The 57671-nt window shown below is 35.4% G+C and carries 52 protein-coding genes, 2 tRNA genes and 9 pseudogenes (2 of these 63 running past the window's edge); 29 read left to right on the forward strand and 34 right to left on the reverse strand.

Annotated features, from left to right (window positions below; translation table 11 throughout):
- A protein-coding gene (gene rpmF / locus OPR17_RS03100) for a 50S ribosomal protein L32 (RefSeq protein WP_010962967.1) crosses the window boundary here: on the reverse strand, window positions 1-92 show its 5' portion. It extends 91 nt beyond the left edge of the window; 92 of the gene's 183 nt are visible here — the first part of the coding sequence; its start codon is at window positions 90-92; its stop codon lies off the left edge, out of view.
- A gap of 348 nt (window positions 93-440) precedes the next feature.
- Here rpmF and OPR17_RS03105 point away from each other — a divergent pair, with 348 nt between their 5' ends.
- The 5 genes and pseudogenes from OPR17_RS03105 to OPR17_RS03125 all read left to right on the forward strand — a co-directional run bounded on the left by OPR17_RS03105 (window position 441) and on the right by OPR17_RS03125 (window position 4974).
- A complete protein-coding gene (locus OPR17_RS03105) occupies window positions 441-1223 on the forward strand; it encodes an MlaE family ABC transporter permease (RefSeq protein ID WP_265022046.1) in 783 nt (260 codons plus the stop codon).
- Window positions 1216-1917: an ABC transporter ATP-binding protein gene (locus tag OPR17_RS03110; protein WP_265022047.1), complete on the forward strand. Its 702-nt coding sequence runs from the start codon at window positions 1216-1218 to the stop codon at window positions 1915-1917. Before OPR17_RS03105 ends, OPR17_RS03110 begins: the two co-directional genes overlap by 8 nt.
- 205 nt (window positions 1918-2122) lie before the next feature.
- Window positions 2123-2620 carry a hypothetical protein gene (locus tag OPR17_RS03115; RefSeq protein WP_265022048.1) on the forward strand — a complete coding sequence of 166 codons (498 nt, stop codon included), beginning with the start codon at window positions 2123-2125 and terminating at the stop codon, window positions 2618-2620.
- Window positions 2621-2692: 72 nt separating this feature from the next.
- Window positions 2693-3856 (forward strand): 1-deoxy-D-xylulose-5-phosphate reductoisomerase, encoded by a 1164-nt coding sequence (gene dxr, locus OPR17_RS03120; RefSeq protein ID WP_265022049.1) that lies wholly within the window; start codon window positions 2693-2695, stop codon window positions 3854-3856.
- Between the two features lie 207 nt (window positions 3857-4063).
- Window positions 4064-4974, forward strand: a pseudogene (locus tag OPR17_RS03125) (Rpn family recombination-promoting nuclease/putative transposase).
- 34 nt (window positions 4975-5008) lie between these two features.
- Here the strand turns inward: OPR17_RS03125 and OPR17_RS03130 are convergent.
- Entirely contained in the window at window positions 5009-6256 is a 1248-nt protein-coding gene (locus OPR17_RS03130) for an IscS subfamily cysteine desulfurase (RefSeq protein ID WP_265022050.1), read from the reverse strand.
- A gap of 286 nt (window positions 6257-6542) precedes the next feature.
- Window positions 6543-7961: a metalloprotease TldD gene (tldD, locus tag OPR17_RS03135; RefSeq protein ID WP_265022051.1), complete on the reverse strand. Its 1419-nt coding sequence runs from the start codon at window positions 7959-7961 to the stop codon at window positions 6543-6545.
- Between the two features lie 62 nt (window positions 7962-8023).
- On the opposite strand from tldD, the gene OPR17_RS03140 reads away from it, so the two are divergent.
- From OPR17_RS03140 to OPR17_RS03165, 6 genes and pseudogenes are all read left to right on the forward strand, one after another.
- Window positions 8024-8108, forward strand: a tRNA-Leu gene (locus tag OPR17_RS03140).
- Between the two features lie 70 nt (window positions 8109-8178).
- Window positions 8179-8649, forward strand: a complete 471-nt coding sequence (locus OPR17_RS03145; RefSeq protein ID WP_265022052.1) for a hypothetical protein — start codon at window positions 8179-8181, stop codon at window positions 8647-8649.
- A 210-nt stretch (window positions 8650-8859) separates the two neighbouring features.
- Window positions 8860-9009 carry a hypothetical protein gene (locus OPR17_RS03150; protein WP_265022053.1) on the forward strand — a complete coding sequence of 50 codons (150 nt, stop codon included), beginning with the start codon at window positions 8860-8862 and terminating at the stop codon, window positions 9007-9009.
- A pseudogene (locus tag OPR17_RS03155) lies at window positions 8972-9818 on the forward strand (IS982 family transposase); the annotation flags it as partial. The gene OPR17_RS03150 and the pseudogene OPR17_RS03155, both read left to right, overlap by 38 nt.
- 195 nt (window positions 9819-10013) lie before the next feature.
- Entirely contained in the window at window positions 10014-10544 is a 531-nt protein-coding gene (locus OPR17_RS03160; protein WP_406828675.1) for a hypothetical protein, read from the forward strand.
- A gap of 189 nt (window positions 10545-10733) precedes the next feature.
- Window positions 10734-11558, forward strand: a complete 825-nt coding sequence (locus OPR17_RS03165) for a TomO hydrophobic C-terminal domain-containing protein (RefSeq protein ID WP_265022054.1) — start codon at window positions 10734-10736, stop codon at window positions 11556-11558.
- Here OPR17_RS03165 and OPR17_RS03170 read toward each other — a convergent pair.
- The 3 genes from OPR17_RS03170 to OPR17_RS03180 are packed head-to-tail and all read right to left on the reverse strand — an operon-like array spanning window position 11503 to window position 14910.
- Entirely contained in the window at window positions 11503-12435 is a 933-nt protein-coding gene (locus tag OPR17_RS03170; RefSeq protein ID WP_265022055.1) for a tyrosine recombinase XerC, read from the reverse strand. The genes OPR17_RS03165 and OPR17_RS03170 overlap by 56 nt on opposite strands.
- A 2-nt stretch (window positions 12436-12437) precedes the next feature.
- Window positions 12438-13808 (reverse strand): dihydrolipoyl dehydrogenase, encoded by a 1371-nt coding sequence (lpdA, locus tag OPR17_RS03175; protein ID WP_265022056.1) that lies wholly within the window; start codon window positions 13806-13808, stop codon window positions 12438-12440.
- A complete protein-coding gene (locus OPR17_RS03180; protein ID WP_265022057.1) occupies window positions 13801-14910 on the reverse strand; it encodes an outer membrane protein assembly factor BamB family protein in 1110 nt (369 codons plus the stop codon). The genes lpdA and OPR17_RS03180 overlap by 8 nt, the downstream gene beginning before the upstream one ends.
- Before the next feature lie 359 nt (window positions 14911-15269).
- Between OPR17_RS03180 and OPR17_RS07630 the strand changes: the two are divergent.
- A pseudogene (locus OPR17_RS07630) lies at window positions 15270-16196 on the forward strand (IS5 family transposase).
- A 106-nt stretch (window positions 16197-16302) separates the two neighbouring features.
- Here OPR17_RS07630 and OPR17_RS03195 read toward each other — a convergent pair.
- The 13 genes from OPR17_RS03195 to OPR17_RS03255 form a co-directional block, all read right to left on the reverse strand.
- Window positions 16303-16389, reverse strand: a tRNA-Ser gene (locus tag OPR17_RS03195).
- A gap of 29 nt (window positions 16390-16418) precedes the next feature.
- Complete coding sequence (locus OPR17_RS03200) at window positions 16419-17225, reverse strand: DUF2163 domain-containing protein (RefSeq protein ID WP_265022059.1); 807 nt, start codon at window positions 17223-17225, stop codon at window positions 16419-16421.
- Window positions 17226-17293: 68 nt separating this feature from the next.
- Window positions 17294-17536 (reverse strand): type II toxin-antitoxin system RelE/ParE family toxin, encoded by a 243-nt coding sequence (locus OPR17_RS03205; protein ID WP_265022060.1) that lies wholly within the window; start codon window positions 17534-17536, stop codon window positions 17294-17296.
- A 32-nt stretch (window positions 17537-17568) separates the two neighbouring features.
- Window positions 17569-17793 carry a ParD-like family protein gene (locus OPR17_RS03210; protein WP_265022061.1) on the reverse strand — a complete coding sequence of 75 codons (225 nt, stop codon included), beginning with the start codon at window positions 17791-17793 and terminating at the stop codon, window positions 17569-17571.
- A gap of 112 nt (window positions 17794-17905) precedes the next feature.
- Window positions 17906-19834 carry a WD0745 family porin gene (locus tag OPR17_RS03215; RefSeq protein WP_265022062.1) on the reverse strand — a complete coding sequence of 643 codons (1929 nt, stop codon included), beginning with the start codon at window positions 19832-19834 and terminating at the stop codon, window positions 17906-17908.
- A 207-nt stretch (window positions 19835-20041) separates the two neighbouring features.
- On the reverse strand, window positions 20042-20863 hold the full coding sequence (locus tag OPR17_RS03220; protein WP_265022063.1) for a 3'-5' exonuclease: 822 nt from the start codon (window positions 20861-20863) through the stop codon (window positions 20042-20044).
- Window positions 20856-21740: a GTPase Era gene (gene era, locus OPR17_RS03225; RefSeq protein ID WP_265022064.1), complete on the reverse strand. Its 885-nt coding sequence runs from the start codon at window positions 21738-21740 to the stop codon at window positions 20856-20858. The genes OPR17_RS03220 and era overlap by 8 nt, the downstream gene beginning before the upstream one ends.
- Window positions 21741-21990: 250 nt before the next feature.
- Window positions 21991-23013, reverse strand: coding sequence for a cytochrome d ubiquinol oxidase subunit II (gene cydB / locus OPR17_RS03230; RefSeq protein WP_265022065.1), 1023 nt, complete (start codon window positions 23011-23013; stop codon window positions 21991-21993).
- Complete coding sequence (locus tag OPR17_RS03235; RefSeq protein WP_265022066.1) at window positions 23006-24412, reverse strand: cytochrome ubiquinol oxidase subunit I; 1407 nt, start codon at window positions 24410-24412, stop codon at window positions 23006-23008. Before OPR17_RS03235 ends, cydB begins: the two co-directional genes overlap by 8 nt.
- 460 nt (window positions 24413-24872) lie before the next feature.
- Entirely contained in the window at window positions 24873-25775 is a 903-nt protein-coding gene (locus OPR17_RS03240) for a transposase (protein ID WP_265021314.1), read from the reverse strand.
- 89 nt (window positions 25776-25864) lie between these two features.
- On the reverse strand, window positions 25865-26179 hold the full coding sequence (locus OPR17_RS03245; protein WP_265022067.1) for an FtsB family cell division protein: 315 nt from the start codon (window positions 26177-26179) through the stop codon (window positions 25865-25867).
- Window positions 26180-26227: 48 nt separating this feature from the next.
- Complete coding sequence (gene ykgO / locus OPR17_RS03250; protein ID WP_006279631.1) at window positions 26228-26356, reverse strand: type B 50S ribosomal protein L36; 129 nt, start codon at window positions 26354-26356, stop codon at window positions 26228-26230.
- Between the two features lie 49 nt (window positions 26357-26405).
- Entirely contained in the window at window positions 26406-27236 is an 831-nt protein-coding gene (locus OPR17_RS03255; protein WP_265022068.1) for a pyruvate, water dikinase regulatory protein, read from the reverse strand.
- A gap of 150 nt (window positions 27237-27386) precedes the next feature.
- On the opposite strand from OPR17_RS03255, the gene ccmC reads away from it, so the two are divergent.
- A complete protein-coding gene (gene ccmC / locus OPR17_RS03260) occupies window positions 27387-28097 on the forward strand; it encodes a heme ABC transporter permease CcmC (protein ID WP_265022069.1) in 711 nt (236 codons plus the stop codon).
- Window positions 28098-28423: 326 nt separating this feature from the next.
- Here ccmC and OPR17_RS03265 read toward each other — a convergent pair.
- Both OPR17_RS03265 and OPR17_RS03270 read right to left on the reverse strand, forming a co-directional pair.
- A pseudogene (locus OPR17_RS03265) lies at window positions 28424-29287 on the reverse strand (IS982 family transposase); the annotation flags it as partial.
- A gap of 394 nt (window positions 29288-29681) precedes the next feature.
- Entirely contained in the window at window positions 29682-30698 is a 1017-nt protein-coding gene (locus OPR17_RS03270) for a substrate-binding domain-containing protein (protein WP_265022070.1), read from the reverse strand.
- Window positions 30699-30839: 141 nt separating this feature from the next.
- Between OPR17_RS03270 and dcd the strand changes: the two genes are divergently transcribed.
- Window positions 30840-31397, forward strand: coding sequence for a dCTP deaminase (gene dcd, locus OPR17_RS03275; protein ID WP_006280485.1), 558 nt, complete (start codon window positions 30840-30842; stop codon window positions 31395-31397).
- On the opposite strand, the gene OPR17_RS03280 is transcribed toward dcd, so the two are convergent.
- Complete coding sequence (locus OPR17_RS03280) at window positions 31398-32108, reverse strand: hypothetical protein (RefSeq protein WP_265022071.1); 711 nt, start codon at window positions 32106-32108, stop codon at window positions 31398-31400. It abuts the gene before it with no gap.
- 605 nt (window positions 32109-32713) lie between these two features.
- Between OPR17_RS03280 and OPR17_RS03285 the strand changes: the two genes are divergently transcribed.
- The 3 genes and pseudogenes from OPR17_RS03285 to OPR17_RS03295 all read left to right on the forward strand — a co-directional run.
- Window positions 32714-34435, forward strand: a complete 1722-nt coding sequence (locus tag OPR17_RS03285) for a baseplate megatron protein TIM-barrel domain-containing protein (RefSeq protein ID WP_265022072.1) — start codon at window positions 32714-32716, stop codon at window positions 34433-34435.
- A gap of 16 nt (window positions 34436-34451) precedes the next feature.
- The gene (locus OPR17_RS03290) at window positions 34452-34916 is read left to right on the forward strand and encodes a baseplate megatron protein TIM-barrel domain-containing protein (RefSeq protein WP_265022073.1); all 465 of its coding nucleotides are present in this window, start codon (window positions 34452-34454) and stop codon (window positions 34914-34916) included.
- Window positions 34892-35239 (forward strand): annotated as a pseudogene (locus OPR17_RS03295) (phage tail protein); the annotation flags it as partial. The gene OPR17_RS03290 and the pseudogene OPR17_RS03295, both read left to right, overlap by 25 nt.
- Window positions 35240-35377: 138 nt before the next feature.
- Here the strand turns inward: OPR17_RS03295 and OPR17_RS03300 are convergent.
- Window positions 35378-35509, reverse strand: a pseudogene (locus OPR17_RS03300) (IS982 family transposase); the annotation flags it as partial.
- Window positions 35510-35593: 84 nt separating this feature from the next.
- On the opposite strand from OPR17_RS03300, the pseudogene OPR17_RS03305 reads away from it, so the two are divergent.
- Window positions 35594-36457 (forward strand): annotated as a pseudogene (locus OPR17_RS03305) (IS982 family transposase); the annotation flags it as partial.
- A gap of 535 nt (window positions 36458-36992) precedes the next feature.
- Here OPR17_RS03305 and gltX read toward each other — a convergent pair.
- Window positions 36993-38423, reverse strand: a complete 1431-nt coding sequence (gene gltX, locus OPR17_RS03310; RefSeq protein ID WP_265022074.1) for a glutamate--tRNA ligase — start codon at window positions 38421-38423, stop codon at window positions 36993-36995.
- 150 nt (window positions 38424-38573) lie between these two features.
- On the opposite strand from gltX, the gene OPR17_RS03315 reads away from it, so the two are divergent.
- Entirely contained in the window at window positions 38574-39329 is a 756-nt protein-coding gene (locus OPR17_RS03315) for an ankyrin repeat domain-containing protein (protein ID WP_265022075.1), read from the forward strand.
- A 72-nt stretch (window positions 39330-39401) separates the two neighbouring features.
- On the forward strand, window positions 39402-41477 hold the full coding sequence (locus OPR17_RS03320; RefSeq protein WP_265022076.1) for an acetyl-CoA carboxylase biotin carboxylase subunit: 2076 nt from the start codon (window positions 39402-39404) through the stop codon (window positions 41475-41477).
- Here the strand turns inward: OPR17_RS03320 and OPR17_RS03325 are convergent.
- From OPR17_RS03325 to OPR17_RS03350, 6 genes are read right to left on the reverse strand one after another with little or no spacing between them, the layout of a single operon-like run.
- The gene (locus OPR17_RS03325; RefSeq protein ID WP_265022077.1) at window positions 41426-42676 is read right to left on the reverse strand and encodes a COX15/CtaA family protein; all 1251 of its coding nucleotides are present in this window, start codon (window positions 42674-42676) and stop codon (window positions 41426-41428) included. The two genes, OPR17_RS03320 and OPR17_RS03325, sit on opposite strands and share 52 nt — an antisense overlap.
- Entirely contained in the window at window positions 42658-44256 is a 1599-nt protein-coding gene (locus tag OPR17_RS03330; protein WP_265022078.1) for a glycosyltransferase family 2 protein, read from the reverse strand. The genes OPR17_RS03325 and OPR17_RS03330 overlap by 19 nt, the downstream gene beginning before the upstream one ends.
- A gap of 5 nt (window positions 44257-44261) precedes the next feature.
- Window positions 44262-44738, reverse strand: a complete 477-nt coding sequence (locus OPR17_RS03335; RefSeq protein WP_065094793.1) for a F0F1 ATP synthase subunit B family protein — start codon at window positions 44736-44738, stop codon at window positions 44262-44264.
- An 8-nt stretch (window positions 44739-44746) separates the two neighbouring features.
- Window positions 44747-45226: a F0F1 ATP synthase subunit B family protein gene (locus tag OPR17_RS03340; protein WP_265022079.1), complete on the reverse strand. Its 480-nt coding sequence runs from the start codon at window positions 45224-45226 to the stop codon at window positions 44747-44749.
- A 3-nt stretch (window positions 45227-45229) separates the two neighbouring features.
- Window positions 45230-45457, reverse strand: a complete 228-nt coding sequence (locus OPR17_RS03345; protein WP_265022080.1) for a F0F1 ATP synthase subunit C — start codon at window positions 45455-45457, stop codon at window positions 45230-45232.
- Window positions 45458-45517: 60 nt separating this feature from the next.
- Window positions 45518-46243 (reverse strand): F0F1 ATP synthase subunit A, encoded by a 726-nt coding sequence (locus OPR17_RS03350; protein ID WP_265022081.1) that lies wholly within the window; start codon window positions 46241-46243, stop codon window positions 45518-45520.
- 229 nt (window positions 46244-46472) lie between these two features.
- Between OPR17_RS03350 and OPR17_RS03355 the strand changes: the two genes are divergently transcribed.
- A complete protein-coding gene (locus tag OPR17_RS03355) occupies window positions 46473-46760 on the forward strand; it encodes a hypothetical protein (RefSeq protein WP_265022082.1) in 288 nt (95 codons plus the stop codon).
- 17 nt (window positions 46761-46777) lie between these two features.
- Here the strand turns inward: OPR17_RS03355 and OPR17_RS03360 are convergent.
- Window positions 46778-46933, reverse strand: a pseudogene (locus OPR17_RS03360) (WPE palindromic element domain-containing protein); the annotation flags it as partial.
- An 895-nt stretch (window positions 46934-47828) separates the two neighbouring features.
- Here OPR17_RS03360 and OPR17_RS03365 point away from each other — a divergent pair.
- From OPR17_RS03365 to OPR17_RS03375, 4 genes and pseudogenes are all read left to right on the forward strand, one after another.
- Entirely contained in the window at window positions 47829-48713 is an 885-nt protein-coding gene (locus tag OPR17_RS03365) for an IS982 family transposase (protein WP_265021329.1), read from the forward strand.
- Window positions 48703-48915, forward strand: a pseudogene (locus OPR17_RS07430) (ComEC/Rec2 family competence protein); the annotation flags it as partial. The gene OPR17_RS03365 and the pseudogene OPR17_RS07430, both read left to right, overlap by 11 nt.
- A 61-nt stretch (window positions 48916-48976) precedes the next feature.
- Complete coding sequence (locus OPR17_RS03370) at window positions 48977-50662, forward strand: hypothetical protein (protein WP_265022084.1); 1686 nt, start codon at window positions 48977-48979, stop codon at window positions 50660-50662.
- Window positions 50653-51597 carry an RluA family pseudouridine synthase gene (locus OPR17_RS03375; protein ID WP_265022156.1) on the forward strand — a complete coding sequence of 315 codons (945 nt, stop codon included), beginning with the start codon at window positions 50653-50655 and terminating at the stop codon, window positions 51595-51597. Before OPR17_RS03370 ends, OPR17_RS03375 begins: the two co-directional genes overlap by 10 nt.
- Before the next feature lie 11 nt (window positions 51598-51608).
- Here the strand turns inward: OPR17_RS03375 and OPR17_RS03380 are convergent, their stop codons facing one another.
- The 3 genes from OPR17_RS03380 to OPR17_RS03390 form a co-directional block, all read right to left on the reverse strand.
- Complete coding sequence (locus OPR17_RS03380; protein WP_265022085.1) at window positions 51609-51959, reverse strand: diacylglycerol kinase; 351 nt, start codon at window positions 51957-51959, stop codon at window positions 51609-51611.
- A gap of 96 nt (window positions 51960-52055) precedes the next feature.
- Window positions 52056-52874, reverse strand: coding sequence for an EndoU domain-containing protein (locus OPR17_RS03385; RefSeq protein ID WP_265022086.1), 819 nt, complete (start codon window positions 52872-52874; stop codon window positions 52056-52058).
- Window positions 52875-52932: 58 nt separating this feature from the next.
- Window positions 52933-54120, reverse strand: coding sequence for a phosphoglycerate kinase (locus OPR17_RS03390; RefSeq protein WP_265022087.1), 1188 nt, complete (start codon window positions 54118-54120; stop codon window positions 52933-52935).
- 184 nt (window positions 54121-54304) lie between these two features.
- Between OPR17_RS03390 and OPR17_RS03395 the strand changes: the two genes are divergently transcribed.
- The 4 genes from OPR17_RS03395 to glmU form a co-directional block, all read left to right on the forward strand.
- A complete protein-coding gene (locus OPR17_RS03395; protein WP_265022088.1) occupies window positions 54305-54448 on the forward strand; it encodes a hypothetical protein in 144 nt (47 codons plus the stop codon).
- Complete coding sequence (locus tag OPR17_RS03400; RefSeq protein WP_265022089.1) at window positions 54411-55319, forward strand: IS982 family transposase; 909 nt, start codon at window positions 54411-54413, stop codon at window positions 55317-55319. The genes OPR17_RS03395 and OPR17_RS03400 overlap by 38 nt, the downstream gene beginning before the upstream one ends.
- A 113-nt stretch (window positions 55320-55432) precedes the next feature.
- Window positions 55433-56476 (forward strand): phenylalanine--tRNA ligase subunit alpha, encoded by a 1044-nt coding sequence (pheS, locus tag OPR17_RS03405; protein ID WP_265022090.1) that lies wholly within the window; start codon window positions 55433-55435, stop codon window positions 56474-56476.
- A protein-coding gene (gene glmU / locus OPR17_RS03410; protein WP_265022091.1) for a bifunctional UDP-N-acetylglucosamine diphosphorylase/glucosamine-1-phosphate N-acetyltransferase GlmU crosses the window boundary here: on the forward strand, window positions 56477-57671 show its 5' portion. Its footprint extends 98 nt past the window's final position; the window shows 1195 of its 1293 coding nt (coding positions 1-1195); the start codon lies at window positions 56477-56479; its stop codon lies beyond the right edge, outside the window.

The raw sequence follows: 57671 nt of genomic DNA on the forward strand, positions 1-57671 counted from the left end.
GAACATACCACAACATTCTTAGGCTCAATAGCATGATGAGAACGATGCATATTACGCCTTGACTTTGACTTTTTTCTTTTTGGAACTGCCAAAACTTCCTCCATTCTACTACAAAATTCAATTCATTAGTAACATGTTTTTTACAGGAAGTAAACAGGGATAGTAAAATAAGTAAGGTTTGCTTACGTAATTGAGTTCTATAGCTAAAGTGGCTTAGGTTTACCTACAATTTGAAAAACCGTCATTCCGCTACTAGTTAGCGTAATCTATACCGCGAATGAATTGCGGTATGACGTAGGGAAACCTTTCTTGGGTTAAGCTTTAAATTAAAACATCAAGTATATTGAACTTAAAACATATCTCAGCTATACTTTGCGATAAAGTTAATAAAAATTTTAATAAAATCAGTAAGACTAACCTCTAGCTAAAATGAATACAAAGTGAGCTTTTTTGATATAAATAGTGTTAGAATAATTGGTAGGTGCTTTATCAATTTTTTGTTAAGGCTTGGTAGTGCATTCATATTTTTTATTCAATCTCTATACCACTGCCTTGTGCCGCCATATTATTTTAGCAACGTAGCAAGACAAATTATAGAGATAGGCTTTTTCTCTCTGCCAATTGTTGGGCTCACTGGAGTTTTTATAGGAGCGGCGATAGTTTTACAAAGTAGCTTGAGTGACCCATTAATTAACCAAGAACAGATAATACCCAAACTTGTCACGATCACTATCATTAAAGAGTTAGGACCAGTTTTGATCAGCTTAATAATGGTAGGAAAGGTTGGATCATCAGTTGCAGCAGAAATTGGTACGATGCGCATCACCGAACAAATAGATGCTCTTACAACTTTGAACATCAACCCTTTCAAATATTTAATTGTACCAAGGATTTTAGCGTCAATCATAGTATTTCCCATACTTACAGTATGTGCAGATCTAATAGGAATATTTGGAGGATATGTCACTGCAGTCTTCGAATTTAACCATAATCTAAATATATACATTAAATACACAGCTCAGTTCTTTAATACGTACGATTTTGTAACTGGGCTAGCTAAAGCAACTGCTTTTGGCGCCATAATTTCTGTCTCAAGTTGCTATTACGGTTACCATTGCAAAGAAGGTGCACGAGGAGTAGGTGTTGCTACAACATCAACTGTTGTTTTATCGTCCATACTGATCATTTTAGCAAACTACATGATTACTTTGATACATGCGTAACCCCATAATATCAATATCGAACTTAAGCTTATCTTTTGATGACAGGACAGTACTAAAAGATCTAAATCTTGATATATCAAAAGGGGAATCATTAGTCATACTTGGTGGCTCAGGAAGCGGCAAATCTGTACTAACAAAAACAATTATCGGCTTGCTTGCTCCAGACTCAGGGTCTGTTAAAATAAATAGTAAAAGCAAAAATAAATTTGGGGTTTTATTTCAAAATTCCGCTTTATTTGACTACGTTACAGTGTGGGAAAATATATCTTTTAATTATAAAAAGCGCTTTAATATCAGCAAAAAGGAGGCAAAACAGCTAGCAATCGAGAAGTTAAATGATGTTGGATTGGAAGAAAATATAGCAGATATGTTTCCAATAGAATTGTCAGGTGGAATGAAAAAAAGAGTAGCACTTGCAAGGGCAATTGCACACAACCCAGAAATCATCATATTGGATGAACCAACTTCAGGATTGGACCCAATTATGTCAGATATAGTAAACGAGATAATAATAAAATTATCTAGAGATCTTAACCCTACAATTATCACGATTACACATGATATTCATAGCGCATTTAAAATAGCTGATAAAATAGCAGTATTATATGAAGGGGAGATCATTTCCCATGGAACTGTTCAGGAAATACAAAATACTAATAACGAATATATAAAAAAATTCATTCATTATATATAGCTAAAGATATATACACTATTGCTAACAGTCATATTTTTAAGTTTTAACTTTGTAAAAGGTAGTGGACATTGGAATTCAGATTTTTTTCAAACTGGGTCCTATATAAGATAACAAAAATTGTTTGTATTAGCTATATTCAAAAGCTCTATTGATATTTTGCAATATTTGTGATAAAATAATAGCTTAAGGTTGAGAGTAAAAATTTATGAGTGAAGCTCAAGGTCCAAACATTGCAGAATGGCAAGCGCAGCAGCAACACCAAGAAGCCGCTGGTGAGAAAAGTGGTTTTGGTCTTGGTCATAGTGACTCTTTTTCAACAGTCGTGGATGGAATGAAATGGTTGTTCAACTTTCATGAAGGGGCGATTGCTGCTTATAATAATGTGTTTGAAAGTTTGGTGAGTGGCAGTAGTTTAGTAACACTGTTTGGAAAGTCAGGTAATATGTTTGGCATAAAATTTCTTGAAAGCATTGCAGAACATTTTTCAGGTGGAGGTGGGGAAGATATGCCATCAGAAGGAATGGATATGGCTCATGGTGATGATGGACATCACTCAGATGATTACCCTCATGCCAATAACGAAATAGCTCATAATGCTGATGGTTTGCAAGACATGCATGATGCAGGTGATCACCATGGTCAATCTTTTTCACCTGGTCCTTCACCATCTGTTGGCGATGACCACGGGCATGAACTTGGTTAAACGCTTAAAAACTATTGAATAGTTGGAAGAAGGCCTAATAAGAAAAGTTGCTGTTGTTATGAGTTTGTCTTAGTGAAAAAGGTTTCAGTTTTAGGATCAACAGGAAGTGTTGGAAAAAAGACTGTAGATTTGCTCTCAAAGAGAAGAGAAGAATACCAAGTGGAAGCACTAAGTGCCCATTCGAACTTTGCTCTACTGGCACACCAAGCAAAACTGCTGAATGCAAAATACGTTGCTATCTCCGATGAAAGGTTTTACAAAGATTTAAAAGAAAATCTACTTGGTACAGATATAAAAATAGCAATTGGTGCTACAAATATTGCTACCATACCTGTTGATCTCTCAGTTGTTGCAATAGTTGGCATTGCAGGCCTTGAGCCAGTTATGGAGGTTATAGAAAGCGGTACCAAAGTCATTGCATTAGCAAATAAAGAAAGCATTGTTTGCGGTGGAAAGTTATTACTTAAAAAAGCTAAAGAAAAAAACGTACAAATAATCTCTATTGACTCTGAGCACAACGCAATTTTTCAAATTTTGCAAAATGACGACAAATGCATAGAAAAGATCATACTTACTGCTTCTGGTGGACCATTCTTAAATTATAGTTCTGAGCAATTAAGAAATGTCATAGTAGATCAGGCGCTTAGTCACCCCACTTGGAATATGGGAAAGAAAATCTCGATTGATAGCGCAACAATGATGAATAAGGCACTAGAGATAATAGAAGCACATAACTTGTTTAACATCAGCCCGGATAAAATTGAAGCAATAGTGCATCCTGAGTCAATAGTACATGGAATTGTAACTTATAAGGATGGGTTCAACTTTGCTGTGCTTGCAGAGACTGACATGGCAATTCCCATTTTATATGCTTTGTCTTGGCCGGAAAGATCAGCTTTAAATCGTAAATTAGATTTAACAAAGCAAGGAAAATTGACCTTTCAAGAACCAGACCATAAGCGTTTTCCTGCGCTAAAGCTTAGCATGGCAGTGTTAAACTCTTCTGCTCCACAAACAAACAGTATTGTGCTCAATGCTGCAAATGAAATAGCTGTTAATGAATTTTTGAAGTCACGAATCGGCTTTTTAAAAATAGTAGAGGTAGTGGAATCAACAATGGAAAGTTTTGGTAGTTATACTGATATTAATTCACTATCTGATATAATAAATATTGATTATGAAAGTCGTATTATTGCTAATAAAGTTGTTGAAAGTAAAGTTGTTGCGTATAGCTAGAGTAATGTAACCAGACTGTATTCTGTGATTTTTTTTAGCAAAGCACGATGCACAATCGTCATTCCGCTACTAGTTAGCGGAATCTATGCCGAGATACCGCGAATGAATCGCGGTATGACGGTTCGCGGCGGCATAGCTATAGCTATCTTCAAAAATATGGTTGAATAATTGTGTGTATAATTATTAATATTTTTAAGCACTTTGGCTATGGCTTTATCTAAGTTTCTCGACCCTAAGCTGGACTTGACCTTCAAAAAAATATTTGGCACTGAAAAAATAAGAATATTCTCATACATTTTTTGAATGATATTTTAGGATTTACCGAGATAAATACTATACAAGAAGTGGAACTCCTCAGTACTATAATGGATCCTGAAATTGCATCTGATAAGCAAAGTATAGTTGATGTTCTTTGCAGGGATTCTAGTGGGGCCAGGTATGTGATTGAAATGCAGCTTACTCGCGATAAAGGCTTCGAAAAACGAGCTCAACTGTATGCTGCTAAGGCTTACTCAAGACAATTAGATAAATCTGGCAACTACATTGATTTAAAGAAAATCTTCTTTATTGCTATATCAAATTGTAACTTACTTCCTGAAGAAGTTGATTATATATCCAGCCACACTATAAGAGATGAGAAAACCAATGAGCATGACTTAAAAGATTTTCAATTTGTATTTATTGAACTACCTAAATTTCCTAAGAATAAGGAAGAACAGCTAGAAAGCATAGTGGATCGTTGGTTATTTTTCTTCAAATATGCAGATGAAACTACGGAAGAAGACTTAAGGAAAATAGCAGAAAAAGCACCGATAATAAAGTTAGCCTACGATGAATTAGACAGGTTTAGCTGGAATGAAAAAGATTTAGTAGCTTACGAGGAAAGAATAATGGATCTACGCAAAGAAGAAGCCATTCTTGAATACAGACTTGATCTTGCTACTGAAAAAGGCATCCAAATTGGCGAAGAAAGAGGCATCCAAATCGGTAAAGAGGAAGGGAAAATTGAAGTTGCAAAAGCAATGCTGGCTAATAATGTTGATGTCAACACTATTGTCAAGTTTACTGGCCTTTCTATTAGTGAGATTGAAGAATTAAGTGTGAACGGTACAGAGTAATTTCAAAGTGCATTTGCAGTTGGAACGGATACATTTAATGAGAGTCCCATTTCACGGTGTTCAAATCTACTCCTTCTTGTACCATCTCCCAAAGTGGGCTCATTTCTCTCAGTCGGCCAACATTTTTAGCAACAAGATCTGCTGCATACAAAACTTCTTCTCTAGTTGTAAATCGGCCTAGGCCAAATCTAATTGATGAATGCTCAAGGTCATGGTCATTATTTAGCGACCGTACTACATAGGAAGGCTCAAGAGACGCAGACGTGCACGCAGAACCAGAACTTACTGCTAAATCCTTGATTGCCATGATGAGAGACTCACCCTCAACATAGGGAAAGCTCAAGTTTAGGTTGCCAGGAATTCTATTTTCATAATCACCATTTAAAACGATATCAGGAAACGCTTCTTTTATCTTGTTATACAAAATATCCCTTAATTCTTCCACTCTAGTTGTTTCTTTTTTCATTTCTTCTCTAGCAATACGTGCCGCTTCACCAAAACTAACTGCAAGAGGTGTTGGAACTGTTCCAGAACGCATGCCTCTTTCCTGTCCACCACCACTAATTAGTGGTATCAGCCTAACACGAGGATTCTTTCTACGTACATATAATGCGCCTATTCCCATAGGTCCATAAATTTTGTGGCTAGAGAGACTCATGAGATCAATGCACATCTCATTAACATCAATTGGAACTTTTCCAAAGCTTTGAGCTGCATCTGTGTGGAAAAATATATTATGCTTTCTACATATTACACCAATTTCTTTGACAGGCTGAATTACTCCGATTTCATTATTTACCATCATCACTGAAACCAGGATTGTTTTATCAGTAATTGCTTCCTCAAGCTTTGATAAATCTATAATTCCGTTTTGCTTAACAGGCAAATATGTAACTTTGAAGCCTTCATTTTCCAGATGCCGACAAGAATCCAGAACACACTTATGCTCCGTGCAGACAGTTATTATATGATTTCCTTTATTTTTATAAAAGTGAGCAACGCCCTTGATTGCCGTATTATTTGACTCAGTTGCACCTGAGGTAAAGATAATTTCTTTGCTATCTGCGTTCACCAGATCAGCGATGTGTTTCCTTGCTTTTTCCACTGCTTCTTCAGCAGTCCAACCAAATGAATGGCTGCGAGAGTGTGCATTACTGAACTCACCAAAGTAAGGTATCATCACCTCTAAAACACGGGGATCTACTTTAGTAGTAGATTGATAATCAAGAAATATTGGTAATTTTATTTTAGCATCGTGTATTTTTTTACTTTCAACATTCATAAAGCTACCACGGAGACAAAATTTACAATTATTTTATAGCATTAAAACTTAATTTTTTCAAGATATAATCTTGCATCAAGTACAAAAGTGTCATCCAAGTAGCTGACACATAACTGTACGAACATTTATTTGCGAAAGCAGTGTGTTAAATGTTATAGCCAGTTTTGCCTCAAACACAAAGGCAGTGCCCAGACACTGGGATGACACCCTATTGGTGGCAATTGCTTCCAAATCACAATGTTTGTACAGCTGTGCGCCGTGCGCTGGAATCCGTTTTAGCCCTTATCTATATCTCAGTTCCACCAACAGTTATTGCGTCGACTTTGAGTGTCGGCTGACCAACTCCAACGGGCACATTTTGTCCATCTTTCGAGCATGTACCAACACCAGGATCTAACTTTAAGTCATTACCAACCATAGATACTTTTTTCAACACTGTTGGACCGTCACCAATTAGTGTTGCTCCTTTTACTGGCTGTGTAATTTTGCCATTTTCTATTAGGTAAGCTTCCGAAGATGAAAAAACAAATTTTCCTGACGTTATATCAACCTGCCCACCACCGAAATTTACTGCATATAGACCTTTCTTTACGCTAGATATTATTTCCTTCGGTGTATACTTTCCGGGTAACATATAGGTGTTTGTCATGCGCGGCATAATAACTTCTTTATAACTTTCTCTTCTACCATTACCAGTTGGGCTTACACCTATGAGTTTAGCGTTCATATGATCCTGCATGTATCCTTTTAGGATCCCATCCTCTATCAATATATTATAACTGGGTGGAGTGCCTTCATCGTCTACGCTGATAGAGCCGCGCAAATTGGGCAGAGTTCCGTCATCAACTACTGTGATGTCACTAGCTGCTACTTGTTTACCCACAGAATTTGAAAATGCTGAGACTTTTTTGCGATTGAAGTCGCCCTCAAGTCCATGACCCACGGCTTCGTGTAACAATATTCCTGGCCAGCCTGGACCTAAAACGACTGTCATTTCTCCGGCTGGAGTTGGAATTGCTTCAAGATTTACCAGTGCTTGTTCTAACGCTTGGTTTGCAACTTCTTTCCACTTTTTCTCAGAAATAAACTTACTATAAGAGTCCCTTCCACCATGCCCTGCAGAACCTCTTTCGGTACGGCCATCTTTTTCTACAATGACTAGCACATTAAAACGTACCAGAGGCCTGATATCGCTTAATCTGTGATCACCCTTTATTATTTGCACAACTTGCCATTCTCCACTTAGAGTTATTTTTACTTGCTTCACGCAGTTATTTTTGGACCTTACATACTCATTAACCTCATTGAGTAGCTTAATCTTTGAATTCAGATCCATTTCATTTATAGGGTTAATCCTCGAATATAGGCTTTTTGTCTCTTCGTTTAAATTTATTGAATTTGTCTCGTTTAAAGACACTGAGCTTTTTACCATAGAAGCAGCATTACTAATTTCTTTTTCGCTGATCTCAGAAGAACAAACGAAAGATGTACTATCTTCACAAAAAGACCTTAAACCAAATCCCCTTCTAGTATTCAAGTCCATGTGTTTTAATATGTTATCCTCAAAAACCAGGGACTCCGACTGGCAAAATTCTAGAAACAGCTCACCACCATCGCTATTGCTCAAAGCGTTATTGACTATTTTATATACGTTATTAATATTAACATTGTTTTGAGCAAAAAATATTTGATCTAGATTTGGCATTACCTTTGAACTAAAAATTGTTTAAGTATATTATTTAACTTTAACATAGTAAACTATAAAAAGCCCGGGTGGCGGAATTGGTAGACGCGCTAGCTTCAGGTGCTAGTAACTTTTTAAGTTGTGGAAGTTCAAGTCTTCTCTCGGGCACTCTTAGCTTCCATATTGCTTGTTGAATTAATTAATGCTATAATATAACGTATTAGGTAATATTTATGCTATGTATGGTGAAAAAGATAAGTTAGCCTACAGAAAGAAGGTACGAACTTACTCGAAACGCTTAGTTACTACACTATCTACTATCTCTTTCATTGGATACATAGCGGCATTGGTCTTGAGTATTCCTGTCTTAAGTCTGTATTCTAGTATTGCTGGCACTATATTCAGCGCACTTTCGTTTGCTTTAAATATATGGTCACTAAATGATCATTTCCTACAGAAGCAACTTGGTGTAGCAGGACAAAAAAAACTAACAAAGATCTGTCTTGATCTTACATCTAACGTTTCGTTTTTAATAGGAGGAATTGCATCTATATTGCCTCTCGAATCTCCTATCATTCCTTTTGTTTCTACTACCTTTTTTATTCTAGGCTGTGCCTTTATGGCAGCTAATATCGTTCGAACTGTGATTAGCGAACCACAGGCAGAAAAACCTACTGATGACCACTCCCTAGCTGCAGGAGCAGCTTAAGTATTAACTTATTTAACTTATACAGGAATATTAGTTATATCATTCCACTGAAGGAAGCCATTCAAAAGAGTTCAACGTAATTAGCGTCAAAAAAGTGTAAGCAGAAATTGTGGGCTTATTGGGGTAGGAGCGCTTAGTACTCCTACTTCCACATCAATTACTTGAATAATTGCTCAAGCTATCAAAATAAAAGTTTTTATTCAGTAATTTGTGTATAAAGGGTACTATTTTACTATTAACGCGAATTCTGGATTAAAGGAGAATAGAAAAGGCAGAAAACAGGGTAAACTCAGCAGTTATAAAAAAATAGATGAGGTTACCCATGGAAGACATAACAAAACTGTTTTGTTTGGTCGATGATTTTTGCAGAGATATAGAGAAAAATTTTGCAGGCAAACTACTGCCAAATGGTAAAAAACCCACAAGAACAACGGAAATTGAGCACTCTGAAATCATGACAATAATCCTGCTATATCAACAATCTCCGTGTAAAAATTTCAAAACTTTCTATCTACACTACCTAACGTTGCTCTACAAATCAGAGTTTCCAAAGTTGCCTTCATATACCAGGTTTGTTGCTCTAAAGCCTAGGGTTTTGTGGCATTTAGCAATGTTGTTGCATTGGCTTTGTGGACAGTCAGAAAACACTGGAATTTCATATATAGACACAACTCCCATTGCAGTTTGTCATGCAAAAAGAATATCCAAAAACAAAGTTTTTGCTGGAATTGCAAAATTAAGCAAGAGTACTTACGGCTGGTTTTTTGGTTTCAAATTACATATGGTAATCAATGAAAATGGTGAAATTCATGCACTTACGCTAACAAAAGGCAATGTTGATGATAGGATACCTGTGCCAAATTTGACGGAAAAATTAACCGGCCTTTTGTTTGGTGACAAAGGTTATATTGCAAAAGAGCTTTTTCAGAAGCTGTTTGACCGAGGTTTGAAACTTGTTACCAAGGTGAAAAAAGGTATGAAAAATACATTAATTTCGCTAAATGAGAAGATTTTACTGAGAAAAAGGTCTATGTTACCTAAAAAATAGACTAGAAATTGAACACACTCGCCATAGATCCCCTGTTGATTTCTTGGTTCATATCTTTTCTACTCTCATCTCCTATTCCATCAAATCCAAAAAGCCTTCTATTTCCTATACTTCCTTCCTTAATCCAGAATTCGCGTTAGATGCACCGACACAAAAGTTATTTAAAGCTATTGATGATGAAAACCTAGAAGCTTTTAAACAAGCTTTGGAAGGAGATGCGGATGTTAATGCGTTTGATGAAGAAGGCATGACACCTTTGATGTCTATTGCTAGAGCTTGTGATGTCACTTATGGTAGACAACCCATGTTAGAAAAAATGGCTAAATTGCTTATACAAAATAGCAGTATCGATATTAACGCTCGAAGTAGGGAATATGTTTATGAGGAAAGGCAAAAGAAAGACAGCCAAGGTCATGTAGTTTTTCAATACCTTGGAAAAGAAATAGTACGTGATGGTTTTTCGGGTTCCAAGCGCTTTACACTAAGAAATGGACGGGGATCAATAAACGCTAGTAAATTCAAGTACATTGATAGTAATGAAATAGTAACGAAAGATGATAATGAACCTATATGGTTTACTACTGATCATTTTGTAGGATATCATGAAGAAAATATTGGTTTCAAGGTTTTGACAGAAAGCTATGACGGTGTAAAGGAGGAGGTAAGGACACCCTTAATACAAAAAAATACAGCCCTACATATTGCTTGCCAAGTTGGAGCTAGAGATATGGTAAAAATATTGCTCACGCACCCAAATGCAAGCACTAATGTCAGAAATTATAAATATGAAAGCCCTGAAAATTGTATTGAAAGAGGTTCCGGAGATGTAATAAAATTGGAGTTTTAAAAAGCACAGGAAGGAAAAGAATTATTAGATGCTCTTTCTAGCGGAAATATTTACCAAGCGAAAAGACTATTAAATCAAGAGCTTAACCCTAATTGCTGGAAAAGAACCTACAATAAAGAAATAGAAACACCGCTTAGCTTAATTATCGAATCGTGTTTACGAGGAATAACACAAGATAACGAAGAAGTATTGACTAAACTTTTAAAACATAAAGACCTAGATTTTAGTCAAATAAAGCCAATACAAGATATAGAGAAAAATCCATGGGTGAAGCAAATAATTGAACAAGCCATTAAAGAGCGATTAACCGGTACTATTAATAGAAAAGATCTAGATGATGTAAAAGAATTGGTAAAGGATAATTGCTTCATAAATCGTGCAATTGTTACTGCTGCATTGAGAAATGCTAGTGAGCCAACTGAGTCCATTAAAAATTATCTAAATGAAAAATTTCCTGCAAGTGTGGAACAACCTGTGGCAAATACGAATAATATACCAGCAGGTTTTGAGCGAGCTTCTCAAGAAGTTGTAATTGAGCTTGAAAAAATAAAAGCTCAACTTGCAGAAACAGAGCAAGAGCTGGATAGTGCAAAGCAAGAGAAATTAAGTCAGCAAGCAAGGATTAGCCCTCTTACTAATCAAGTAGCTCGACTGACTGAAGAAAAAGATAGGCTTTCATCAGAAAATAGACGGCTCTGTACTGAAAGTCTGAGTAATAAAAACGAAAAACCCTCGCAAGCAATTTCTCCTGGTAAAAAACAAAGCAACTACGCTTCTGCTGCTTTTGTATTATCTGGAGCGTTTGCTGTTGGTGCATGTTTAGCAGTTTTATACGATTATCCAGTAATAGGTGCTTGTCTTACAGCAGTTGCACTAGTTCTTCTTTTAGTAGGATATTTTTTATACAAAGGAGATGAAAAAGACATAGGACCTGGTAGTGCCACAGATAATCCTCGAGTTACAAGGGTTTTGGCTTCTTCTCCAAACTTTGTTGGAAATTCTTATACATATTAAAAACATCTTGATAATTGAGGTGAGTGTAAACTTGAGTGGTCTCAAGACTCGAATGACCAAGCAGTTGTTGTATTGATCTTATGTCAATATCTTCCTGAAGCAAATGAGTAGCAAAACTATGACGAAATGCATGTGGAGATAAGATTTCTGGCAGATTTAATATTCTCCTTATTTTCTGCAAACGATTAGCCACATAAGTTCTTCCCAATTTTTTTCCTCTTACTCCTAAAAAAAGATATTGTGCTTCATCATTAATGCCAAGATAAGGACAGGTTTTTACATATTCCTGTATACATTTTTTTACTACCGGAAGAATGAATACCTGCCTTTGTTTATCTCCCTTACCTGTTACTATTAAACTTTCATTGTTAATATCACTAACCCTAAGGTTCAACGCTTCACTGATTCTTAAGCCTGTACCATATAGCAGGACGATAATCGCAATTTCTCTTTTTACCACCCAAGATTCGCCCAGGTCGGATAGTTTCATTTCTTTCAATAAAGTTTTTATATTAGATATTGAAAGTGCTTTGGGCAAAGTTCTTCTCTGAATTGGCCTTGATAAGGAAAATACAGCTTCATTGTCTATATTGTGGTTGTTTTTTATGTACTTGAAGAAATTTCTGATTACTGAGAGTGCTCGAGTGTTGGATCTTGCGTTTACACCTCTTGCGTAACGAGAGGTAAGCCAACTTCTTAACTCAGGTATGCTTAAATTTTTCAGAGTACCAACATCTACTTCTCCACCAATGTGAGTATTTAGGAAACTTAGAAGATCCTTCAAGTCCCTCATGTATGACTCTAAAGTGTTTGGTGAATAAGATCTGTTGCACCTCAGCCACTCATACCATTTTTCAATGATTGAACCGAGGTCCACGGTTATTTTTTAAAGAAAGCATCGATGCACGCATCTCGAAAGGCTTCATTTATATCAGGATGAGAGTGACAAATTCTATATATATCCTCTGCTGCTGCGCCATATGCCATTGCAACCGCTGCTTCGTTGATTAGCGTATCAGCGTATGCTCCTATGATATGCACACCTAGTATTGTATCTGCTCTGCTACAAGTCAGCACTTTCACGAATCCTTCAGCATCATCAGTGATTTTTGCTCTGCCATTTGCAGCAAATTGACACTTACCCACTTTGTATTCACGGCCAGCATTTTTGAGTTCCTCTTCGGTTTTACCAATCGAAGAAACCGCAGGGTGAGTGTAAATGACAGATGGTATGATTCCATAATCAACGTGAGGTACTTGCCCAGCGATTATCTCTGCAACTGCTACCCCTTCTTCCTCTGCTTTATGAGCAAGCATTGCTCCACCGATCACATCACCAATAGCAAATATTCCTTTCACATTAGTTTCATATCTGTTGTTAACTTGAACGAAACCACGACTGTCTTTCTCTATTTTTTCAAGACCCTCAGTGCATGGTTTGCGACCTACTGCAACCAGCACCTTATCTGCTTCTATAGTATTTGTTTGGTTATCTTGAGCAGAGCAAACTTTCACACTCAAAGAGTTACTACTTTGTTTTATCTCCTCAACTTTAGTGCTAAGTAAAAATTTTATTCCTTGTTTTTGTAGACTAGAAAGTAGAGACTTACTTAATTCTCCATCCATTGCTGCAGCGATTCTATCAAAAAATTCTACTACAGTGACTTCAGACCCTAGCCTGCTCCATACAGAAGACATTTCAAGCCCTATTGCCCCAGCTCCGATTACGACAAGTTTTTTTGGTACTTCAGTTAAAGATAATGCACCTGTTGATGAAATAATACTTTTCTCATCGATATTAATTCTTGGCAAAGAAATAACGTCAGAACCGGTTGCAATTACTATATTTTTTGCCTTTAACGTCTTTTCTTCAACTGAAACTTCAAGATTACCTTGGTCAAAAGAAGCAAGCCCATTGATTTTAGTGATTTTGTGAAGGTTAAACAGATATTCTATACCTTTTCCAAGTTCCTGAACTCTGGCGTCCTTATAGCCTAGCATGTCTTTTAAGTCGAAACTTGCGTCCTTAATTTTTATGCCAAGCTTCGACAGATCATTTTTCGTGTGAGCATACTGATAGGAAGAGTGGAGCAATGCTTTGGAGGGTATGCACCCAACTCGCAAGCATGTACCACCAAAAATGCTATTTTTATCTATACAAGCAACTTTCAATCCAAGTTTTGCAGCAGCGATAGCACACTTATAACCACCTGGACCACCACCTATAACAATCAGGTCATAATCAATCATAAAGAACAAACCTATTTTCTAAAGAATAAACACCATTCTTCTCAGTTGTTACATATATCTTATTGCGAGTAAACACTGGAGTGTGAAACACATTACCGGGTACTTTGACTACCTTTCCTGCACTTTCAGATCCCGGAAAAGCAAACATTGAACCTTTATTGCTTGTCACCCACAGTGTATGGGCATGCATAATTGGAGCAAATAGTTGCGTATTTTCTATTAAATCAGATGCCCAGACTATTTCTCCATTTTTTATATCCAGGCCAATTATTTTATCATCTTTAGTAACTATAAAAATTCTTCCGCCTTCTTTTTGCTCCTTTGGAGGAATAAGAGGACTATAATATGACTCAATGTCTGATACACTTTTTACTTGCAGTGACTTTGACCATAAAATATTTCCTGATTTCACGTCAATGCTATAAATATAAGAATTATTTGTAGCTATTAAAGTATCGCCAAGCACTCTCGGTGTAGTAGTTACATCTGTGAGCTGTGTATCCAAAAGGTTTGTAGCCAATTTTTGGCTCCACAATTTTTTACCGTCTTCATTAAAAGCTATTAACTCACCATTTGAAAATGGTGCTATTATTTTATCATTAGAAATTGCTGGCGATATGGAATACAAACCTCGAACCTCATTGATGCCGTTTTGATAAGTCCAAACGAAGCTGCCATCTTTTATATCAAACACGTACAGATAATTATCAATAGTCAATACTACCAATTTATTGTTTATTACTGCTGCTTTCCCTCTTACTGGAGCTCTCAATTCTTTTTCCCACTGAATCTCGCCGGTTTTTGCATCTATTGTGTGTAGAACGTTATCCACTATAAAGAAAACGTTTCCTCTTTGACGCAATAGGCTCATGTTACTAATTTTTTTTCTGTGTGAGAGGTGTAATTTCCAATTCATAGCCTTTGAGTTATCAATATCAAAGGAATATAAAGCGCCGTGCTTGTCTGGTAAAATAATGCTATTTTCTGTAAGCACTGGAGCTACATATCCTTGAGATAGTTTTTTATCCACTAGACTTATTCGCTCGCTTGCCATTGTGTAACTGCTACACAATAACATTATCATGACAATTATTACTTTCATTATTTATTGAAAACAAGATTCATTAATATACATCTTAAGAACCTTAATTACAACGGAAATGTTCTTGCTGCATGTTAAAAACGTTGATTTATGAACGAAATATTATATTATTATGTGAGATAATGTATATTCTTAGAGGTAGTACACCTCATCCACTATGCAGCAACGTGCATAGCTCTATGAACATTGAGATATAAAAGTAATTTATACCAAGAAGAAAGATGTCATCCAAATAGCCTCTTTTCCTGTCATCCCAGTGCTTGACACTGGGATGGCTTTGTTGCATAGCAACTGAAAAAATCTGGTGGCTACTGACAAAATTCATTATAAAATAGCCATTTAACCGCTTAAGGAAAAATATGCCACAAAAAATGAGAGTCAGTAACTGCCATGAATATAACAAATTTCTAGAAAAAAGAGGAAATATTTTTCGTTACATCGATAAAGCTATCGAAAATTGGTATGAAAATAGTCCAAAAATGCAGGGCGGCAACTATATTTATAGTGATAAAGTTGTGATTTTAGTGCATATAATCGTTAATCTTTTTAGAATTGGCTTAAGACAAACAGTCGGATTTATAAAAGGATATTTGCAACAAATAGGAAGAGATTTGGCAGTTATCAGCTATTCGCAAGCTTCAAAAAAAACTTAATATTAAGATCAATGATTGCAGAATTGATAAAAATAATATGGAAGATATCGAAATTGCCATAGATAGCACAAGCATCAGCATTTATAACAACACACAGCAAGGAAAATAGCGCTGACAGAAAATATCGCGGCTATGAACAGACAAGAAAATTGCATGTAATGTTGAATATAAACAGCAAAAAAGCCATAGCTGCAAAATACAGTAACGGTCTGATCACTATGGAGCTTGCGATTTGCTTAAAGGAGTTAATTTTCAGCATGCCATAAAAGCACTATATGCAGACAGAGCATATGACAGACATAAACTCTATAAATTGTGTGATGAATGCGGCATAAAGACAAAAATTCCTCCAAAAAAACAATGCAGCAGAGCATCCAAAGTATGGCAGAGAGAAATGCTGCAATTAGACTAATAAAGTCATACAGCGAAGATGGAATGAAGAGGTGGAAAAGGCAAACAAACTACGGAAAAAGATCTTATGTAGAAAGTTTTTTCTCGCGACTGAAACAAACATTCGGGTTTAATTTTCGGAATAAATCTGAAATTAATCGTGGGAAGGAACTGCTACTCAAGTGTTATTTGCTTAATCAATTTACTGACATTGGTATGGCTAAATTTGAAATGGCTACATGAATTTATCGTAAATTACCACCGCATAGTTGTAACATTGTACCATATTACAATGTTCGTACAGTTGTGTGCGCGACCGAGGGTTTTATACTATTCTAGAAGTAACATACGGAAAAGGGGGGATTTGAACCCCCGACATATTTTCATATGTGCACGCTTTCCAAGCGTGTGCTTTAGACCACTCAGCCACCTTTCCATGTATTCATGATATTGAAAATTGTGCTGCTAAACAATATAAAAACCTGGTATATAGGGTTCACCACGAAAATTCACAGTATTGTTAAACTTGCTTCTGCAAGTTGGAAATGTTTTATCGCAACCTGCAAGTATTGAATATTTATCTCCAGCAAAAATTTTGTATGAAGGCGAAGTAAACAACGTAACTACTTTATTTTTATATTCTTTTACTACACCTTCAAACGCTGTTGAGCCAAAGAATTTCACTACTCCGTGCTTATAATATTCATCACTCTCAGTTAAATTCGTGTCTTCAAATCTTCTTTCGTCTATTACTTTAGTGATTGTACTTATTTTACTAAATTTTTTAGTATCGGCTTTACATTTATCATCGCAAAATTGTGCTCTGCATGCAGGAGAGTATAATTCTGCTATGCTTCTCTCAAGCTTTGTCGCAAGCCCTCTAATTTCAACAATAAATCTTCCACTACTTAATGTCACTTTACCAAAAGTTCCTGAATGTAGATTCATTGTCCCCTGGGTCAAGTCTTTATAATTCACAAGAAATATCTCAATATTTGCAAAGTCGTACTTTCCTGATAAAACATCTTCTTCTTTAATATCAACACTATTTAATATCCCTTCAATTTCTAGATTATCAGTTTTTAAATCGCTGTTTAATATTATACTACTGGCTGTAAATCCACTTGAAGATTTATAGAGTATATTATCAATATTTAAATCTTCATCATAGTCAGTGAATCCCATTACTTCTCCACCTGCGAGCTTTAATTTCCAGCACGTAGCGGTGGTAAGTAATTCTCCAGCTAAATGATTTTTTAGTGTGGTTTGCATAGGGGCCTCCTATAAATAATGGTAGAGAAAAATAAGTAGTAGCTACAATGATCGCTAATAAATCTCATCTATATTCGTTTCTTCAAATCCCTATAAAAATTCTCATGTGGAGCAAGAGCAAGAAGTGTTAATTCATTATTTTGTTCATTATAAAAATAAGCTAACAAAGTAAGTTGATTAAAAATAGAGAATTTGTATACACGAACACCTGCAAGGTCACCTGACTTTAGTTCTCCGATACATGAATTATCTTGAATTTGCTTGATAGCTTCTTCAAGTTTAGGTAGTTGATTGTTATGCAGCTTTTTCATTGACCGCTTAAAAGTGTTGGTGAGAAGAACCTTCAAAATTTTGTAGATTTATACTCCTCAACATCACCTAATTTAGCATCTTCAATTCCTGAAAGGATTTCTTTAATGACATTATAACTTAGCTCAGGGTTGTTTTCAACAACTTGACCAATTTTAGCCCAATGCTCAATTTGCTGCGGTACAGAACGATTTTGTAACATGGAATGGGACTGTACTATTTCCTCAAATTCTCCATCAAGATTTACTGTTATATCCATGATATTGTTACTTCTACTTTAAGCTATTATACCATATATTGGAAATTTTTTCAATATAAAATTTTCATCTGGAAATACACACCACATTCAAGCTGTGGTGTGTACTGGCTGGTTAGAAAGAAAACTTCACACCAGTGAGCAGAAGAACTCCTTGGTTAGAAGGTATATCAGCACCATCTTTATCTTTCAGCGCACCTTTTTCGTCAGTCATAAAATAATGGAGAGCTGCATAAGGAACAAATTTGCTCTTACTGCATGCAGGAGAAAGATCATATTGAACGCCAAGTGCACCATCGTGAAGCATATCTCCATCATTCATTTTACTGCCAAAGTATGTCAAGCTTGTGTAGATATTCTTATATTGATAACCAGCCCCTGCAGTCCAATACATGGTATTGTTATCGAATTGAGCTAAGCCTGTAATTCTTTTATACTCTTCATTGTCCTGACCTTGAGGATTCTTTTTAGGAATTTGTATATAGTGATCATTAGTATCTTTGATTTTAATATCCTTTGGTTGACCAGATTTGCCCAAATATGCAAAAGAAGCAGCAAATTTTACACCTTGGTCTTCATTAATCTTATAGTCAGCACTTATACCCAAATTCACACCCATTAGGTCATTATACTCCGTAAATTCTTTATAAAGATGCTTATCTTTATTTGATTCTTTTGCCTGACCATACTCACCAACCACAGAGGTTTTAACTTTTATATTATGTTTACTAAAGTCATATTCATATGATGTACCAGCACTTACTATGTGCTCATAATCTGGACCGATATGTCTTATATCATTACCCTCCTTCACAAAAAATAAACTACTATCATAGCGAGGTGAGTAGCTAATACCAAATCTTGCACCCATATAATTTGGTGAGTAGTAAGCAGCTCTAAACGGCAGTGTAGTCATAACATCTTTGTTGTATTTCCCTGCCATACGGAAGGAAAGTTTTTCACTCTCGCTTGAGAAGCTTTCAGTGTAAAGACGTGGTGTTACGTAAAATGGAAAATTTGCAGCACTTCCTTCTAAATTCACTTTTCTGAACCAGTCATTATCTGCAGCCCCGTCGACAGTTGCAATTCTTGTTGCATCAAGTCTCATCAGAGCCTCAGGACCAAATTGGTAACCAAGCTTCACGTCACCATATTTTGAACTCAAAAACACATGTGCACTTCTGCCCCTTGCAGCATTCACACCTTGTGATGCTCCCTTACCTTCAGTAACTGGGACATGAAACTGCACATCAGCACCATAAAGAAGTCCTAAATCTTCATTTTTGTTTTCAGCTCTTAGGTGCAATATTGCATCCGAAATCATACCCATGCTTTCGCTATAATCACCAATATTTCCTATTCCCCCAGGGAATATTGGATTTGCTCCTTTTATGTTATTTTGAGCATTGTTGAAATAATCTGTAGATTTGCCCGGCATAATGTTATAACGCTTATCACCAATTATTCCAGGTTTGCCATGGCTTTGAGCATCAACAACACCACCGAAAGTTATTCTTAAGCCATCTTTTCCTTGGTTAGTGTCGATAATATCAACCCCACCAACTGAAACAACAGGATTTGCCTTAACTTTTTCCTCTGTATTTTTGTTAATAACTTTTACATCCTTCTTTACATCTTTAGCTTTAATTTTAGCATTCTTAGTTTTTGAAACTTTACCTTTTTCTATATTAGAATTCTTAGCATTTAGAGCTTTTGCTTTTGAATCCTCTATAAGCTTTGCTTTTTTCTCATTTGCTAGCCTGATCTCCTCTTTTTTCTTCTGCTCGGCTGCTAATCTTAGCTCCTCTTTTTTCTTAAGCTCTTCAGCTTTTTTTCTTGGATCAGCATTACATATTCTGTCCATCTTTTCTTTCAGTTTTTTATTTGATGTTTTCATAACTTCTGTTTTTCCAGAAGTTTTTGTGCTCTCTTGCTTTTTTATTTCCTTCATACTCTCATCAGGAAAGTCAGCTGCAAAACTGCTGAAAGAACATAAAGTTAATAAAGAAACCAGAGCAGTTCTAGTATATATAGACTTTTTCATGAAGTGCCCCCAAAAAATTTCGAAATCATATCTTAAATGTAAATAGTATAAAAATGTTGAAAATTCAACTTAAAGCAACCTTATAACGAAAATAAAAGTAAAATGCAATACCTTAAAAGCAACTTTCTTAATATGCTCAACGTGTATATTAACCAAAATTTAGTACAGAGGTTCGCTTGTTAGTGCATTATAACTCGACTATTTATTCTATGGAAGTAAAATTTTTCCACCACAAGTTCTTTCCCATTCTTCTTTAAATTTCTTTAGGTATTCTTTTTTTTCGCACTCTAAAAGCAGCTCTTCCGCACTTTTGTTGTAGCTTTCAGTAGTAATCCTTCCCTGATGATGCATGAACCTTAAGTAAATCAAATAAGTGTTAATTACATCTGTTTCACAATAATCTCGAATCTCTTGTATCTTGCCGCTATCGTATAAGTCCATAACTTGTGACCCATCAACTCCAATCTTACCAGGAAGATTAAATGCTGCACAAACTTCGTTCATTTTTACTCTCGCAGAAGCTCCAAAATCAGAGAGGGATTCAAGCAAGTCACAATGCCAATCACTGCTATATCTCTGATTGTAACTATTCCACTTATCGCCAGCTTTATGAAAATATTCCGCTTGAATGCCATGGACCATAGCACGATACTTCAGCACTGGTATATCAAAAGTGCGTCCGTTGAACGAAACTAATCTTGGCTTTTTCTCTGATATGTAGTTAAAAAATCCTTTCACTAGCTCCTTTTCACTGGAATTTAGTGTGCCTCCAGATCTTATTTCTTGCAGTGTGAACACCTCATAACCACTCTGGTAGCTTATATTGCAAAGTAAAAAACTAATAACTACAACAAGGTGAAAAGGCTGACGCAGAAAAGAGTTTTGCCCGTTTGTTATTTCAAGATGATATTTTGTTAATGCATCCCTCTTCTCTTCTACACTATTATCATCACTAATATTGAGTAAATTTTTGCAGGAATTTACATCTGGTATAGTTTCAATATCAAATACCAATAAAGAATTAAGCATTGCCTATATACTCCTCCGGACGGTCGATCCAAGGTCGCACTTTCACAAATAAAAAGAGGTGAACCTTGCACTCAAATAATTTTTCTAGTTCAGCACGCGCTTCGATATTAATTTTTTTAATATTACTGCCATCTTTCCCTAGCACTATTTTTTTATGACTATCTTTCAACACGAATATGATCTGTTTGATGACTAAACTCTTATCTTTTTTTTCCTCAAATTGTTCAGTTATAACAGCTGTAGAGTATGGCAATTCTTCACGCAAGTTCAAGAATAATTTTTCTCTCGTAATTTCTGCTGATAAAAAATTTGTCGAGGAATCGGTTATTTGATCTTCTTCATAAAACCAAGGGCTCACCGGTGCAACTTCAGACAAGTAATTCATCAAATCAGAAAGTCCATCATTCTTTAATGCTGATATCATAAAAACCTTTTCAAATTTATAAAGCAAATTCAGATGCTCATGTGCCATCTTTAATTCAGGCCTTTTTACCAAATCAGTTTTATTGATAACCAAAATGCATCTGCCTTTTGTGCGCTGCAGCCACATAAATATAGTCTTAATTCTTTCTATATTTTTCAAATAATTGCTTACATCAACAAGCAACAAAGTGATGTCACTATCCTTAACTGCCGACCATGCAGATTTGACTAAAGCTTTTTCAAGTTTTGTTTCTGCTGAGAAAATTCCTGGGGAGTCAGTAAAGACAATTTGTGTGTTGTTACATGTTGCAACACCCCTTATTTGCGTCCTTGTTGTTTGCACTTTAGGGGTGACAATTGCAATTTTCTTGCCTATGATGCTGTTAATTAATGTAGACTTCCCAGCATTTGGTAAGCCAGCTATGGTTACAAATAAGCATTTTTGTTCTTTCACAAAGAAAATTATAAAGAAAACTGAATGCCCGCGTCAAGCTACTTATATGACAAGAAGGATGACAGAACCCTTTTTGGTTGGCATGCAAAAAGGAAAAAAACTTATTCTACAAATTAAAAATACAATATACTCAAAAACTTTTCAGAAAATCCATAGGAGGGTTTGCTAATGAAGGCTCTTAAGTTGACGCCATTGCCTGAACGACTGCTTGATTTAAGGGTAACGTTTTAACCATAAGGTCACTAACTCCTTAATATGTGTGTTCATAATTTGATTTTCCACGAAAGACATAATAGCAATAACCAGTGTAAGTTAAAATGATTGGTAAAAGCGGTATTATAACAATGAGCATTAAAGATAAACTTGGCCCAGAAGCAGCTGCATCCAGAATGGTATATTGAAAAGGTATAATCCATGGGTAGATACTAATTCCTAAACCTAAATATCCCATAAAAAAAATAGCAATACTGAGAAAGAATGGACGGTACTCCTGTTTAGTATTCTGAAGATCAAACCACAGCATGAAAAATAGCCAAGATGTGAGTAATGGAATAGAAAATAAATAATAAAAATTTGGCATGCTAAACCAAAAGTTTTTAATACGTTCATTTAAAAATGGTGTCACTACACTCACTAGTCCCATGAAAATACCTACAAAACCAAGCGTATAAGAAGCAACCTTGCGTGCCCATTCTTGTGTTATATTTTCTGTCTTCATTATGAGCCATGTAGAACCTAAAAGTGCATATCCAAATATCACAGCAATGCCTGTCATTACACTAAAAGCACTTGCCCAATCAAATTGGCCACCAGAAAAGTTGCGTCCGTTTACTTCTACACCATGTATAAATGCACCTAAAATCATGCCTTGGCAAAATGCAGCACCAAGTGACCCAAAATGAAAGGCATAATCCCATAATCGCCTGTATTTTCCTTCTGCCTTAAAACGAAACTCAAAGGATACTCCGCGCACTATAAGGCCAAGCAGCATAATAATGATTGGAGTATAAAAAGCAGGCATTAATATTGAATATGCAAGAGGAAAAGCAGCAAACAACCCTCCACCACCTAGTACCAACCATGTTTCGTTTCCATCCCAAAATGGTGCAATTGAACTTATCATGTGATCACGGCATTTATCTGACGGTGCAAAAGGAAGTAAAATACCAATACCTAAATCAAACCCATCCATTAAAATATACAGTAAAACAGCTATGGCAATTAGTAGTCCCCAGATTAGGGGTAAATTAATTAAGGAAGAAAAATCAAACATGATTGTTGCCCTTTCCAGATGTACCAGCATCAATCACTGAAGCTCCAATGCCGTGTTTATAAAATTGCTCTTCTTCTTTAATGACAGGAATTCCTTTGTATATAAGTTTCAGGATATAGTAACTGCCTGCTCCAAATATAAGGGTATACATAACGATAAATGCAATCAAAGACCATGCAACCTGAGGACCGGTAATCGCAGGTGAAAATGATTCAATTGTGCGCATAATTCCATATAGAGTGTAAGGTTGACGACCAATTTCAGTAGTGAACCAACCTGCAAGTAACGCTATGAACCCAGACGGCATCATTGATATCCACCATCCATGTAAGAAACAACTTTGGAATAATTTGCCACGAAGATACTGTATAACACTTACTAACCCAATTATGATCATTAAAATTCCAACTCCAACCATTATACGGAAGGACCAGAATACCCATACTACAGGTGGTCTATCTTCTTTTTTCCATTCCTTTAATCCTTTTACTTCTCCTAAAAAATCATGTGTTAAGATCAAGCTGGCAAGATTAGGAATTTTTATCTCGTAGTGATTAATTTCATTTTGCTGATCCGGATAAGCAAATAAAAGTAAGCCAGCCCCTTTTTCGGTTTCCCATATACCTTCCATTGCAGCAATCTTAGCAGGTTGATGCTTTAGTGTATTTAATCCATGCCTATCCCCCATGAACAGCTGAAATGGTGCAGCTAAAGCTACCATAATGGTTGCCATACCAAGCATAATTCTTGCTTGAGGAGCATGTCGTTTTCTCCAAAGATAAAATGCTCCTACACCACCAACCACAAAAGCTGTTGTAAGATAGGCTGCTGTTACCATATGAATAAAGCGATAAGGGAAAGAAGGATTAAAAATAATCTCTAACCAATTGGTTGGATATAGTAGACCATTCTCACCAATCGTGAATCCAGCGGGTGTTTGCATCCAACTGTTGGCTGCAATAATCCAAAAAGCTGAAATAAGCGTTCCCACTGCAACAATACAAGTAGAAGCAAAGTGCATACGAGAACTTACTCTATTCCATCCAAATAGCATAATACTCAAAAAAGATGCCTCCAGAAAAAAGGCTGTTAAAACCTCAAAGGAAAATAGAGGGCCGAGAACATTGGCTATGCGGTCAGAAAAAATTGACCAATTGGTACCAAGTTGATATGACATTACAACTCCAGATACCACTCCCATGCCAAAAGCAACAGCAAAAATCTTGATCCAGAATTTATAAACATCACGGAAACGTGTATCACCAGTCTTAAGCCAACACCATTCCAAAAAGGCTAGAAAACTTGCAAGCCCGATCGTGAAAGCAGGAAATATAATGTGAAAGCCTATTGTGAAGGCAAACTGAATTCGAGCTAATAATAAAGGATCAAATTTAAACATTTTACCTAATACCCGTGTATTACAAATAATAGCCAAATCTGCCTATAATTCAATCCATTTTTTCACAAAATTGACCTTACCCAGAAAAAGTAGAGAGAAAGTTAAGACGTTTTTGTCATGAGAATAAATTGTGCAGGAATACAACTGTTCACTTGTCATACCGTCACGGTATCTCTAGATTCCGCTAACACGTAGCGGAATGACGATTGTCAGGCCAGCGCCCCATAAGTGTTGAAAGTATCAAAAATAACGTGATATGAGATGATCAACGGCATGTAAATTACCTCTGTGAATTGCAGTAATGCTATTTTGAACCCATGTAGATTATTTTTGATTTTATAAACAAGAAATAACAAAGCCGTAATAATAATCATGTAAATATACACCTTCATGCCATTCATAGTATGGCTTAAAAAGTGCTTATATCCAAGATTTTGCTTTATAAATTTAAAGAACACTTCTATATCCATCTGCGCCTATATAGCTCTGTTACTTCATAAGCTGGCATTTCAAACAAGTTTGTCAAAAACCATATTTCATCTCCAATTTTATTTCTGATTTTTATTAGCCGTAGATCATGCTTTTCTGCCACTTTACCTCGTGCACGATAAAGATTAACTATTATATCTTCTAAAATCTCTGATCCATCCGATTTTTGTTCTCTTATAACTTTGTTCCTGCTTATAACATCATGTTTTCTTCCTACTTTAACTCTTGTGATAAATTTGTACTCCTTTTCATCAAATTCGGCAAAAGTTCCAACTTTTCTGATTCCTCTATCAAATAATAAAATATCCTCTTTTTCAACTTTAGCTTCATTAATTGCTCTCACTAATGCCATATCTTCACTACTTTCTTCTTGTCCTTTACAAAATCTTATACTTGTCGGCAATTGATCCTTTAATCCTACACTCACTTTAACTTGACTGTCGTTACTTTTACCGCCTATTTTTAGCCCATCTTTTATGAGATATCCCGATAAATTTATGATCGTCGAATCAAACTTATGTAAGTTATTTGATGTTTTTTGGGGTAATAGCTTTTTAATCTTGCTCATCAAATCAATATATACTCCCTTAAAATATTCTGGATTTATAACTTTTAACCTTTTTGACAAATCACTGTATGTTACTGTACTTTTATCGCTATTCTTATCCATTATACACCTGTCTATTACCATTTCTAGCGCTCTTAGGCTTGTTTTTTGCCCCATTAATATTAACTTCATTAGACCTTTAAATATAATCTTGCCCAACAATTTAGTATTACATTTATCTACTTCACTTAATTTTCCTAGCCTTTCTAAATCCTCATCTTTTATTAAATTTAGTACTCTTTCTATTTGATCCATTATTGCCTCCATTTTCTTGCAATAATAGTTCTTTATGTCTTTTTTGTGTTACTTTCAACACTTATGCGCCGCGGCGGTATGACGTAGGGAGATCTCTACTGCTATTCCACGTCAAGAACAACCATAAGTTCATTAGGGTTCACATAACCTAAAGCATTTTTTGCTTGCTCATCAAGCAGATCTAAATCTAAGCTTTTTTCATATAAGCCAAATACTTTGTTGTCCAACTTTTCCTTTTCAGAAGAGACATCCTTTAGCAAAAGTTTATTGTACTCGATTTCTTTTTTTAAATCGATTAACGTCAATAAACCACGTTTACCTGTAATTGTGCTAATGCTGAAATATAATGTAAAGGAAGAAATGAGTAAGGCTGCGCTTAAACACAGTAACTTTTGCTTCTTTTTAGATATAAGCACCGTACTTTCACATATAAAAATATATAACATGAAAAGGTGAACAAAAAGCTAAGAACCTTGACGCGCTTTACACCTTGGCTTTACCTTATTTATAATGTAAATCTTACCACCCCTTTTCACAACTTTACAATTTTTATCTCTGTTACGATGAGATTTTAGCGACCCTTTGACTTTCATATCTATAGTAAGAATTAAATTACTTTACATTATAATCACTTATCAAGAGTTAGTCAATTGATAACATTTTATTAAAATATTGTATAATTGTTCCTGATACTTCTTCGATCGACTTTTGCGTGACATCGATAATTGGCCAGTTATTCTGTTTAAAGAGCTCCTCTGCTTCTTTAATTTCCTTTTCTACTTTCTCAGGGTTAGCATATATATTATTATCTTCGTTGTTAATTGAAGTAAGTCTATTTTTGCGTATTTCTATTAGCCTACTTACGTCTATTGTTACCCCTATCGTTAGTTTATTTTTTAATTTTGCCAAGTCAATATAAAAGGGTACTCCACTAACAAAAGGAATATTTGCAACTTTATAGCCTCGGTAAGCTAAATACGTACTGGTGGGAGACTTTGATGTACGTGAAACTCCAACCAAAATTATATCTGCTTTATCAATATCTTGAATATTTTGTCCATCATCATGATTAATAGTGTAGTTTATTGCCTCAATGCGCTGAAAATATTCGTTATTTATCTCAGTATGCAAGTCAAGCTTTTCGTCTTTTTCAATTTTAAGATAGGACGAAATTTCTCTAATAATATGTGATAATATTGCTCTATAGGGAATTTTCAACTTTATACAGTTATCTTTTAAATATTTTCTTAGCTCATCATCAGTAATAGTGCATATAACAAAATTATGCTCATCACTTTTCCTATTAATTTCCTCCAGAATTTTGTCAATCTGCTCCTCTTTTTTCACAAAAGACCAAACATATTCGATCGTTTCTATAGAACGAAAGTGTTTCAGAGCTGATTTTGCAACTGATATAACAGTTTCACCACTTGAATCTGATGCTAAGTGTAGATTAAGCTTTTTAATGGTCATGTTTTATATAGTGTTATACTAAAAATAATGGCTAGCAATCTGCTACTGAAATTATGCTAATTTGTTGACCTACGTAAATATAGAAAAACTATCCTGTTGATAAAACTCAAACTAATTGGTAAATTCTTAACACAATTATTCTCAAAACGAATGTTTTTATTAAAGCCTACAAATTTCTCTTATTTTTCTAAGAAAGCTCTACCTTGGCTTGGGGTTATTTGTTTCGCATGTTTTTTAATTGGAATGTCTTTGGCGTTATTCTTCTCTCCAGAAGATTATAAACAAGGAGAAATTGTACGAATCATGTACATTCATGTGCCTTCTGCATGGCTTGCTCTTGGAATATATGGATTAATTGCATCACTCAGTTTCATTTCATTGGTATGGAACAATAGCGTTGCTAGTGTCTTGGCACATGCTGCTGCTCCTGCAGGGACAGTCTTTTCGGCAATATGTTTAATCACAGGCAGCATCTGGGGAAAAGGAACCTGGGGCACTTGGTGGGTATGGGATGCAAGACTTACTTCAATGCTGATTTTACTTTTCCTATATGTTGGCTACCTTTCATTGTGGAGCGCTTTTGATAATGAAGCGAGGGCAGAAAAATCAGCAGCAGTATTTGCCATCTTTAGTGCTATAAATATTCCTATAGTAAAATTTTCCGTGAATTTATGGTCCACTCTCCATCAGCCAGCAAGCATTTTGAGAAAAGGTGGAATAGCAATAGAAAGTTCCCTGCTGTTGCCACTGGTTGCAATGTTTATGTTTTGTGCCACATTTTTTTTAGTAGTGTGGATACTGTATTCACTTTACTTAATTAATTTATATAAGATAAAGAGAGAAATCAGTATGCGGTATTAGGTAGCTTTGTAAGTATACAGGTAAATATGCTAGAGAAAATTAGGCAAAATATCTTTGTTCACTTTAAATACTTGCCTGCTGAAACTGAAGAACGTGCTATGTTATGCGATCTAACTAATTTTAAAAGCAGCAATGACCAACTAACTAGAATAGATCAGGTATTGAATCGAGATCAACTTGAACATTTTACCAACGTTCTTGAAACATATGATGCAACGGCACGTAGTTTTTACGATGAGGTGCGCTGTAAAATAGCAACCGTTGCAACCATGAACTCTAAAATATTTAAAGAGCCTACTAATATCTTTAAACGCGAATTCTGGATTAAGGAAGGAAGTATAGGAAATAGAAGGCTTTTTGGATTTGATGGAATAGGAGATGAGAGTAGAAAAGATATGAACCAAGAAATCAACAGGGGATCTATGGCGAGTGTGTTCAATTTCTAGTCTATTTTTTAGGTAACCAAAAACAGTCTCAATGATAGACCTTTTTCTCAGTAAAATCTTCTCATTTAGCGAAATTAATGTATTTTTCATACCTTTTTTCACCTTGGTAACAAGTTTCAAACCTCGGTCAAACAGCTTCTGAAAAAGCTCTTTTGCAATATAACCTTTGTCACCAAACAAAAGGCCGGTTAATTTTTCCGTCAAATTTGGCACAGGTATCCTATCATCAACATTGCCTTTTGTTAGCGTAAGTGCATGAATTTCACCATTTTCATTGATTACCATATGTAATTTGAAACCAAAAAACCAGCCGTAAGTACTCTTGCTTAATTTTGCAATTCCAGCAAAAACTTTGTTTTTGGATATTCTTTTTGCATGACAAACTGCAATGGGAGTTGTGTCTATATATGAAATTCCAGTGTTTTCTGACTGTCCACAAAGCCAATGCAACAACATTGCTAAATGCCACAAAACCCTAGGCTTTAGAGCAACAAACCTGGTATATGAAGGCAACTTTGGAAACTCTGATTTGTAGAGCAACGTTAGGTAATGTAGATAGAAAGTTTTGAAATTTTTACACGGAGATTGTTGATATAGCAGGATTATTGTCATGATTTCAGAGTGCTCAATTTCCGTTGTTCTTGTGGGTTTTTTACCATTTGGCAGTAGTTTGCCTGCAAAATTTTTCTCTATATCTCTGCAAAAATCATCGACCAAACAAAACAGTTTTGTTATGTCTTCCATGGGTAACCTCATCTATTTTTTTATAATTGCTGAGTTTACCCTGTTTTCTGCCTTTTCTATTCTCCTTTAATCCAGAATTCGCGTTAGGAGGGTGTCATCCCAGTGCTTGACACTGGGATCCAGGAATTTTATTAAGTTGGTAAGCATAAAAGTAGCCGTTTTATGTTAAAATACAACGTTTTAATGATTATGAAAAGGCTGGATTCCAGTGTCAAGCACTGGAATGACAAGAAGAGGGTACTTGGATGACAGGAGAAGGAGGCACTGGCTCTTGGATGGAAAGCTGGATTCCAGGCTGGAATGACACCTCTCTTAGTAAAAATTACTTTTATATCATAACGTTCGTACAGTTGTGCGCACCGCTAGAACAGAGAATATAAAAAAAGCGTTGCCGTCACGTTATATCATAAACTTTTGCTGAAGCTTTCTTTACATCTTCACTTGAAAGTGGAATTAGACCAAGCCTAGATAGGTACCCATCTTCAATGCCGATCGAATCTATAATTTCTTTTATGAATTCTCTTAATCCATCAACATTATCCAGGTGTTCTTTCTTTATGTAAAGGTATAGAGGTCTTGCTAATATATATTTTCCCGATGATATATTTTCGTAAGTTGGCTCAATTCCTGCAATTGTGCTCCCTTGTATTTTATCTTGATTCCTCATTAAAAAGCTAAAACTAAATATTCCTAAGGCATTCTTGTTACTTTTCAATTTTTGTATTATTATGTTTTCATTAATTCCAACTTCTATATACCTTCCGTCATCCCTTATATTACCACATGCTTTCTTTCTTTCTTTCTGATCTTTGTAATTCTCTTTGAAAATTCTTGAGTTCATGCATGAATATTGATCAAGCATAATAGAATTAACCAAAGTTTCGTATGTGCCTGTATTTTGATGTGGACCATAAATTTCAATTTCTGTTTTTGGTAAGGCTTGATTTACATCAGACCAAAACTTCTTATTATTTTTTACTAATTTATCATTTTCTTGAGAATATGCAGATAAAGTTTCAAATAAGTCCTTCTTTGTGAAATCAAATCTATGGCTTTGATTTGAATTTGCAATGACAATTCCATCATAGCCAATGATGATCTCTATCACTTCATTAATTTTATTCCTTTTACATAGTTCTCTTTCTACTTCCTTCATAGGGCGAGATGAAGTGGTGATATCTGGCGTGTCTTCCCCTATTCCTGAGCAAAACATTTTGAACCCTGATCCACTTCCTATCGATTCCACAACTGGAGTCTTAAAAGAGAATACACGATTGAACTCCTCGGCTACAAATGAGATAAAAGGAAAAACGGTTGAAGATCCAACAATTCTGATGTATTTCCTGGCATCAGCATTTGACAGCGGCGTGAATAATACGAATACAAAAATCAGGAGAAAGTTTCTAAGCATTATTTTTAGTTAAGAACATAAATCTAATTATTGTAATAAAAAATCAAACTGAAAAGCTTTAATTGCATGACAAAAGCTACAGTTTACATTTAAATTTTATTTTATATTATTGTAAGTATTACACAACTTTAAGGGGCAATTATGGCAGTTATGCCAGATAAATGGATAAGAGAAAAAGCTGAAAATTTTGGAATGATAGAGCCTTTTGTGAATCACAAAAGTAGCAAAGGTGTCATATCTTTCGGACTATCATCTTACGGTTACGATGCAAGAGTGGATAATAAATTTAAAATTTTTACTAACGTTAATTCAGCCATCGTGGACCCTAAAAATTTCTCTGAGAATAGTTTTATAGATAAAGAAACAGACGTATGCATAATTCCACCAAATAGCTTTGTGCTTGCAAGCACAGTGGAATATTTTCGTATACCAAGAAATGTACTGGTCATTTGTGTTGGTAAATCAACTTACGCAAGGTGTGGAATTATAGTAAACGTTACTCCCTTAGAACCTGGATGGGAAGGTCATGTTACACTCGAGTTCTCAAACACTACTCCACTCCCTGCAAAAATTTACGCCAATGAAGGCGCATGCCAATTCGTATTTTTAAGCGGCGAAAGTGAGTGTGAAAAATCATATGATGATATGAAAGGAAAATATATGAATCAGCATGGTATCACTTTGCCGCTGGTGAAATAATTACTGCTTTCGTTGTGAGCTACCAGGCTGCTCTATAGACAATATGCCACCATTGCCGGAGAGCAAAGTGTGTACTGATTCACTTTGTCTAAGACGTTCAATTGCCTGCCCTTTGTCATCTCCTGTGCGCATACTGCAGCCAAATTGTATATCTATTCCATTCTCAACAATGTTACATGATAACTTCATAGCAGTAGCGAAGCTTTCTTGTTGGTTAGTAGCATCTCCAGTAACAACACTACAAACAGTGAAGTTACGATCATTTCCAACTGTTCGCATCATCACTTCACCATCTCGTATACCATCATTATTTATATCCTTTGCTATAACAGTCTGGTCTACAAATCGCGTATTACCCACTTCTCGAGATATTACTTCTACAGTCGGTTGATTATGTAGTTGACCATTACTTACTAATGCTTGATTATATGCTGAATGGTGTTGTTCTGAATTACTTTGACTATTACTCCCTAGTTCATTTTGCTCGTGCTCTTCATTGTTTTGATGTTGGTCAGTTCTTAATATGCTAGCTTCTTTTTCAACACGCTCATTGTATTCTTTATTATTACTTATCTCAACTTTATTTACTGTTTGACCTTCATCGTTTTCTATGTTTTTTTGACCAAACATGTCTTTATTGATAGCTCGAAAAATAAGAAATGGTATCAGTGAAATTACTAGGTTTAATATAATGCACGGAATTAAAACCACAGCAGCAGCTATACAGATTAGAGATTTAACTATAAACTTTATTACTTTAGATAATCACGATGATTGGAACAAGTAAAAAAGCGTTGATTAATTTTTTCCAGAACTAGTTGTATTATTCAGTGATGCAAGATAGCTTTGACCAACATTAGCAATCCGTTTTGTACCAGACAAAACTCTTTTACTATTCTCTTCCGACATTTCAAATTTCATTTTCACTACTATTTTTATAATACTAAATTATGCTAATATAATATTGTAAAGTCAACTCAAATTTCTACTTCCGCACTTTTTCATTGTTGCTTACAATGATTATAGCTACATCATGTGCTTTTCTTAATTAAAAACTTCAATTATTTATTGTAAATTATTGAATTTCCTACTATTTAGTAGCAAATTGTCATCCAAGTGGCTGTAAAATGACAAATTCGTCATTCCGCTACTAGTTAGCGGAATCTATGCTAAGAGATACCGCGAATGAATCGCGGTATGACGGTTCGCGGCGGCATAACGATAAGCTCGTCATCCCGCTGCTTGTTAGCGGGATCTATCCGCGGCGGCATGACGTAGAGCCTACATTAGCTATAGAAACAAAAAGGAGGATTATCATGTCCACAATAATTTTATCGTCAATTTTAGGTCAAGTTGGCAGCATTTTTGGGCCAATTGGCAAGATTATCGGCTCAGAACTAGGTGCTCTTCTTGGTGCACAGCTCGATGGTGCAATATTTGGTTTGGATGCAGAACAGAAAGTAACGCATGGAGCGAGACTAAAGAATTTGCAGGTTCAAACCTCAACCTACGGCAGAACGATCCCAATTATCTATGGTACTGCCCGAGTTGCAGGGAACATTATTTGGTCGCAGCCAATCAAAGAAGAGGCGATAACCACAAAAAGTAAAATTGGAAGAGGTATGAATGTTGAGTATAATTACTATGCAACGCTTGCAATTGCGATCTGCAAGGGGAAAGTAGAAAAATTAAACAGAATCTGGGCAGATACAACATCACTTAGCTTTGATGAAATAGATTATACTTTTTACCGCGGTACAGAAGACCAAGATCCCGATCCATTTATGTCATCAATTGAAGGAGAGAGAAATGTGCCGGCTTACAGGGGAATATCTTACATAGTCATCAAGAATTTTCCTTTAGCAGACTATAATAACCGCGTTCCGGTATTCACATTTGAAGTGCAAACTGCATTAGAGCCCAGTGGATTTTCAATAGCAGAAAATATTCGAAATATCAATATTATACCAGGCTCAGGAGAATTTGTGTATGATACAAAAATACAGAAGAAAATCGCGCAAGAGAAAATAAGCAGCAACCAATATATCCCATATGGGCTGACACAAAGGGTAAATCATAACAACCACACTAAAAAGAGCGATGCAGTGCTTTCTTTGGATCAATTAAAGGGAGATTTACCAAATGTTGAGTGGGTATCGGTAGTAGTCAATTGGTTTGTGAATGATCTGAACATTAAAGATTGTAAAATATACCCTGCAGTTGAATTTCAAGATGATTCCGCAATATTACCTGATGATTGGCAAGTAGGAAGTAGTACCAGAGATGATGCTCAGCTAATTTCAAAAGATGATAATGGAAACCCAAGATATGGTGGCACAGTTAGTGATTCAGCGCTAATAAGATATATAGAAGAGCTACACAGCCGAGGCTACAAGGTGATGCTCTATCCAATGCCCTTGCTCGACACAGAAAATAAAGAGTGGCGAGGAAGGTTGAGCGGGACTCCTGAAGATATAAGTGATTTTTTTAAGAATCAGTACAACAAATTTATAGAGCATTATGCAAGCATTGCCAGACAAACTAAAGTGGAAGGGTTTATCATCGGTTCTGAACTTGTGCGGCTTACCAAAATTAGAGATGAACAAGGTAATTACCCTGCCGTTATAGAGCTAGTTAAGCTTGCAAAGCGAATAAAACTTCAGCTTGGAAAAGAAGTAACGGTAACTTACGCTGCTGATTGGAGTGAATACCACTCATATGATGGTTGGTATAATATGGATGAGCTTTGGTCTTCACAGTACATCGACGTTGTTGTCATAGATGCTTATTTTCCACTGACTGATGGGCCAGAGCCTCCTTTTGGTTATTCCGCGGAAGATGTAATGGGTGGTTGGAGCAGTGGAGTGGGGTATGATTATTTCTATGATTACTCAAAAAGTGAGCCTGAAAAAGTAAAGTATAACGACAGCAGGTATGCGTGGAAAAACATAGAAAAATGGTGGAGTGAAACTCACATAAACCCCGGCGGTAGTAAAACAAAATGGCAACCAAAAATGAAAAAAAATATGGTTTACTGAATATGGATTTTCCAGTATGAACGGCTGCACTAATGAGCCAAATGTATTTGTTGATAAAGGCAGCATAGAGAGCAAATATCCACGATATTCAAACGGAGAGGTGAGCTTTCTTTCGCAAAAAATTGCAATTGAAGGAACGCTAAAGAAGTGGCAAAGCTCAGAGATGGTGGAAAGAATGTTTCTCTGGGCATGGGATGCAAGGCCATTTCCTTACTTTCCCAATTTGTGTGATATGTGGACTGATTGCCATAATTGGCAGACAGGCCATTGGATTCAGGGAAAGCTTTCACAGCTTAATATTTCCGATGTTTTATCGGATCTATTACAAAAAGCAGGTTTAAAAAGCGATCAGTTCGATACAAGCAACGTCAAAGGGTTATTGTCTGGGTATGTGATAAACGACCAGCAATCGGTACGTTCAATTATTAAAATGCTGCAAAGTTGCTATTTTTTGATGTGGTTGAACAGGACTCTAAACTGAAATTTGTTCAAAAGGGCAGGGGAGTTACAACTGTAATGCCAATTGGTGAAACGGTTTTCAGTAACAATTCAAAACTTGCTAATATCAGTCAATTAGATTTAAACAATAAAGTTAACATCGTTTACTTTAACCGCAATTTTGGCTATCCAATTGATGTTAAATACGCTGAGTTGCCAAAGCAAGGCACTGCTATAACAGTTGAAATACCGCTCATTATGGAAGAGGGGGAGGCGCAAAATATCGCTGAGGTTTTACTTTATTCTTCGTGGCAAGAGAGAAATATATACAATTTCAAGTTACCGATAAAATATGCATGGCTTGTGCCAAGTGATGTAATAACGATTTTAGACGGTGAGAAAAAGCATACGGTGAGAATTATAAAAACAAAATTTGAAAGCATGGCCATTCAAGTAAGTGGTGTTGGTTATGATCACTCTATATATAAACGCGAATTCTGGATTAAGGAAGGAAGTATAGGAAATAGAAGGCTTTTTGGATTTGATGGAATAGGAGATGAGAGTAGAAAAGATATGAACCAAGAAATCAACAGGGGATCTATGGCGAGTGTGTTCAATTTCTAGTCTATTTTTTAGACGCGAATTCTGGATTAAAGGAGAATAGAAAAGGCAGAAAACAGGGTAAACTCAGCAATTATAAAAAAATAGATGAGGTTACCCATGGAAGACATAACAAAACTGTTTTGTTTGGTCGATGATTTTTGCAGAGATATAGAGAAAAATTTTGCAGGCAAACTACTGCCAAATGGTAAAAAACCCACAAGAACAACGGAAATTGAGCACTCTGAAATCATGACAATAATCCTGCTATATCAACAATCTCCGTGTAAAAATTTCAAAACTTTCTATCTACATTACCTAACGTTGCTCTACAAATCAGAGTTTCCAAAGTTGCCTTCATATACCAGGTTTGTTGCTCTAAAGCCTAGGGTTTTGTGGCATTTAGCAATGTTGTTGCATTGGCTTTGTGGACAGTCAGAAAACACTGGAATTTCATATATAGACACAACTCCCATTGCAGTTTGTCATGCAAAAAGAATATCCAAAAACAAAGTTTTTGCTGGAATTGCAAAATTAAGCAAGAGTACTTACGGCTGGTTTTTTGGTTTCAAATTACATATGGTAATCAATGAAAATGGTGAAATTCATGCACTTACGCTAACAAAAGGCAATGTTGATGATAGGATACCTGTGCCAAATTTGACGGAAAAATTAACCGGCCTTTTGTTTGGTGACAAAGGTTATATTGCAAAAGAGCTTTTTCAGAAGCTGTTTGACCGAGGTTTGAAACTTGTTACCAAGGTGAAAAAAGGTATGAAAAATACATTAATTTCGCTAAATGAGAAGATTTTACTGAGAAAAAGGTCTATCATTGAGACTGTTTTTGGTTACCTAAAAAATAGACTAGAAATTGAACACACTCGCCATAGATCCCCTGTTGATTTCTTGGTTCATATCTTTTCTACTCTCATCTCCTATTCCATCAAATCCAAAAAGCCTTCTATTTCCTATACTTCCTTCCTTAATCCAGAATTCGCGTCTCTAGATCCCGCTAACAAGCAGCGGGATGACGATTGTCGTTTAGCTATAAATATTAAGAAATTTACCAAACGAAAAAAAAGGCAAAAGAAGCCCCGTGGTTATTATCCGCTTTAAAATATTGGCGTTTTTTATGTTTTAAACGCTTGACAAGCGAAATTCAGCTGCTTTTAATTGCAACTAACTTACGCTGCAAATGTTTAAGAAATTTACTAAGCAAAAAAAAGACAAAGAATCCCCGAGTTAGCTAGTCTTTTACTATCTCTGTCGAGTATTGGCATTTTTTGATGTCTTGTAACGCTTTATAAGCGCGTTCAGCTTATTTAGATAAAAATCTAGATGTAGATGAAGTTTTGTAAAGACATACAGTATCTATATACTGCAAAAAATTGAACATAAGACGCCGATACATTAAGTAATCCTTACCTTTTAATCTGCAGATTGGCGAAAGCAAATACAATAGCTTCAGTTTCATGATAAGGGGGCTGGCGAAGGATGTCAAGTAATTTTCTTATTTCATTTAAATTGCTTGTAACCTTCTTATACACTCATCTTTACCAAGAATCACCATGATATCGATGATTCCAGGTGCATCCATTACTCCAGTTATAGGGGCACGTAATGAGTGGTATACACCGCTTACTTTCATATCATGTGATTTTGCACATTCCTTGATCTGAGAAGATAAAAAACCCTTATTCCAATTTTCATCACCGATCTTTGACAGAAATGATGCGAGTAACTTAATTACATTGAGGTTAGATTTGACAATTTGACAAGCTTCTTCACTTAAATCAAGTGGCGGATCTTGAATATAAAATTTTGCTAAATCCAATAATTCGGTCAGGTAGTTTGCTCTTTTTTTCAGCTCTGTCAGTCCCTGCAGTAAATAGCCCTTTTTTTTGTCAGTTAGAGTATTTTCTCTAAGCATTAGAGTCAGAATATCTTCATTGCTCATATTACTAATATAGTGGTTATTCAAATGCTCCAGTTTTTTGAAATCTAGCCGTGCAGGTGAACGACCAATACTTTCTAAATTAAACCACTCTATTGCTTGCTCATCGCTAATAATCTCATCGTTACCGTGACTCCAGCCAAGTCTCAGCAAGTAATTACGCATCGCTTTCGGCAATATTCCCATCTTTTCATAATCGCAAACGCTTGTGGCACCATGCCTTTTGGATAGCTTATTCCCATCTTCCCCATGGATAAGCGGCACATGTGCAAAGCGTGGAATGTCAAAATCAAGAGCCTGGTATATTAGCAATTGCTTAAAAGTATTAGTGAGATGGTCAGAACCGCGTATTATATCAGTTATTCCAGCATCATGATCGTCAACTACTACGGCAAAAATATATGTTGGAGTGTTATCAAAGCGTAAGATTACTATGTCATCAAGTTGGTCGCTATTTACTTTAATTTGACCGTATATTTTATCATCAACAACGATCTCTTGTGAGTCTGGCACTTTGAAACGGATAACTGACCTCACACCCGATGTCATTCCAGCGCGTGACCACATATTTTTTTCTGGATCCCAGTGTCGGCTACTTGGATGACAAGAAGGAGGTTTTGTAGTACACTTATGCTTATATATCTTGCCCTCCTCTCTTGCTTTTGTCTTCCTTTCTGTAACTTCATCTTCAGGGCAATAACAGTGATACGCCCTACCCCTCTCAACTAAAAGGTTTGCTACTTCAATGTGCCGCTCTATTCTTTTTGACTGATATACTATTTCCCCATCATAGCTCATACCGAGCCATCTTAGCCCTTCTATAATTGCATCAATTGCTTCTTGCGTTGAACGTTTTCTGTCGGTGTCTTCAATTCTCAGCAAAAACCTGCCACCATGATGCTTTGCATAGAGCCAATTAAATAACGCAGTGCGGGCCCCTCCAATATGCAAAAACCCTGTGGGTGATGGAGCGAATCTCGTGACTATACCTGGCATATTTGTCCGTTACAGTAATATAAATGATGATAGCTAAAATTTATGTTTGTAACAATTTAGAATTTATTTATTCTGAGAGATAAAATTTTATTTATTTTTCATAAATTGTATTGTATAATTTAGTATTGGTTGAATATAGCGAGGTGAGTTATGGATGGACTTGTAGATATAGCAAAATTGCTTTCAGATAATGAAGCTAATATCAATTGGCATTACACCGGCCCATTTGATAAAACAAAACAAAGAGTACAGGCAGATAATCTCCTGCATTTAGCTGCAAGAATACAAAACAAAGGTAAATTTGTAGACATTTGTAAGAAGAACATTGCTTCTGTAACTGCGCATAATGAATATGGAGATAATCCATTTCATGAAGCAGCAAGAAGTGGAATTTTGCTGCCTGCAGTACAAGAGATTGTGAATGACTTAGAGACGGAAGCTGATAACAAAATTACGAAAGCAGAAGAAGCTGGAGATCGGAAAGAAGTAAGCAGATTGAAAGAGGAACTCAAATGTAATAAAAAATATATTAAAGATGCGCTCTGCAGTAAAGGCTATGCTTTTAATAAGAAGAGGGAAACTCCTCTTTATTACTTAAATGCTGCACAACAGAAAGAAATTAAGCAAATCGCAGGCATAAAAGACAGCTTTATATGTAACCAGAAGTTTCACCTGTGCTTATATATAATAGGAGCGATAGCATGTATCGCTGCTTTATGTTTGTCTTTATACTTTTTATTTTTAGTTTCTCAATCTTTTGCACTAAGCTCGATGGTTGCAATAGCTTCTGGCGGAGTCACATACCTGTCAGTTAAAGCATGTAGCGAGATACATGCCTTGCATAACGAAAGCACTTTAGTGGAAAATGCTAATGTACAACTTGTAGGAGAAAGTTTAGGTGTTTGATGAAGCTAGAAATTACTTGCAGGCAATGATATAGAAATTTACTTTCTTAACTTCAGAAAGTATACTCATACGATGATAGAAAAGAAGTACAGTAAGATTTTAATAGCAAACAGAGGAGAGATTGCCTGCAGGATTATCAGAACTGCCCATAAGATGGGTATATCTTGTGTGTGCATATACTCGGATGCAGATGTAAATTCTGTGCATGTAAGACAAGCAGATGAGTCAAGATATATCGGCCCTTCGCCATCTTGCCCCAGTTATTTAAACATTGAAAAAATATGTGAAGTAGCAGTTGAAACAGGTGCGCAGGCAGTTCATCCTGGCTATGGTTTTTTAGCAGAGAATCCAGATTTTCCACGTGCTTTGCAGAAGTATAATATAGACTTCATCGGCCCCAGTGCAGAAACAATAGAAGTTACAGCCAACAAAATAACAGCAAAAGAAGCGGCAAGAAAAGCTGGAGTGAATGTAGTGCCAGGATATATGGGTAAGATCAGCGATGCTGCCCACGCAGCTCAAGTTGCTAAAGAGGTCGGTTTTCCCGTTATGCTCAAAGCTGCATCAGGCGGTGGTGGCAAAGGAATGCGAATTGTAAACTCCAAAAAAGAAATTGAACTAGCATTTACATCAGCCACAAATGAAGCAGAGAAAAGTTTTAAGGATGGCAGTATCTTTATAGAGAAATATATAGAATTACCAAGACATATCGAAATACAAATCATAGCGGATAAATATGGCAATATAGTATGTCTTGGAGAGAGGGAGTGCTCAATACAAAGGAATAATCAGAAAATAATGGAAGAAACGCCAAGTCCATTTATTAGTGAAGAAGTAAGACAAAAAATGTATGCTCAATGTGTTTCTTTAGCAAAGCAAGTTGGCTATTTTTCAGCAGGTACTGTTGAGTTTGTTGTAGATAAAGACCAAAACTTCTATTTTCTTGAGGTAAATACGAGATTACAAGTTGAGCATCCAGTAACAGAATTTATAACTGGAATAGACATAGTAGAAGAAATGATTAGAACTTCCTGTGGAGAAAAATTAAGGTTCAGTCAGGATGATATTAAACTTACTGGTTCTGCAATAGAAAGTAGAATTTGCGCTGAAGACCCATCGAAGAAATTTTTCCCTTCCAGCGGAAGAATAAAATATTACGATAAACCGGGTGAAAATGATTATGTAAGAATAGATGATGGAGTTGCTGCAGGTTCAGAAATTAGCACGTTCTATGACTCAATGATTGCAAAAGTTATAACATATGGAAAAGATAGAGTAGAAGCGATCAGCAGAATGCAAAAAGCATTGTCTGAATGCTATATAGAAGGAGTGACAAATAATATAGAATTTCTAGAATCCATCTTCCATCACCCAAATTTTATCGCAGCAAAGCTCCATACGAGATTCATTCCAGATCATTACCCTAGTGGGTTTCACGGCGATTTTGTTGCAGAGGAGTATATTAAAATATTTATTTTCACTGCGTTATATGTTCATTTGGAAAATGAAGAAAGGTACCATCATAAAGCAGTGAATGAAACATCTCAGGTGTCATTCCAGTGCGTGACACTGGAATCTAGTAAAAAAGAAGGGGCACCAGTATCAGCTACTCGGATGGCAGGTGACCGTGCAAGAGATTTATTCATAGTTAATATAAATGACAATGAGTACTCCGTAAGTGCAAGATATCAAGATAATATATTAACAACAGTATATAACCACAATACATACTCTGTAGTAGGCAAGTGGAAATCAAGTCATAAGTTACTATATATTACAATTAATGATGATGCTGATATAACATTTAAAGTAGAAAAACAAGGCAGTAAATACTTCATAAGACATGCAGGCATGAAAGCTGAATGTTGTGTATTCAAATCTCATGTAGCTGAATTAAGTAAGTTAATGCTAAACAATAAAACAGAAGAGATTTCAGTAGATGCTGTAAAATCCCCAATATCTGGCTTATTAGTTAAATTACACGTAAATGTAGGAGATCAGGTAGAAATAGGACAACCTTTATTTGTTGTGGAAGCGATGAAAATGGAAAATATTATATGTGCTGAAGCAGCAATGGTGATAAAAAATATTCCCGTTCAAGAAGGAAAAAATGTGCAGATTGGTGATGTAGTCTGCTTCCTTAAATAACACAAGAAGTATAAACTTGACCCAAACAAGATAAATGAAAACACTTGATGAGCTATGGCAATGGCTATCGGTATGTGCAATAATAGAGTAATTACACCTAAAATGATCTGAATGACGACGGAGAGCAGCATAATATATACCGGTTTTATGCTAGCATTTTTTACTGTGAGTATTACTACCAAAGTTAGTATTAGCAATGCCAGTGCTCGATGTATAAATTGCACTGTCGCTCTGTTCTCAAAGATATTCAGCCATATAGGCTGTAAGAAAAATAAATCTTCTGGAACGATTTGTCCGTCCATTAGTGGAAAGGTATTATAAATCAAACCAGCATTTAATCCCGCAACAAATGCGCCGAAAATTATTTGTATTACAATTAGAATCAGAATAAGTATTGTGTAATATATACTACTGTTAGTAGATTGAAATCCTGTCATCCGAGTAGCTGACACACAACTGTACGAACGCTTACTTTTGAAAATAAATTGCACAGCAAATGGTGTCATGAAAGTAGCTGACACTGGAATCCAGCTTTTACTATGCAGCCACTTATTTAAAGTTAAGTTTTCTGGATCCCAGTGTCTGGGCACTGGGATGACATCTTCCTTGGTGAAAATTACTCTTATATTGCAATGTTCGTATAGTTGTGTACGTAACACTGGGATCCATATTTGGTAATCAAAAAATTGATACGATAATAGTGCAAAGATAATTAATGCCAATAATAAGTGAAGTGCAAGCCTATAGTGGCTAACATGAGGTTCAGTTACTAAACCACTTTTAACCATATACCAACCAGCAAAAGCTTGTAAAGCTCCAAATAATAATGCCACAAATAGCTTTATTACTACCTTTTTAGATATTTTTCTTCTTAATGTAAGATATATAAATGGCAGGACAAAAACTAAACCTGTTAGTCTTGCAACCAATCTGTGTACATATTCTATTAAGTATATAGCGCGAAACTCCTCCATACTCATACCATAGTTGAATGCTTTATACTCAGGTGTAGCCTCGTATTTTAATTTTTCTTGTAGCCAGTCTTGCTCATTCAGTGGTGGTAATGTTCCAGTAATAGGTTTCCACTCCGTGATTGACAATCCCGCTCTTGTAAGTCTGGTAAATCCACCAATTCCTACCATAAGAATTACCATAACCGAGCAGAGAAAAAGCCAAATAGCTACAGGTTTTGCTTCCATAAACCATGTTTAGTTTTGTTCCATCGCTCAGGGTAAAGAATAAATTCCCACAAGGCAAGAAAAGCCGCAACACTATGTAGCAGACTATAGACCGGAAAAAATATCGATACTATATAAAAATAAAAAGACATCTTTTGCTGTTTAACAGCTATTACCAAAAGAATCAGGTTAGTAACGTATACCACTACAAAGTAGTACAAAAATAATTCATTTAAAACTTTAGTTAATATCAATGAAAGCAGTAAAAATGGAGTAGTAAAAAATATAAAAGCTGCAGAGCCAACAAAAAGATTCAATAGCAAAATTCCCTTAAATCCAGTGTGTTTATAAAGTGACTTTATATTTTTAAAATGAACAATATAAGTTTGCATATAGCCTTTGATCCAGCGCGCTCTTTGCTTAATCCAAGCAAATACAGCAATTGGTGACTCTTCCAATGTTTCTGAGTCAATCATCCTGGTTTTATATCCTATTTGCGCAAGTCTCAAACCAAGGTCAGCATCTTCGGTAACACTGTAAGCATCCCAGAAAAACACTTTTTTTAGAATTTTTACTGAAAAATGATTACTGCTACCACCCAAAGGCATTGGCATGTTCATTTTTTGGAATCCAGGCAATAAGTATTGAAACCAGTTCATATACTCCAGAGAAAAGGATTTTGTGAGAAAATTATAATCACAATTATAGTAATTTAATTTCGCCTGTACACAGGCTAACTTATCGTCGCCCTTATTAAATTCAATCAGTGCTTTTTTTAACTGCAATGGGTCTGGTTTATCGTCCGCATCATATATTACTGCATACTTTCCTCTAGCAAAGCTCATAGCATAATTGCATGACTTGGCTTTTGTTCTAGGCAAAGAATGAGGCACTTTTATTACTTCAAAATACTGCGGTAAAGTGTACTTTTCTATAGCTGCTAGCGTTTCTTGGTCATCACTTTCTACCTGAAGCTTCACATCTAATTTTGATTTTGGATAATTCAAACTTTCAATGCTTTCGATCAATTGCTCTATCACTGCACTTTCTTTAAAAGCAGGCAATAAAATAGTATATATAGGAAAATCTTCTTCATTCAGCTTACTATAATCCACTTTTTGGTTGGAGGTTTCACATAAGCTAAAAACTGTAGCTATAAACTTGAATAAATAACTAGAACATCCGATTATAAATATCAACATCAAAGCAAAATATGTATATTTCTCTGTTAGTGTTAAAATTGAAGTTACAATAAAGAAAGAAGCAAAAAATATTGAGCTTAGTTTAATGCTTTTAGCTGAAAAATTAGGATTCTTGTAATATAAGTAGTTGCTTGCAAATTCTGAAATACCAAAGTGCGAGTTAAGAAGATTTAAAATCTGTTCGCTATCCACTTTTATTAATACATAGTCAATACCGTAATGAGCTTCGACCCAACGGTTGATATCTCGGCTTGTGTCTTCAACCATAAAAAAAGTAGTATTATTTAATTTTTGCCAAGGAATTATATTAAATTTATAGTAAAAAAGTTTTTCTTGCTCTTTGCATAAACTAGAATCAAACTTAATTTTTTCTACATTATCAGCTTGAAGTATGGGCATTAAACCTAATGCAATTTTTTATTTAAGTCACGTGAAAATGAAGATATGACCTCGCTACTACGCTTATCATCCTTACGTTCATGCATTATTTTTTTTACAGCATCAGCAGCTATATTCGCTGTGTTAGCCTGTAAATCTCCAAGAGCTTTTTCAACTTGGTCAGTGACTTTCTTCAAGTTAGAATGGGCATTGTCATCTAATGTCTGATCTAGCTGCTGTCTATTGTGCTTAATGATACTATTAGCTTTATCAAGTGCTTCATTCATCATTTTATTAACTTCTGCATCTAATTCTTTGTATTTTTTAGAAGATTTTTTGTAATACTCCAACATATCTTTCCTGAATTTTTCAGTTTCTTCACTTGAAAATTTGCTTTTGTTACGCTTATTGTTAAGCGCATTTTTTATCACTTTCTTTAGCAATTTATACGAAAGGACAAAACTTACCAAGAAGGCAAGACCGATAATCAGTGATGTAGACATAAAAACCCCTAAAATTCTTTGGACACCAAGTCAGCAATAAATTCCTCTTCAATTTCAGAATTAGTCAATTTAGTATAATAAATTAAAGCAATACTAGTAGCCATTTGTTTTAACTGATCAGTATATTCAGATTTAAATTCTGCCACTTTTTTTTCAATAAGCTTGCTCTTTTTTTTGTCTTCCTCTTCTAATATATTCTTAACATTAGCTCTCATTTCTTCTACCTGAGCAAGTGCATCATCTATGATTTTTTTTGCCTGTATTCTAGCTTGGTTTAAAGCGGCATTATACTTGGCAATCCGCTCTTCCGTGAGTCTTAAAAGATGAACAGAACTATTAAAAGAACCCAATACTTCTTTACTTCTAGTGCTTATTATTTTATCTAACTTTGGTAAAAATAAACAACTTACTACGAAAAAAAGTGAAGAGAAAAAAATTAAAAACCAAAAAACTTGAGAAAAGAAGGTTGAAACATCAAGCTGTGGCATGTGTTAAGTACGGAATATCAATATCATTGCAATTACAAATGCAAGAAAGCCCATGACCTCAATCATACCAGCACCAACATAAACATAAGTTCTCATCTTCTCTTCCGTGCCAGGATTTCTCGCAATCCCATTTAGTATACTAGAAAAAATATGAGCTACGCCTAAAGTAACACCTAACATAGCAAACACCATCAAACCAATTGCTATAAACTTTAAAGCTACTAAATCCATATATTACCCTTAACTATTCCTTAATAATATTATAAAATGTTCTACAGGTAAGTCAAGCACTTACTTTACTGTATCTGATAAGTATACGCATGTTAATATAGTAAATATATAAGCTTGCAAAACTGCAACAAATACCTCAAATCCTATTAGTGCAATTATAAATAAAAAAGGTGCAGGAATGAAAAGTACGTTCATATTCACAATCAACCCCGCTATCACTTTAATGACTGTATGACCAGCAATCATATTTGCTGCAAGCCTTATTGATAAGCTAACTGGCCTTACTAAATAAGTAAGCAACTTGATAATAATTATTATAGGTGCAAGCCACCAAGGAGTTCCTCTTGGTAGGAATATGCGTAAAAACCCTATTCCCCTTTTCTTAAATCCAACAATTGTTATATAAATAAAAACCACCATCGACAAAGCAAAAGTGACTATCACATGACTTGTAACTGTGAAACTATAAGGAAGAATACCAACTAAATTACACGATAAAATGAAAATAAATACTGTGAATATCAATGGAATGTGCTCCAAACCTTTACTTCCAGTGTTACTTTCTATTATTGAAATAACAAAATCATATACATATTCAACAGCAGCTTGCAAATATCCTGGTATTACTGCCCCCTTCTTTATTCCAAAAAGCAAAAAGAGTATCACCAATATCACCGAAATCATCGTGAAAAGAGATGAATTGGTAAAGCTTACGTCATACCCAAATAACCTAGGTAACTCTATTATTGTATATACTTTAAACTGCTCCAGCGGATTTAATGCCATTTTAATCTGAACTATAAACAGTAAATAAAGTATGAATTTTATAGGACAAAGTCAAGAATTAAGATAGAGCTCTGTGTCATTATAACATTGATACATTAACAAAATATGTAATTAGAGTGTTAATTACAGTCAGCTCTGTATTTTAAAATTTACTAATCTTATTAAATTACTCAACATCTTGACTTAACATCTTATTTTAATTATAATTTAATTTTTAGTGAGGTAGATAATGAACGAAATAGATTTTATTAACACTAATCATCTTTTAAATTTAGAGCAGGAATTTGGTAACGGATACATCAAATTGACAGATGGTTCCTTTAACGAATATACTGGCCATTATCAAATAGGAAGCGAAATACTAGATGAAAGCCATAATATGATAGGAAACTTAACTATTGATGGTTACATTTGTAATGCCTATGCAGGTGACCACAATATGAATCTTAAATTCTTTACGGAAATAGATTTAAAAGGTGATATAAAGAAGATAAATTCTCTTCGCAAGAAGATATAAAATTACAAAAGCTTCTACATCGTTGCTTGTAATGCTCTAGTGTACAAACATTGTAATTTGTAGATAATTTGCGTAGTAGGTGATGTCATTCCAGTGCTTGACACTGGAATCCAGTTTTTATTGTACAACCACCTGGTGTACTCATTTAAAATTAAGTTTTCTGGATCCAAGTAGTCTGGGCACTGGGATGACATCTTTCTTAGTCTCTTGTATCACAATGTTCGTACAGTTGGTGCGACCCGAAAGTCGTGATTTTGTGATGGTTAAATTCCATCTTCCCTAGACATCGGGGGTAATGTATCTCTCACATTTTAGAGAGTGGCAACCTCTAGGATGCAAGCATGAGATAAAAGCAGGTAACACTAAACCTTATAGTGAATCCCTGCAAACAGAGTTAGATATGGTTACGAGAGGAACCAATGCCTGAATTGTCGTAACGAACGATATGCGAAATAAGGTTGGTTAACGCATAGACCAAAAGGTACGGAGAAAGTGGATAATTAGAACTTGACTGGTCTGATTAAGATGTTTCCCATCTCCCGGCAAAAAGTTGGAACCTAAGTCTAACATGAAACAATTTCATGGAACGGAGTAACATTATAGATGCTCTTATTCTTTAAGCAGGGAGCCACCCGTATGCACCTATAATGAGGGATTGTCTAAGAAGCCAAGGCCTAAAGTAATGTTTAGGATATGCTGACGTGGACACTGTAATTTGGAAGGTAAAGTTGTGAGTAGTGGTTAATATGTTATGAGCCAACATTAAGTGTTAGGTATGAATGAATACGACTTCTCTAGTAATATAGAGAATGCTGTATTTAAGCTATAAAAACAAATTTACCAAGCTTTGAAATGTTAATTACATGGAGAAGTATGTATGACAAACACCAAGTTAGAGAGAAGCCGGATGTGGTGAAAGTCACAAGTCCGGTTTTGAAGTCGAGGGGGGAGAGGTGACTTTCTCCACTTAGATAACTGCTTGTGACGCGAATTCTGGATTAAAGGAGAATAGAAAAGGCAGAAAACAGGGTAAACTCAGCAGTTATAAAAAAATAGATGAGGTTACCCATGGAAGATATAACAAAACTGTTTTGTTTGGTCGATGATTTTTGCAGAGATATAGAGAAAAATTTTGCAGGCAAACTACTGCCAAATGGTAAAAAACCCACAAGAACAACGGAAATTGAGCACTCTGAAATCATGACAATAATCCTGCTATATCAACAATCTCCGTGTAAAAATTTCAAAACTTTCTATCTACATTACCTAACGTTGCTCTACAAATCAGAGTTTCCAAAGTTGCCTTCATATACCAGGTTTGTTGCTCTAAAGCCTAGGGTTTTGTGGCATTTAGCAATGTTGTTGCATTGGCTTTGTGGACAGTCAGAAAACACTGGAATTTCATATATAGACACAACTCCCATTGCAGTTTGTCATGCAAAAAGAATATCCAAAAACAAAGTTTTTGCTGGAATTGCAAAATTAAGCAAGAGTACTTACGGCTGGTTTTTTGGTTTCAAATTACATATGGTAATCAATGAAAATGGTGAAATTCATGCACTTACGCTAACAAAAGGCAATGTTGATGATAGGATACCTGTGCCAAATTTGACGGAAAAATTAACCGGCCTTTTGTTTGGTGACAAAGGTTATATTGCAAAAGAGCTTTTTCAGAAGCTGTTTGACCGAGGTTTGAAACTTGTTACCAAGGTGAAAAAAGGTATGAAAAATACATTAATTTCGCTAAATGAGAAGATTTTACTGAGAAAAAGGTCTATCATTGAGACTGTTTTTGGTTACCTAAAAAATAGACTAGAAATTGAACACACTCGCCATAGATCCCCTGTTGATTTCTTGGTTCATATCTTTTCTACTCTCATCTCCTATTCCATCAAATCCAAAAAGCCTTCTATTTCCTATACTTCCTTCCTTAATCCAGAATTTGCGTTATAAGGAAGAAGATATCTTGAAAAACTGTAATAGTGTTGATCTGATAATTCAATTAAGTGAATTCGACTATTCAGCTTGCAACGCTAAAATTATTAAACATGCTGATCTAGAAACGTATGGCACACATTCTGTTTGGTTAACAAATCGTTACGTAAAGATTAATACAGTGCGCTCCAATAGGCCTTGGCACATGTTGAAAAATTAAGAAACTTGATTTTAAGGTTTGGTTAATGTATACCTAAATAAGTTTAAACTAGAAAAATGTTATGGTTACAGACACTCAAGATCCTTTCAAAGACTATTTTGATTTTTTAGGATTTAGAAAACTTTCTGACCAGCCCAGTAGAATTTTGAGCTCTATAAGAAAGTATTCTGGTACTATATCGATAGCAAGTACCATTGCTACTCTTATAGCATTTACTGCCTTTTCTATTCAGCCTGTTACAGTAAGTATTGCTGGGTTTGCGTTCACGCCAGCACCTCTTGCCTTTATTCCTCTTACAGTTCTCTTATTTACTGCTGTTATAAACTTTATAAATACACAAAAAATAAAAGAGAATGAGATAGATAAAAAAATAGGAAACTATCAAGTTGATGAACAGTACAGCCAGATTGCTCAAGAAGCTAAAAAAATTGAAATTGTAACAAATTTAGATAAAAAGGGGAAAAAGCTTTCAATAGTTTTACCAATTTCTAAGACGCAGAGAAAAATACTAGAAGATATAGAAGCAGAAAATAGAAATAGGATTCTCTTGTTTACAGGATCATATGTATTTGGTGCTATTATAGTAGTTTCAGCAATATCACAATCTATTAATGCTCCAATAATATTAATAGCTTTATTAGTCGCTATTCTTTTATGCATCATATCAACACTTAGCAATCTAATAAGTAATAGCGTGGATCATGAAAATCATACTATTAGAAAACACAGTGCTTTAGGTCTTCTACTTCCATACTGGTCTGGAAAGGGCATGGTTGTATCAGTAGTAGAAAATAAGCTTGGTAAAAGGGAAAATGAACTAATATCTCTAATGAAAAAACTACTTAGTCCGCTTTGCAACTCATTTGACAGTAACCTTAAAAAAGCTTGCGATTTACTTGATAATAGTCTTTTAAAGACTGCAAATATTAACATTAAAGAAACGCTTGATCACCTAAAAAAAATCAGAGAAGACATCAAAAAAGATTTAGATTGGCTACATGCAGAAATTTCAGAAGTTTTAAACAACACTAAAGAATTGACAAAAAAAGCACATTCACTAGATATTGAAGGTACTTTTTCTAGGTTAGAGAATGCTATTAAAATTGCTGAAGATAAGATTGAACGATTTGAACCAAGCCGCTTTGTAGGCTGGCTTCAATCAACTACTCAGTCTAATAATAACGAGTTCCTTAGCATGCTAAAAAAGTTAAAAGAGGAAAAAACGGAATTGAAGGAGCAATTAAACGTAGTAAGGAATGAATTAGAAGAAATAAAAAAGAAGCAAGCTCAACCAAGTACGCCTGATTTAGAAGCTAACAATGGAAATAATACTAATAAATTATTAGTATTAGAAAATAAAGTCAAAGAACTACGTGACACAGTTAGAAAGTTAGAGCTGGAAGCAGAACAAAATAAGCTGCAGCAAAAGAAGGAAAAGTTAGAGCAAAAAAAATCTGAACAAGAAAAAACAGATGAATGGAAAGAAAAAATCAACAGCAAACCAAGTGACTTTCTATATTATTTATTAGAATCTATTAAGCTGGAAGAAAAAGATAATAAAGAAGAAAAGGTTGAGGCAACATTACGAAATTTTGATAATAAAGTGACGATCCACTGGAAAGATGGCTCTCAAACAATTTGCCATATTAAAAAACAAGGTGATCTGCAAATTGAGTCTAGCGCAACAATGTTTACAGACCCAAATGTTCAAGCAGCATGGGAAATGGCGCGGGGTAAATCACTATAGATCACTCAGTAATAACCTTAAGTGTTAATAATGATAAAGAGAAATTAAGGCTAGATATCTACGTAGCTGAAAAGTGCAACATATCACGCAGTAAAGCTCAAAGATTGATACAAAATGAGCAAGTGAAATTACTTGGCATACCGATAATTAATAATGATCACATAGTAAAACCAGGTGAAGAGTATATAGTACATCTCGTTCAACCTGACATATCCACATCAATTGAGCCTAACTACAACATAAAGCTCAATATCATCTATGAAGATGAGGACATTATAGTTCTGAGTAAACAAAGTGGATTAACAGTGCACCCAGGTGCTGGGACAAACAATGATACGCTTTTGAACGCAGTTATCGCTTACCTTGATGTAAGACCAGGAATTGTTCATAGACTCGATAAAGATACCAGTGGGCTAATGGTAATTGCAAAAAATGAAGAAGTCCATGGTTTTTTGTCTGAATTGTTATCAAATCGTAAAATAAAGCGAGAATATTTAGCAGTAGTTTGGGGAGCATTATCTTCCCAGCAGGGAGCTATAGAAACTAACATTGCTCCCAAACGCGGTAATAAAGAAATGATGTGTGTTACAAAAACAACCGGAAAATTAGCAATCACTCACTATTTGGTGCAGAAAATTATAGGACAAGTAAGCTTAGTCAAATGTGTTCTAGAGACAGGCAGAACACACCAAATTCGAGTCCACATGAGCCACATAGGACATTCCATAGTTGGTGACCAAGTTTATGGAAAAAATAGTAGTAAAAGCACAAAATATGCTAAAAACTCTAGTTTCATTCGTAATTTCAACAGACAAGCACTACATGCTTACAAATTAGGATTACACCACCCAAAAAGTAAGGAATACATGGAATTTATCTCTGATTTACCGCAAGATATAAAAACTTTAATTGGTGAGTTTGACAACATATCTTAATAACATTCGTATTAACCTGTCAATATTATCATCCATGTTATCAGGAAGTTAATTAATGAAAGAAAAACTGCTGCACTACCTAGATCTTTCACCTTTTTTGAAAGTATGTGTTGTTCACTGGAAATACGCTCAATTGTCGTTTCAAAAGTAGTGTTAACAATTTCCACAATTAACACCAGGAATAGGCTGCTTATCATTACTGCACGTTCTAGATTACTTACATCCAAAACAAACAAAATTGAGACACATACTATAAAAAGTAGCAACTCCTGTCTGAACGCAATTTCTGATATAAAAGCTGATTTTATTCCTTCACAAGAGTATTGAATTGCTTTTATTAGACGAATAATGCCCTTCTTCATTATTACTCACAAAACCCTTTAATCAAAATTTTAACTCATTTGGATTTGCTACACCCTATAGCATTTTATCATTTGTTCACCCTATTGGTTTTGAAATTAAGATTTACTGCAACTACAATAAGTGCTCTTATCATCACATTTTGGTGTTAAGTCGGGATAGAACGTGAGTATAGCATCATTCTTTCTTACAAACACTGATTGATAATTGTCATCCTCCATTTTATACAGGCACATTCCATCTTTTCCCAATTCCTTAAGCGCCTTAGTTGCAGAAATTAAAATATCATCGGCATGAAGGTTATATGCATATTCATTTGGGCATTTAACTTTCACTTCTCCATCCTTGCCCAAATATTTCATTCCGAATGTATAAACTGGTGGCTTAATATCTGATTTATTGCATAGGGACTTATCATTCCAAATTGCACCTGCCCATTTATCTTCTTGAGCTTCAACGTATCTACCTACAAAATGCATACCACCTAATTTATTGTTTGGCTCACCACAAAAAATATGTTCAAACCCTACAGTTTCTTTTTCACTTCCACTATTTGTAAACCAAATGTTAGCCAGCTCATCTTTAAATAACTCCAAATCCGCATCTGGTGTGACAATTTGATGATCAAGCTCATCATATATTCCTTTCACTACTTCTTGATGCTGCGGACAACTAAGTAAAATTTTGAAATCTTCTTTATCTGGATGTGCTCCCCAATCTCCACAAACTTTCAACACTCCTCTATCGAAGTCAGTTAATTCTGGAACGGTGGCTGGTTGTGAACTGAAAAATGGTTCAAAATTGACCTCAACATTTTCTTCTACATAGCCGGTGTGAAAATAATGATCCTTAATATAAAAAATAAATCCTATTATTGGTATTATTAAACATAAAATTAGTTTAACTGTCTTCGACATAATCATGTTCACAAAAAAGCTAGCTTACAAGAAACAATTTAAAAAAGTTTTAATCTAATCATTTTTGCAGAGCAGTAACTCCCGGCATTTCATCACCACTTAACCAATCTAAAAATGCTCCTCCACCAGTGGAAACATATGTAAAATCCTTATCGGTAAAGCCTGCAGCGCTTATTGCAGATAGACTATCACCTCCCCCTATTATGCTGGTTAACTTTCCTTTGTGCGTTAAGTCACTTACGATTTTCATTACCCCTATTGTACCACTTGCAAAAGCTGAATGTTCAAAAACACCAATAGGTCCATTCCACAGCAGAGTCTTACTGCTTGCTATTATACTGCTTATTGTACTCAAAGTTTGTGGTCCGATATCCAAAATTATATCACCGTCCAAAATGGACTCAGTTCTTCTTGAAATACTAGTACTGTAATCAGAGTTTACTGCAACCAGAACGTCTTCTGGCACAACTATTTTGCAATTGTTTTTATTTGCTGTTTTAACAATATTATGTAGAAGGTCGTCAACATCATTTTGAAAGAAAGATTTCCCTATATTTACTTTGCTAAATGACAAAAAATTATTAGCAATTGCACCACCGAGAACTAGGTAATCAACCTTTTCTGTTAGCTTTATAAGCATTTTTATCTTAGTTGATATTTTGGCTCCCCCAACTATCGCAGTAATAGGTTTAGCTTTAAATGATACAGCTTTTTCAAGATACTTTAGCTCATCTTGCAAGCAAAATCCTGCATAGGAGGGTAAAAATTCTGTAATGCGTGAAATAGAAGCGTGAGCTCTGTGAGAGCAAGAAAATGCATCATTTACATATATATCCGCCAGAGATGCTAATTGTCTGGCAAAGTTTGCATCATTCTCCTTTTCCCCTTCATAAAATCTTAGATTCTCCAGTAATATTATATCTCCTGCATCCATAGCACTCACTGCTTTTTGCACTTTTTCACCAACGCAATCATCAATGAATTTCACTTTTTTATTTAGTAACTGTGATGAAGTGTCAATTATATTTTTTAGCGACAGATTATCGTCTCTAGCCTTTGGGTGTCCGAAATGCGATATAATAATAATCTTTGCACTCACATTCACTAAATACTGAATAGTAGGCAATGCTCTCAAAATACGAGTGACGTCACGAATTTCTCCATCTTTTATAGGAACATTGAAGTCAACTCTAAGTAAGACGGCTTTATTGTGAAGATCACAATTTTCTATACTAGGTATGTTCATTATAAAATTGAAGCTATAAAGTCACTATACAGCAGTTTGATCTAAAGTAAAGTTTTAAGCTTACGAACGTTTAAGGAAATTTGCATGCCAAACACTTGACACTGGAACCTTATCGTCATGTCACCGCAAACTGTCATACCGCCGCGGTATCTCTAGATCCCGCTAACACGTAGCGGGATGACGATTGTCAGGCCGGCACCCCATAAACGCGAATTCTGGATTAAAGGAGAATAGAAAAGGCAGAAAACAGGGTAAACTCAGCAATTATAAAAAAATAGATGAGGTTACCCATGGAAGACATAACAAAACTGTTTTGTTTGGTCGATGATTTTTGCAGAGATATAGAGAAAAATTTTGCAGGCAAACTACTGCCAAATGGTAAAAAACCCACAAGAACAACGGAAATTGAGCACTCTGAAATCATGACAATAATCCTGCTATATCAACAATCTCCGTGTAAAAATTTCAAAACTTTCTATCTACATTACCTAACGTTGCTCTACAAATCAGAGTTTCCAAAGTTGCCTTCATATACCAGGTTTGTTGCTCTAAAGCCTAGGGTTTTGTGGCATTTAGCAATGTTGTTGCATTGGCTTTGTGGACAGTCAGAAAACACTGGAATTTCATATATAGACACAACTCCCATTGCAGTTTGTCATGCAAAAAGAATATCCAAAAACAAAGTTTTTGCTGGAATTGCAAAATTAAGCAAGAGTACTTACGGCTGGTTTTTTGGTTTCAAATTACATATGGTAATCAATGAAAATGGTGAAATTCATGCACTTACGCTAACAAAAGGCAATGTTGATGATAGGATACCTGTGCCAAATTTGACGGAAAAATTAACCGGCCTTTTGTTTGGTGACAAAGGTTATATTGCAAAAGAGCTTTTTCAGAAGCTGTTTGACCGAGGTTTGAAACTTGTTACCAAGGTGAAAAAAGGTATGAAAAATACATTAATTTCGCTAAATGAGAAGATTTTACTGAGAAAAAGGTCTATCATTGAGACTGTTTTTGGTTACCTAAAAAATAGACTAGAAATTGAACACACTCGCCATAGATCCCCTGTTGATTTCTTGGTTCATATCTTTTCTACTCTCATCTCCTATTCCATCAAATCCAAAAAGCCTTCTATTTCCTATACTTCCTTCCTTAATCCAGAATTCGCGTATACAGCAAATTCATCAACACAAAGGTAAATAAAAAAAGATTAATCAGTCAATAAATTAATAATCAGAATAGGGCAATTTTTCGAATTGTTGATGATATTTAAAATTTCACTATAATGAAAGTTTAAGCCAGCGTTTTTAAGATGAATAAAGAGTTATTAGATGACATACTTTCACTTGAAGATAAAGCAGTTTCCGAAATTGAGAATGCTTCTTTTTTGCAAGATTTAGAAAAAGTTAGACTATTATATTTGGGAAAAAAGGGTGTAGTTAGAGCGTATTTTGATAACTTAAAAAAGATAGAAAATGCAGAGAAAAAGCGTGATTTAGGCGCAGTTATTAACGCTTTACATGATAAGATAGATCATCTTATCATGAATAGGGAAAATGTGCTAAAAACAGAAGAAATTAACTTTAAATTGCAGAACGAGGCAGTTGATATTACGTTGCCTGCGAGGCCAGAAAAAATTGGCAAGGTCCATCCACTCAGTAAGGTTCTAAATGAAGTAAAGCTTATTTTTGCACATATGGGTTTTAAAGCAGTTGATGGCCCTGACATTGAAGATGAATTTCATGTATTTGATGCACTGAATACTCCAAGTCACCATCCTGCGCGAGAGGAGCAAGATACCTTCTACTTAAAGAATAAAATAGATGATAAAAGAATGGTGCTGCGCACTCATACCTCATCTGTACAGATTAGAACCATGGAAAAAACAAAAAAATTCCCAATTAAAATAGTAGCCGCAGGTAGAGTATACAGAAACGACTTTGATGCAACTCACACCCCTATGTTCCATCAAATAGAGGGGTTATATGTCAATGAGAATGTCAATATGGGCCAGTTAAAATTTACTATTCATCACTTCCTTAATAAGTTTTTTGGAGATAAAGGGCTGAAGATACGTTTTCGTAATAGTTTTTTCCCTTTTACCGAGCCTTCTGCAGAAGTGGACATAAGTTATAAAGGTAGTAAATGGATAGAAGTACTGGGATGCGGTATGACGCATCCAAATGTATTTCAAAATGTTGGAATAGACTATACTAAATACAACGGTTTTGCGTTTGGCATTGGTATAGAAAGGCTTGCAATGCTAAAATATCAAATTAGCGACTTGAGGAGCTTTTATGACAACAAAATCAGCTGGCTTGATCATTATGGTTTTCATTTTTCATCTTTAAGATAAGTGATAAATAAAGCTCATACTTTTATCATACTTGCTGCCGGGCATGGCAGGCGGATAAATTCAGATTTGCCTAAGGTTCTGCACGAAATAGGCAATTTTTCCATGCTTCAGCATGTCATTTACAATGCAAAACAGTTAAATCCTGAAAATATTGCTGTTGTAGTTGATCAGCCTTTAATTGAAAGATTAAAGTGCTTTGAGGATATACAGTTAATTACACAAGAATCAACACTCGGCACGGGAGATGCAGTCAAAACTGCGATGAGAAACCTGAAAGAATTGCCAGATTTGAACATAGTTGTTGTGCAGTATGGAGATACTCCGCTCATAAAAAGCAGCACAATAACTAAAATGGTTAGTTATTTAGAAGGCAAGACTCTAGTTTGCCTAGGTTTTAGGGCAAGCAATAAAGAATATGGTAGGTTAATCATTGAGAATGGTTCCTTAAGAGAAATCGTAGAAGCAAAGAGTGATAAAAATAATCATGAAGAGTTTCTTGCAAATGCTGGAATAATGGTTGCATGTGCAAAGAATTTACGTGAATTGGTGGAGAAAATAGAGTGCAATAGCTCAACTCATGAATATTACTTGACCGATATAGTTTCCATTGCAGTGAAGAGTAATTTAAATGTCGGTTACGTTATTACCGGTGGAGAAGAAGCAACGGGAATAAATAACAGAAATGACCTTATAAAAGCTGAATTTTACTTTCAAGAAAATAAAAGAAAAATTTTTACCGACGCCGGAGTAACGCTTGTTGCGCCGGAAACTGTTTTCTGTTCTCTTGATACGCAAATTGCCAGAGACTCAGTTATTTACCCATATGTTTTTTTCGGCCCTGGAGTACAAATAGAGTCTAGTGCAAGAATACTGTCATTTTCGCATTTGGAGAACTGCTTAATTAAAGGTGGTGCTGAGGTCGGTCCATTTACCAGAATACGCGGAAACACAACAATTGGTAATAAGGCAAAAATAGGAAATTTTGTGGAAGTGAAAACAAGTGAAGTTGGTCAAAACACTAGAATAAAACACTTAAGTTGTATAGGAAATGCTAAAGTAGGGCAGGAGAGTAATATAGGAGCAGGCACTATTGTTTGTAATTATGATGGGAAAAATAAACATGAAACGAATATAGGGAGCAATTGCTTTGTTGGCGCCAATAGCTCACTAATTGCGCCGCTTAATATTCATGATG

This window comes from Wolbachia endosymbiont (group A) of Icerya purchasi (genome assembly GCF_947251635.1).
In the GTDB taxonomy this organism is placed as follows: Bacteria; Pseudomonadota; Alphaproteobacteria; order Rickettsiales; family Anaplasmataceae; genus Wolbachia; species Wolbachia pipientis.

Excerpts from the sequence above, each read along its gene's own strand:
- OPR17_RS03380 (WP_265022085.1), bottom strand. The coding sequence starts at position 51,959 with ATGAAGAAGGGCATTATTCGTCTAATAAAAGCAATTCAATACTCTTGT.
- OPR17_RS03330 (WP_265022078.1), bottom strand. The coding sequence starts at position 44,256 with ATGCCCATACTTCAAGCTGATAATGTAGAAAAAATTAAGTTTGATTCT.
- OPR17_RS03385 (WP_265022086.1), bottom strand. The coding sequence starts at position 52,874 with ATGTCGAAGACAGTTAAACTAATTTTATGTTTAATAATACCAATAATA.
- OPR17_RS03320 (WP_265022076.1), top strand. The coding sequence starts at position 39,402 with ATGATAGAAAAGAAGTACAGTAAGATTTTAATAGCAAACAGAGGAGAG.
- OPR17_RS03315 (WP_265022075.1), top strand. The coding sequence starts at position 38,574 with ATGGATGGACTTGTAGATATAGCAAAATTGCTTTCAGATAATGAAGCT.
- OPR17_RS03390 (WP_265022087.1), bottom strand. The coding sequence starts at position 54,120 with ATGAACATACCTAGTATAGAAAATTGTGATCTTCACAATAAAGCCGTC.
- OPR17_RS03325 (WP_265022077.1), bottom strand. The coding sequence starts at position 42,676 with ATGGAAGCAAAACCTGTAGCTATTTGGCTTTTTCTCTGCTCGGTTATG.
- dcd (WP_006280485.1), top strand. The coding sequence starts at position 30,840 with ATGGCAGTTATGCCAGATAAATGGATAAGAGAAAAAGCTGAAAATTTT.
- OPR17_RS03160 (WP_406828675.1), top strand. The coding sequence starts at position 10,014 with ATGGCTAAATTGCTTATACAAAATAGCAGTATCGATATTAACGCTCGA.
- OPR17_RS03270 (WP_265022070.1), bottom strand. The coding sequence starts at position 30,698 with ATGCTTAGAAACTTTCTCCTGATTTTTGTATTCGTATTATTCACGCCG.
- OPR17_RS03345 (WP_265022080.1), bottom strand. The coding sequence starts at position 45,457 with ATGGATTTAGTAGCTTTAAAGTTTATAGCAATTGGTTTGATGGTGTTT.
- OPR17_RS03350 (WP_265022081.1), bottom strand. The coding sequence starts at position 46,243 with ATGGCATTAAATCCGCTGGAGCAGTTTAAAGTATATACAATAATAGAG.
- OPR17_RS03240 (WP_265021314.1), bottom strand. The coding sequence starts at position 25,775 with ATGGAGGCAATAATGGATCAAATAGAAAGAGTACTAAATTTAATAAAA.
- OPR17_RS03180 (WP_265022057.1), bottom strand. The coding sequence starts at position 14,910 with ATGAAAGTAATAATTGTCATGATAATGTTATTGTGTAGCAGTTACACA.
- OPR17_RS03335 (WP_065094793.1), bottom strand. The coding sequence starts at position 44,738 with ATGTCTACATCACTGATTATCGGTCTTGCCTTCTTGGTAAGTTTTGTC.
- OPR17_RS03340 (WP_265022079.1), bottom strand. The coding sequence starts at position 45,226 with ATGCCACAGCTTGATGTTTCAACCTTCTTTTCTCAAGTTTTTTGGTTT.
- cydB (WP_265022065.1), bottom strand. The coding sequence starts at position 23,013 with ATGTTTGATTTTTCTTCCTTAATTAATTTACCCCTAATCTGGGGACTA.
- OPR17_RS03145 (WP_265022052.1), top strand. The coding sequence starts at position 8,179 with ATGTATGGTGAAAAAGATAAGTTAGCCTACAGAAAGAAGGTACGAACT.
- lpdA (WP_265022056.1), bottom strand. The coding sequence starts at position 13,808 with ATGATTGATTATGACCTGATTGTTATAGGTGGTGGTCCAGGTGGTTAT.
- tldD (WP_265022051.1), bottom strand. The coding sequence starts at position 7,961 with ATGCCAAATCTAGATCAAATATTTTTTGCTCAAAACAATGTTAATATT.
- OPR17_RS03115 (WP_265022048.1), top strand. The coding sequence starts at position 2,123 with ATGAGTGAAGCTCAAGGTCCAAACATTGCAGAATGGCAAGCGCAGCAG.
- ccmC (WP_265022069.1), top strand. The coding sequence starts at position 27,387 with ATGTTTTTATTAAAGCCTACAAATTTCTCTTATTTTTCTAAGAAAGCT.
- OPR17_RS03110 (WP_265022047.1), top strand. The coding sequence starts at position 1,216 with ATGCGTAACCCCATAATATCAATATCGAACTTAAGCTTATCTTTTGAT.
- OPR17_RS03220 (WP_265022063.1), bottom strand. The coding sequence starts at position 20,863 with ATGCTTAATTCTTTATTGGTATTTGATATTGAAACTATACCAGATGTA.
- OPR17_RS03205 (WP_265022060.1), bottom strand. The coding sequence starts at position 17,536 with ATGAAAAAGCTGCATAACAATCAACTACCTAAACTTGAAGAAGCTATC.
- gltX (WP_265022074.1), bottom strand. The coding sequence starts at position 38,423 with ATGCCAGGTATAGTCACGAGATTCGCTCCATCACCCACAGGGTTTTTG.
- OPR17_RS03290 (WP_265022073.1), top strand. The coding sequence starts at position 34,452 with ATGAACGGCTGCACTAATGAGCCAAATGTATTTGTTGATAAAGGCAGC.
- OPR17_RS03355 (WP_265022082.1), top strand. The coding sequence starts at position 46,473 with ATGAACGAAATAGATTTTATTAACACTAATCATCTTTTAAATTTAGAG.
- ykgO (WP_006279631.1), bottom strand. The coding sequence starts at position 26,356 with ATGAAAGTCAAAGGGTCGCTAAAATCTCATCGTAACAGAGATAAAAAT.
- OPR17_RS03210 (WP_265022061.1), bottom strand. The coding sequence starts at position 17,793 with ATGGATATAACAGTAAATCTTGATGGAGAATTTGAGGAAATAGTACAG.
- OPR17_RS03215 (WP_265022062.1), bottom strand. The coding sequence starts at position 19,834 with ATGAAAAAGTCTATATATACTAGAACTGCTCTGGTTTCTTTATTAACT.
- OPR17_RS03365 (WP_265021329.1), top strand. The coding sequence starts at position 47,829 with ATGGAAGATATAACAAAACTGTTTTGTTTGGTCGATGATTTTTGCAGA.
- OPR17_RS03370 (WP_265022084.1), top strand. The coding sequence starts at position 48,977 with ATGGTTACAGACACTCAAGATCCTTTCAAAGACTATTTTGATTTTTTA.
- OPR17_RS03235 (WP_265022066.1), bottom strand. The coding sequence starts at position 24,412 with ATGTTTAAATTTGATCCTTTATTATTAGCTCGAATTCAGTTTGCCTTC.
- pheS (WP_265022090.1), top strand. The coding sequence starts at position 55,433 with ATGAATAAAGAGTTATTAGATGACATACTTTCACTTGAAGATAAAGCA.
- OPR17_RS03130 (WP_265022050.1), bottom strand. The coding sequence starts at position 6,256 with ATGAATGTTGAAAGTAAAAAAATACACGATGCTAAAATAAAATTACCA.
- OPR17_RS03255 (WP_265022068.1), bottom strand. The coding sequence starts at position 27,236 with ATGACCATTAAAAAGCTTAATCTACACTTAGCATCAGATTCAAGTGGT.
- OPR17_RS03400 (WP_265022089.1), top strand. The coding sequence starts at position 54,411 with ATGGAAGACATAACAAAACTGTTTTGTTTGGTCGATGATTTTTGCAGA.
- OPR17_RS03200 (WP_265022059.1), bottom strand. The coding sequence starts at position 17,225 with ATGCAAACCACACTAAAAAATCATTTAGCTGGAGAATTACTTACCACC.
- OPR17_RS03285 (WP_265022072.1), top strand. The coding sequence starts at position 32,714 with ATGTCCACAATAATTTTATCGTCAATTTTAGGTCAAGTTGGCAGCATT.